The 54,273-nt window shown below is 61.3% G+C and carries 64 protein-coding genes (2 of these 64 only partly in view); 24 read left to right on the top strand and 40 right to left on the bottom strand.

The annotated features are described in order from the left end of the window. From ACTQ3R_RS01440 to gpr, 4 genes are all read right to left on the bottom strand, one after another. Positions 1–437, bottom strand: partial view of an ABC transporter ATP-binding protein gene (locus ACTQ3R_RS01440; RefSeq protein WP_441777469.1) — the 5' portion only. 331 nt of this gene lie to the left of the window's left edge; 437 of the gene's 768 nt are visible here — the first part of the coding sequence; it begins with the start codon at positions 435–437; its stop codon lies beyond the left edge, outside the window. A gap of 27 nt (positions 438–464) precedes the next feature. Further along, a complete protein-coding gene (locus ACTQ3R_RS01445; protein WP_441777468.1) occupies positions 465–614 on the bottom strand; it encodes a hypothetical protein in 150 nt (49 codons plus the stop codon). 272 nt (positions 615–886) lie between these two features. Further along, entirely contained in the window at positions 887–1,162 is a 276-nt protein-coding gene (locus tag ACTQ3R_RS01450) for a translation initiation factor 2 (protein WP_441777467.1), read from the bottom strand. Positions 1,163–1,374: 212 nt separating this feature from the next. After that, entirely contained in the window at positions 1,375–2,265 is an 891-nt protein-coding gene (gpr, locus tag ACTQ3R_RS01455) for a GPR endopeptidase (protein ID WP_441777466.1), read from the bottom strand. Between the two features lie 198 nt (positions 2,266–2,463). Here gpr and rpsT point away from each other — a divergent pair, with 198 nt between their 5' ends. From rpsT to ACTQ3R_RS01480, 5 genes are all read left to right on the top strand, one after another. Next, positions 2,464–2,727: a 30S ribosomal protein S20 gene (rpsT, locus tag ACTQ3R_RS01460; protein ID WP_441777465.1), complete on the top strand. Its 264-nt coding sequence runs from the start codon at positions 2,464–2,466 to the stop codon at positions 2,725–2,727. Positions 2,728–2,851: 124 nt separating this feature from the next. Then, on the top strand, positions 2,852–3,715 hold the full coding sequence (locus ACTQ3R_RS01465) for a YihY/virulence factor BrkB family protein (protein ID WP_441777464.1): 864 nt from the start codon (positions 2,852–2,854) through the stop codon (positions 3,713–3,715). 129 nt (positions 3,716–3,844) lie between these two features. After that, on the top strand, positions 3,845–8,638 hold the full coding sequence (locus ACTQ3R_RS01470) for a nicotinate-nicotinamide nucleotide adenylyltransferase (protein ID WP_441777463.1): 4,794 nt from the start codon (positions 3,845–3,847) through the stop codon (positions 8,636–8,638). Between the two features lie 15 nt (positions 8,639–8,653). Next, entirely contained in the window at positions 8,654–9,892 is a 1,239-nt protein-coding gene (locus ACTQ3R_RS01475) for a lactate dehydrogenase (RefSeq protein WP_441777462.1), read from the top strand. A 12-nt stretch (positions 9,893–9,904) separates the two neighbouring features. After that, entirely contained in the window at positions 9,905–10,966 is a 1,062-nt protein-coding gene (locus ACTQ3R_RS01480; protein ID WP_441777461.1) for a flavodoxin family protein, read from the top strand. A gap of 55 nt (positions 10,967–11,021) precedes the next feature. On the opposite strand, the gene ACTQ3R_RS01485 is transcribed toward ACTQ3R_RS01480, so the two are convergent. Beyond that, positions 11,022–11,777, bottom strand: coding sequence for a peptidoglycan DD-metalloendopeptidase family protein (locus tag ACTQ3R_RS01485; RefSeq protein ID WP_441777460.1), 756 nt, complete (start codon positions 11,775–11,777; stop codon positions 11,022–11,024). A 136-nt stretch (positions 11,778–11,913) separates the two neighbouring features. Here ACTQ3R_RS01485 and ACTQ3R_RS01490 point away from each other — a divergent pair, with 136 nt between their 5' ends. Together ACTQ3R_RS01490 and ACTQ3R_RS01495 are read left to right on the top strand one after the other, a co-directional pair. Beyond that, positions 11,914–13,167 carry a M16 family metallopeptidase gene (locus ACTQ3R_RS01490; protein WP_441777459.1) on the top strand — a complete coding sequence of 418 codons (1,254 nt, stop codon included), beginning with the start codon at positions 11,914–11,916 and terminating at the stop codon, positions 13,165–13,167. Between the two features lie 71 nt (positions 13,168–13,238). After that, positions 13,239–13,667 (top strand): CBS domain-containing protein, encoded by a 429-nt coding sequence (locus tag ACTQ3R_RS01495; RefSeq protein WP_441777458.1) that lies wholly within the window; start codon positions 13,239–13,241, stop codon positions 13,665–13,667. Between the two features lie 41 nt (positions 13,668–13,708). Here ACTQ3R_RS01495 and ACTQ3R_RS01500 read toward each other — a convergent pair whose 3' ends face one another. The 5 genes from ACTQ3R_RS01500 to ACTQ3R_RS01520 all read right to left on the bottom strand — a co-directional run bounded on the left by ACTQ3R_RS01500 (position 13,709) and on the right by ACTQ3R_RS01520 (position 17,672). Then, on the bottom strand, positions 13,709–14,182 hold the full coding sequence (locus tag ACTQ3R_RS01500; RefSeq protein ID WP_441777457.1) for a helix-turn-helix domain-containing protein: 474 nt from the start codon (positions 14,180–14,182) through the stop codon (positions 13,709–13,711). Between the two features lie 123 nt (positions 14,183–14,305). Next, positions 14,306–15,214, bottom strand: a complete 909-nt coding sequence (locus ACTQ3R_RS01505; protein WP_441777456.1) for an RluA family pseudouridine synthase — start codon at positions 15,212–15,214, stop codon at positions 14,306–14,308. Then, complete coding sequence (lspA, locus tag ACTQ3R_RS01510; RefSeq protein WP_441777455.1) at positions 15,189–15,677, bottom strand: signal peptidase II; 489 nt, start codon at positions 15,675–15,677, stop codon at positions 15,189–15,191. The genes ACTQ3R_RS01505 and lspA overlap by 26 nt, the downstream gene beginning before the upstream one ends. Before the next feature lie 38 nt (positions 15,678–15,715). Further along, complete coding sequence (locus ACTQ3R_RS01515; RefSeq protein WP_441777454.1) at positions 15,716–16,720, bottom strand: ATP-binding protein; 1,005 nt, start codon at positions 16,718–16,720, stop codon at positions 15,716–15,718. 4 nt (positions 16,721–16,724) lie between these two features. Further along, positions 16,725–17,672, bottom strand: a complete 948-nt coding sequence (locus tag ACTQ3R_RS01520; protein ID WP_441777453.1) for a DnaD domain protein — start codon at positions 17,670–17,672, stop codon at positions 16,725–16,727. Positions 17,673–17,942: 270 nt separating this feature from the next. Here ACTQ3R_RS01520 and ACTQ3R_RS01525 point away from each other — a divergent pair, with 270 nt between their 5' ends. From ACTQ3R_RS01525 to ACTQ3R_RS01605, 17 genes are all read left to right on the top strand, one after another. Further along, positions 17,943–18,254 carry a cell division protein ZapA gene (locus ACTQ3R_RS01525; protein WP_441777452.1) on the top strand — a complete coding sequence of 104 codons (312 nt, stop codon included), beginning with the start codon at positions 17,943–17,945 and terminating at the stop codon, positions 18,252–18,254. Positions 18,255–18,317: 63 nt separating this feature from the next. Then, the gene (locus ACTQ3R_RS01530; RefSeq protein WP_441777451.1) at positions 18,318–20,402 is read left to right on the top strand and encodes a DUF3656 domain-containing U32 family peptidase; all 2,085 of its coding nucleotides are present in this window, start codon (positions 18,318–18,320) and stop codon (positions 20,400–20,402) included. A gap of 23 nt (positions 20,403–20,425) precedes the next feature. Further along, positions 20,426–21,550 (top strand): LuxE/PaaK family acyltransferase, encoded by a 1,125-nt coding sequence (locus ACTQ3R_RS01535; RefSeq protein WP_441777450.1) that lies wholly within the window; start codon positions 20,426–20,428, stop codon positions 21,548–21,550. Beyond that, positions 21,547–22,812 (top strand): acyl-CoA reductase, encoded by a 1,266-nt coding sequence (locus ACTQ3R_RS01540; protein WP_441777449.1) that lies wholly within the window; start codon positions 21,547–21,549, stop codon positions 22,810–22,812. Before ACTQ3R_RS01535 ends, ACTQ3R_RS01540 begins: the two co-directional genes overlap by 4 nt. Positions 22,813–22,833: 21 nt before the next feature. Continuing rightward, on the top strand, positions 22,834–23,286 hold the full coding sequence (gene dut, locus ACTQ3R_RS01545) for a dUTP diphosphatase (RefSeq protein ID WP_441777745.1): 453 nt from the start codon (positions 22,834–22,836) through the stop codon (positions 23,284–23,286). Between the two features lie 14 nt (positions 23,287–23,300). After that, complete coding sequence (locus ACTQ3R_RS01550) at positions 23,301–24,158, top strand: DUF2262 domain-containing protein (protein ID WP_441777448.1); 858 nt, start codon at positions 23,301–23,303, stop codon at positions 24,156–24,158. A gap of 4 nt (positions 24,159–24,162) precedes the next feature. After that, complete coding sequence (locus tag ACTQ3R_RS01555) at positions 24,163–24,756, top strand: Maf family protein (RefSeq protein ID WP_441777447.1); 594 nt, start codon at positions 24,163–24,165, stop codon at positions 24,754–24,756. Between the two features lie 3 nt (positions 24,757–24,759). After that, the gene (gene mreC, locus ACTQ3R_RS01560; protein ID WP_441777446.1) at positions 24,760–25,602 is read left to right on the top strand and encodes a rod shape-determining protein MreC; all 843 of its coding nucleotides are present in this window, start codon (positions 24,760–24,762) and stop codon (positions 25,600–25,602) included. 12 nt (positions 25,603–25,614) lie between these two features. Beyond that, positions 25,615–26,127 (top strand): rod shape-determining protein MreD, encoded by a 513-nt coding sequence (locus tag ACTQ3R_RS01565; RefSeq protein WP_441777445.1) that lies wholly within the window; start codon positions 25,615–25,617, stop codon positions 26,125–26,127. Between the two features lie 42 nt (positions 26,128–26,169). Then, positions 26,170–28,458, top strand: a complete 2,289-nt coding sequence (locus ACTQ3R_RS01570) for a penicillin-binding transpeptidase domain-containing protein (RefSeq protein ID WP_441777444.1) — start codon at positions 26,170–26,172, stop codon at positions 28,456–28,458. A 50-nt stretch (positions 28,459–28,508) separates the two neighbouring features. Beyond that, positions 28,509–29,321, top strand: a complete 813-nt coding sequence (locus ACTQ3R_RS01575) for a P-loop NTPase (protein ID WP_441777443.1) — start codon at positions 28,509–28,511, stop codon at positions 29,319–29,321. A 217-nt stretch (positions 29,322–29,538) separates the two neighbouring features. Continuing rightward, positions 29,539–31,947 (top strand): ferrous iron transport protein B, encoded by a 2,409-nt coding sequence (gene feoB, locus ACTQ3R_RS01580; RefSeq protein ID WP_441777442.1) that lies wholly within the window; start codon positions 29,539–29,541, stop codon positions 31,945–31,947. A gap of 53 nt (positions 31,948–32,000) precedes the next feature. Further along, positions 32,001–32,798 (top strand): HAD family hydrolase, encoded by a 798-nt coding sequence (locus ACTQ3R_RS01585; RefSeq protein WP_441777441.1) that lies wholly within the window; start codon positions 32,001–32,003, stop codon positions 32,796–32,798. Between the two features lie 233 nt (positions 32,799–33,031). Then, positions 33,032–34,672 (top strand): efflux RND transporter periplasmic adaptor subunit, encoded by a 1,641-nt coding sequence (locus ACTQ3R_RS01590; protein ID WP_441777440.1) that lies wholly within the window; start codon positions 33,032–33,034, stop codon positions 34,670–34,672. Between the two features lie 6 nt (positions 34,673–34,678). Next, complete coding sequence (locus ACTQ3R_RS01595) at positions 34,679–35,422, top strand: ABC transporter ATP-binding protein (RefSeq protein WP_441777439.1); 744 nt, start codon at positions 34,679–34,681, stop codon at positions 35,420–35,422. After that, positions 35,419–36,657 (top strand): ABC transporter permease, encoded by a 1,239-nt coding sequence (locus tag ACTQ3R_RS01600; protein ID WP_441777438.1) that lies wholly within the window; start codon positions 35,419–35,421, stop codon positions 36,655–36,657. Before ACTQ3R_RS01595 ends, ACTQ3R_RS01600 begins: the two co-directional genes overlap by 4 nt. A 62-nt stretch (positions 36,658–36,719) precedes the next feature. Further along, the gene (locus ACTQ3R_RS01605) at positions 36,720–38,576 is read left to right on the top strand and encodes an S-layer homology domain-containing protein (protein WP_441777437.1); all 1,857 of its coding nucleotides are present in this window, start codon (positions 36,720–36,722) and stop codon (positions 38,574–38,576) included. A gap of 53 nt (positions 38,577–38,629) precedes the next feature. Here ACTQ3R_RS01605 and ACTQ3R_RS01610 read toward each other — a convergent pair whose 3' ends face one another. The 30 genes from ACTQ3R_RS01610 to rplW all read right to left on the bottom strand — a co-directional run. Further along, complete coding sequence (locus ACTQ3R_RS01610; protein ID WP_441777436.1) at positions 38,630–39,454, bottom strand: amidohydrolase family protein; 825 nt, start codon at positions 39,452–39,454, stop codon at positions 38,630–38,632. 171 nt (positions 39,455–39,625) lie between these two features. Further along, positions 39,626–39,970: a 50S ribosomal protein L17 gene (rplQ, locus tag ACTQ3R_RS01615; RefSeq protein ID WP_441777435.1), complete on the bottom strand. Its 345-nt coding sequence runs from the start codon at positions 39,968–39,970 to the stop codon at positions 39,626–39,628. Between the two features lie 156 nt (positions 39,971–40,126). Continuing rightward, positions 40,127–41,080 carry a DNA-directed RNA polymerase subunit alpha gene (locus tag ACTQ3R_RS01620; RefSeq protein ID WP_441777434.1) on the bottom strand — a complete coding sequence of 318 codons (954 nt, stop codon included), beginning with the start codon at positions 41,078–41,080 and terminating at the stop codon, positions 40,127–40,129. A 131-nt stretch (positions 41,081–41,211) separates the two neighbouring features. After that, on the bottom strand, positions 41,212–41,814 hold the full coding sequence (gene rpsD / locus ACTQ3R_RS01625) for a 30S ribosomal protein S4 (protein ID WP_441777433.1): 603 nt from the start codon (positions 41,812–41,814) through the stop codon (positions 41,212–41,214). Between the two features lie 23 nt (positions 41,815–41,837). Beyond that, positions 41,838–42,239 (bottom strand): 30S ribosomal protein S11, encoded by a 402-nt coding sequence (rpsK, locus tag ACTQ3R_RS01630; protein ID WP_441777432.1) that lies wholly within the window; start codon positions 42,237–42,239, stop codon positions 41,838–41,840. 12 nt (positions 42,240–42,251) lie between these two features. Next, positions 42,252–42,620, bottom strand: coding sequence for a 30S ribosomal protein S13 (gene rpsM, locus ACTQ3R_RS01635; protein WP_441777431.1), 369 nt, complete (start codon positions 42,618–42,620; stop codon positions 42,252–42,254). A gap of 18 nt (positions 42,621–42,638) precedes the next feature. Beyond that, the gene (rpmJ, locus tag ACTQ3R_RS01640; RefSeq protein WP_008982609.1) at positions 42,639–42,752 is read right to left on the bottom strand and encodes a 50S ribosomal protein L36; all 114 of its coding nucleotides are present in this window, start codon (positions 42,750–42,752) and stop codon (positions 42,639–42,641) included. 219 nt (positions 42,753–42,971) lie between these two features. Then, complete coding sequence (gene infA, locus ACTQ3R_RS01645; protein ID WP_023346491.1) at positions 42,972–43,190, bottom strand: translation initiation factor IF-1; 219 nt, start codon at positions 43,188–43,190, stop codon at positions 42,972–42,974. Continuing rightward, on the bottom strand, positions 43,183–43,464 hold the full coding sequence (locus tag ACTQ3R_RS01650; RefSeq protein ID WP_441777430.1) for a KOW domain-containing RNA-binding protein: 282 nt from the start codon (positions 43,462–43,464) through the stop codon (positions 43,183–43,185). The genes infA and ACTQ3R_RS01650 overlap by 8 nt, the downstream gene beginning before the upstream one ends. Continuing rightward, positions 43,457–44,221, bottom strand: coding sequence for a type I methionyl aminopeptidase (map, locus tag ACTQ3R_RS01655; protein ID WP_441777744.1), 765 nt, complete (start codon positions 44,219–44,221; stop codon positions 43,457–43,459). The genes ACTQ3R_RS01650 and map overlap by 8 nt, the downstream gene beginning before the upstream one ends. Before the next feature lie 11 nt (positions 44,222–44,232). Further along, on the bottom strand, positions 44,233–44,865 hold the full coding sequence (locus tag ACTQ3R_RS01660; RefSeq protein ID WP_441777743.1) for an adenylate kinase: 633 nt from the start codon (positions 44,863–44,865) through the stop codon (positions 44,233–44,235). A gap of 20 nt (positions 44,866–44,885) precedes the next feature. Then, a complete protein-coding gene (gene secY, locus ACTQ3R_RS01665; RefSeq protein ID WP_441777429.1) occupies positions 44,886–46,280 on the bottom strand; it encodes a preprotein translocase subunit SecY in 1,395 nt (464 codons plus the stop codon). Between the two features lie 2 nt (positions 46,281–46,282). Then, positions 46,283–46,723, bottom strand: coding sequence for a 50S ribosomal protein L15 (gene rplO, locus ACTQ3R_RS01670; protein WP_441777428.1), 441 nt, complete (start codon positions 46,721–46,723; stop codon positions 46,283–46,285). Between the two features lie 15 nt (positions 46,724–46,738). Next, the gene (gene rpmD / locus ACTQ3R_RS01675) at positions 46,739–46,921 is read right to left on the bottom strand and encodes a 50S ribosomal protein L30 (RefSeq protein WP_118641835.1); all 183 of its coding nucleotides are present in this window, start codon (positions 46,919–46,921) and stop codon (positions 46,739–46,741) included. A 12-nt stretch (positions 46,922–46,933) separates the two neighbouring features. Beyond that, entirely contained in the window at positions 46,934–47,434 is a 501-nt protein-coding gene (rpsE, locus tag ACTQ3R_RS01680) for a 30S ribosomal protein S5 (protein ID WP_441777427.1), read from the bottom strand. Between the two features lie 17 nt (positions 47,435–47,451). Next, a complete protein-coding gene (gene rplR, locus ACTQ3R_RS01685; protein ID WP_441777426.1) occupies positions 47,452–47,811 on the bottom strand; it encodes a 50S ribosomal protein L18 in 360 nt (119 codons plus the stop codon). 17 nt (positions 47,812–47,828) lie between these two features. Beyond that, positions 47,829–48,374 carry a 50S ribosomal protein L6 gene (rplF, locus tag ACTQ3R_RS01690; protein ID WP_441777425.1) on the bottom strand — a complete coding sequence of 182 codons (546 nt, stop codon included), beginning with the start codon at positions 48,372–48,374 and terminating at the stop codon, positions 47,829–47,831. A 14-nt stretch (positions 48,375–48,388) separates the two neighbouring features. Continuing rightward, complete coding sequence (gene rpsH / locus ACTQ3R_RS01695; RefSeq protein ID WP_441777424.1) at positions 48,389–48,787, bottom strand: 30S ribosomal protein S8; 399 nt, start codon at positions 48,785–48,787, stop codon at positions 48,389–48,391. 573 nt (positions 48,788–49,360) lie between these two features. Then, positions 49,361–49,546 (bottom strand): type Z 30S ribosomal protein S14, encoded by a 186-nt coding sequence (locus ACTQ3R_RS01700; protein WP_441777423.1) that lies wholly within the window; start codon positions 49,544–49,546, stop codon positions 49,361–49,363. 15 nt (positions 49,547–49,561) lie between these two features. Next, positions 49,562–50,113, bottom strand: coding sequence for a 50S ribosomal protein L5 (gene rplE / locus ACTQ3R_RS01705; RefSeq protein ID WP_441777422.1), 552 nt, complete (start codon positions 50,111–50,113; stop codon positions 49,562–49,564). Between the two features lie 20 nt (positions 50,114–50,133). Next, on the bottom strand, positions 50,134–50,451 hold the full coding sequence (gene rplX, locus ACTQ3R_RS01710) for a 50S ribosomal protein L24 (RefSeq protein WP_441777421.1): 318 nt from the start codon (positions 50,449–50,451) through the stop codon (positions 50,134–50,136). Positions 50,452–50,466: 15 nt separating this feature from the next. Further along, entirely contained in the window at positions 50,467–50,835 is a 369-nt protein-coding gene (gene rplN / locus ACTQ3R_RS01715) for a 50S ribosomal protein L14 (protein WP_441777420.1), read from the bottom strand. 12 nt (positions 50,836–50,847) lie between these two features. Further along, positions 50,848–51,108, bottom strand: coding sequence for a 30S ribosomal protein S17 (gene rpsQ / locus ACTQ3R_RS01720; RefSeq protein ID WP_147563679.1), 261 nt, complete (start codon positions 51,106–51,108; stop codon positions 50,848–50,850). Between the two features lie 15 nt (positions 51,109–51,123). Continuing rightward, positions 51,124–51,321 carry a 50S ribosomal protein L29 gene (gene rpmC, locus ACTQ3R_RS01725; RefSeq protein ID WP_441777419.1) on the bottom strand — a complete coding sequence of 66 codons (198 nt, stop codon included), beginning with the start codon at positions 51,319–51,321 and terminating at the stop codon, positions 51,124–51,126. Further along, the gene (rplP, locus tag ACTQ3R_RS01730) at positions 51,321–51,752 is read right to left on the bottom strand and encodes a 50S ribosomal protein L16 (protein ID WP_147563677.1); all 432 of its coding nucleotides are present in this window, start codon (positions 51,750–51,752) and stop codon (positions 51,321–51,323) included. Before rplP ends, rpmC begins: the two co-directional genes overlap by 1 nt. After that, positions 51,752–52,621 (bottom strand): 30S ribosomal protein S3, encoded by an 870-nt coding sequence (gene rpsC, locus ACTQ3R_RS01735; protein ID WP_441777418.1) that lies wholly within the window; start codon positions 52,619–52,621, stop codon positions 51,752–51,754. The genes rplP and rpsC overlap by 1 nt, the downstream gene beginning before the upstream one ends. Positions 52,622–52,636: 15 nt before the next feature. Beyond that, positions 52,637–52,969, bottom strand: a complete 333-nt coding sequence (rplV, locus tag ACTQ3R_RS01740; RefSeq protein WP_441777417.1) for a 50S ribosomal protein L22 — start codon at positions 52,967–52,969, stop codon at positions 52,637–52,639. Positions 52,970–52,983: 14 nt separating this feature from the next. Further along, positions 52,984–53,256 carry a 30S ribosomal protein S19 gene (gene rpsS / locus ACTQ3R_RS01745; protein ID WP_118641848.1) on the bottom strand — a complete coding sequence of 91 codons (273 nt, stop codon included), beginning with the start codon at positions 53,254–53,256 and terminating at the stop codon, positions 52,984–52,986. A gap of 12 nt (positions 53,257–53,268) precedes the next feature. Continuing rightward, complete coding sequence (gene rplB, locus ACTQ3R_RS01750; protein ID WP_441777416.1) at positions 53,269–54,102, bottom strand: 50S ribosomal protein L2; 834 nt, start codon at positions 54,100–54,102, stop codon at positions 53,269–53,271. Positions 54,103–54,116: 14 nt separating this feature from the next. Beyond that, positions 54,117–54,273, bottom strand: partial view of a 50S ribosomal protein L23 gene (gene rplW / locus ACTQ3R_RS01755; protein WP_441777415.1) — the 3' portion only. It continues 143 nt past the right edge of the window; 157 of the gene's 300 nt are visible here — the last part of the coding sequence; its start codon lies off the right edge, out of view; the stop codon is at positions 54,117–54,119.

Below are 54,273 nucleotides of genomic sequence, written 5' to 3' on the forward strand. Positions count from 1 at the left end.
GACATCTCATAGGGGTATTTCTCCAGGCAGTTTTCGATCCCCAGCAGCCCGGCCATCTCCCGCACCCGGCCGGGGATCTGCCCCGCCGGGGCCCCGGTGATGGAGAGGGCCAGAGCAATGTTTTCTCCCGCGGTGAGGGTGTCCAGCAGGTTGCAGTCCTGAAAAATAAAGCCCAGCCGCTCCCGGCGGAATTTGGCCAGTTCCTTGCCCTTCAGGCCGGTGAGCTGCCTGCCATCAATGATGATGGACCCGGACGTGGGGCGGTCGATGGTGGACACACAGTTGAGCAGGGTGGTCTTTCCGGACCCCGAAGGCCCCATGACCCCCACAAATTCTCCTGCCTCCAAAGACAGGGACACCCCGTCCAGGGCACAGGTCACCGCCCCGCCCCGTCCATAAATTTTCTTCAAATCGGTTACCGCTAATATTTCCTCCATCGTGCTCCTCCTTCGCTCTCCCACATGTCAAGGCAGGGAAATTACCATAATTGCAGTCTCCACGGACTTCTGCTCCATGACCGGCTCTCCCGTCCAGCTGCACTCCTGTACATAGGCCGCCAGCAGCGCCAACGCCAGAGCCAGGGCACACAACGTCGTCTTCATCCGCTGCGCCATGCTCATTCACTCCTTTGGGAACGTGTTCCCTTAAACTGTATGGAAGCATACCATACAGCTGCGATATTTCCTCTAAAGGAATTATGAGGATTTCATTAAGGTTTTCTTAAACCCGCAAAAAAAGGCCCTGACGACCGGGTCGTCAGGGTCCATGGAATAAGGAGGAAATAAAAAAATCCGGCTCATTGGTACAGTCACCGTATATACAAAGGAGGTAGAAGGGGCTGCCGCTGCCCCCTTCCACACCATTCTATGCTCCCCTCCCGCTGGGGTTACAGGGCAAACAGCCACAGCCACCAGCCCGCCGAGGCTGCCACGGCGCCCACCGCTGCCCAGGCCGCACCAGGCAGCCGTTCCAGGCGCCGGTTCCAGGCCTTTCCCTGCTTCAGATAGCCGTCGGCAGCCTGCCGCGCCTCTTTCAGCACCCGCTCCGCGCTGACCCCTTCCCGCGCCAGAGCCTCCTCCTTGACAATAAAGATGGCCTCCTCAAACAGACGGGGATCGGGAGATTTCACTAAAATGACCTGGCGGGTAATCCCTTTCACCATACGATCACATCCTTTCGCGTTCTGCCCAAATATTACCGTTATTCTGTCCCATTTTTCCCGGTATATTCATCCCCGCCCTGTTACTACACTAGAAGGCGGACAAAAAGGAGGTGAGCGGTTTGCACCCTGGATTTCGCAGCCGTTTTTTCTGGTTTTTGGTGGTCTATGCCTTTAACCTGGCCATTATTTTTTTCTTTCTGGCCTTTGGATAGCTAGCTGAGCAGCAGTTCCAGCTCCTCCACCGTCATTCCGGGCTGGAGGGCAAGGTTTATGCCATAGCCGATGACCTTGGCCAGATCGGCCACCTGACTGTCGATGTCTTTGGGGGTCACAAACAGCTCTTGTCCCTGGCCCAGCCGGGGAAGCTCCTGGGTCCCCATCAAATCGGCAGCCAGTGTGGCAGCGTCCACCACCGTGGGCACGCCCACCGCTATGACCGGAATTCCAAGGGTCTGCCGATTGAGCCCCAGGCGGTGGTTTCCCACCCCCGAGCCGGGGGTGATCCCCGTGTCCGAGAGCTGGATAGTCCGGCACAGCCGCTCCACCGACCGGGACGCCAGGGCATCCACCGCAATGACGCAGGCGGGCTGGATCTTTTCACACACTGCCCGCACCACCTCCCCGCTCTCCACCCCCGTGGAGCCCAGCACCTCGGCCGCCAGGGAGGCCACCGGCCGCAGGGCCCCGAACTGCTGGGGCAGACGCTGGACCAGGTGGCGGGTGACCAGGGTCTGCTCATGGACCTTCGGTCCCACCGCGTCGGGGGTGATGGACCGGTTTCCCAGCCCGGCCACCAGCACCAGCCCCTGGGGCGGAATGTCCTTCATCAGCTCAAAGAGCTCCCCCGCCACCGCCTGGACTGCCCGCTGAAAAATGTCCTCCTCCCGGCGCTCCAGCCCCTCCAAAGTCAGGGTGACATAGCAGCCCCTGGGCTTGCCCAGGGCCTGTTCCCCCTGCTCATCCAGTACCCGGACCGTGGTCACCGGGATACCGTCCCGCAGGCCATCGTGGGCCTCCACTCCGGAGAGCCTGGTGGTCTCTCCCGCACTCTCCTGCCAAAGCTCCCTGGCCTCCAGGGCCAGGTCTGTGCGGCGTATCTGCATGTCAGTTCCTCCTAATCCCATATCTTGTGGAATGCTTCCCGCTTTACCCCTAGCTTTTGCCGCAGCAGGAAAACTATCCCGCAGACAAAAATTTTTTTGAAAAAACGGTTGATTTTTTCTTGAACCAATGGTAAAATACAAATCTGCACAGGCGCATTGCGCCTAATTTAACGATGAAAATCGGAGGAGGTGTTTGGTTTGCCGAATATTAAGTCTGCCAAGAAGCGCGTGCTGGTGTCCGAGACCAAGGCTGCGCAGAACAAGGCCGCGAAGTCCGCGCTGAAGACCGACATCAAGAAGTTTGAGGCCGCGGTGGCGGAAGGCAACCGCAGCGAGGCCGATGTCGCTTACAAGGTGGCCGTCAAGGCTGTGGATAAGGCCGCTGCCAAGGGTCTGCTGCACAAGAACAATGCCGCCAACAAGAAGAGCAATATGACCATCAAGCTGAACAAGCTGGCCTGATTATATTGATCGCGTGGAAAGCCGTCTGATTGCAGACGGCTTTTTTCGTTGCCTTTTTCCCTCCTTTTCCCGGCAAAAATCTGGTATAATAGAATATATTGCTATTGGAAAGGAGGTCCGCCCGGTGAAAAAATGGCTTTCTCTCTCCCCCGTCTCCTTCGCGCTGGAGATGGCCGACCTCTATGGCCGGGTGGGGGTATCCCGGTCTGCGGCGGCCCTGTCCTACTTTTTAATTCTCACGCTGTTCCCCCTGTTGGTATGCGTCAACTACTTCATCGGCCTGTTCCACCTGGATCTGGAGCATTTTCTCACCACGCTGGATCAGCTGCTCCCGGCAGGTGTGCTGACTATTATGTCCGACTACCTCTCCTATGTGGCGGACATCCAGTCTCCCGCCCTGCTGCTGGCCAGCCTGTTTACCATCCTCTTTTCTGCCTCCGCGGGGCTTCGCACCCTGCTGCTCACCATGGACCAGCTCTACGAGCGGGAGGTGGTCCACCCCTTCCGCCGCCTGGCCGCCAGCGTGATTTTGTCCCTGCTTTTTTTGCTCACGGTCTATCTCTCCGTGGTGGTCATCTTCACCGGCGACTGGTTTTTTACCCTCCTTCAGTCCCACCTGCCTGACTATATCGCCCGGCTGCTCCCCCTGGAGGCCCTGTCTAAGCTGTGGGTATGGCTTCGTTACCTGCTTCTTTTCTGCTTTGTCATGGTGCTGGTACTCATCGTCTACCGTACCGGCACCCCCCGTGGAGAAGTGCGGCGGGTGGTGGTGCTCCTCTCCTCCCTGGTAGCCTCCTTTGCCATCGTGGCCGCGTCGGTGGTGTTCTCCTGGTTTATCGGCATCTCCTCCCGGTACGCTTTGGTCTATGGCTCCCTGGCCTCGCTGATCATTCTGCTGGTGTGGCTCTACCTGTGCTGCAACATTCTGCTGCTGGGGGCGGTCATGGGCCGGGTGGTCAGCCTGCGCATATTGGGAAAAATCAGATAGCAAATGGCACAGGCCCCGGAACAATTCCTTCCGGGGCCTGTTTCTTCCTTTTCTTCGGGGAAAAAATGTGCTATTCTAAATGTAAGTATAGCCTCGTCCCCACTTTTGTAACAAGCTGAGGTGGTATCCGTGAACGATAAACTGATCCGGCAGCTTAACCGGGAAATTGTGGAGGCCCTGGTCTCCCGAAAATTTACCGCCGTCTCCAGCCGCCGGGCCGCCATGGCCCTGACCAAAACCCCCGGCTGGTCGGAGGGTCTCTCCGCGCTTTTTCCCATCCGCGCCCGCCTGAGCTGCACCCAGATTTTACAGGTATGCGCCCCGATTCTGGACAAGCTCTGTCCCCAGCCGCCCCAGCAGGGCTGGGGCCTCTTCTGCTACCAATACATCTGCCGCACCATGTTCCCGCAAAACGGCTTTGTCCCAGATGCCCAGCCCTACGAGGCGGGCGCCCGGTTCTATCTCACAGTCCTGCAGATCCTGCTGGACCATGAGCGCGCCGCCCTGCCCTTCGATCCCATGATGGACTTTCAGTTCCTCACCGAGGAGGAATATTCCTCCTATGACCTGGGCCGGGAATACCGCCGTTTCCTCTGGTGTTGGCGGGAGGAGTTTCTCTATGAGCTTATGCGCCTGGGGCTGGAATTCACCCCCTTTAAAACCCTCAGCCACATCTCCGGGGTCCACTACATCGCCATGACCGCCGCCCGCGGCCTGAAGGAGGCCGGAGTGGAGGTGGACCTGGCCCTCATTTCCGGCGCTGCCGCTGCCCACGACGTGGGGAAATTCGGCTGCCGGCCGGGGGAACGGGTGCCCTACCTTCACTACTACTACACGGACCAGTGGCTTTTGGAGCGGAACATGGACTCCATCAGCCACATTGCCTCCAACCACTCCACCTGGGATCTGGAGCTGGAATCCCTGTCCGTGGAGTCCCTTTTGCTCATCTACGCGGACTTCCGCTCCAAGCAGGAGCGGGACAAGGACGGCAATGAGATCACCGTTCTCTTCCCCCTGGACGAATCCTTCCAGGTGATTTTGTCCAAGCTGGACAATGTGGACTCCAAAAAGCGCCGCCGGTATGAATTTGTCTACGGCAAGCTCCACGACTTTGAGGACTACATGCGCTCCCTGGGGGTGGACGTGGATCTCACCGGGCAGCTCCAGCCCCCTCTGCCCCACAAGGACACCGCCCTCATGAACCCCCAGGAGACTCTCAACAGCCTCATTCTCCTGTCGGTGGAGCACAACCTTCAGCTCATGCACATGCTCTCCAACGAGCAGAAGTTCGGCAATATCATCGAAGAGGCCCGCTCGGTGAAGAGCTGGCAGCAGCTGCGTGCCTACCTCAACGTCTTTGAGGAGTACTTCACCTACCTGTCGGTGCGCCAAAAGACCCAGGCGCTCACCTTCCTCTATGAGCTGCTGATGCACCGTGAGGGCGACATCCGCCGCCAGGCCGGCGCCCTCATCGGCCAGATCATCGCCCGCTTCCACCTGGTCTATCGCAAGGAGGTCCCCGCCGACGCCCAGAACGACCCGGCGGAGGAGGTCCCCTTTACCCTGTGGAGCCAGTATCTGGACATGATCATCTTCCCCGACCACAAGACGACCCAGCAGCAGCGCAGCCACATCGGCTACACCCTGAAGCTGGTGGTGGAGTCCATGCTGCTCCACGCCCGTGCCGGGGACATCCCCCGGTTTTTGGGGGCTTTGCTGCACTACTACGACGACCCGGAGCACACCGACGCGGACACCGCCTTTACCCTGCTGGATGCGGCCTGCTACCTGCCCCCCAAGCACTACGGGGAGCAGACACGGGAGAAGCTCATCCGCTTTGCCGCCCACTTTGCCGCATCGGACGATCTGCGCCTCACCACCGCTGCCCTTCAGTTCCTGCGGGAGACTGAGCGCAATATCCCCCGCTCCCACCCCCAGATGGCCCGGATCGTGGAAATCGCCCGGAGCGTCCAGGGGACACAGCTGACCACCGTGTTTTTAAAGAGCAAGATCCTGCGCCGGGCGGGGGAGGATGTGTCCGACCTGGAGGAGCTGCTCTACCAGACGGACATCACCAGCGAGGTGTTCCTGGACAACCTGAAGATCGCCACCCCCTGGATCGTCAAGGTGGCCGGTGTGGACCTGCTCCGGGACCAGGTGGACCACGGGGCCCAGGCCCACATCCTCCACATCGCCACCCACTTCTCCAACCTGGTCAAGGTGTCTGAGCGGGTGGTAGTCCGCCACACCGCGGGCTCCGCCCTGGTGCGCACCCTGGCCTCCCTGCGCCGGGACCAGCGCAACGAGGTGGTGGTGGAGCTGGGCAAGGGCCTGGAGATGGGCCAGTACCAGATCTCCAAATACATCCCCCAGTATTTGGGGGAGGCTGCCCTCTACCTCCACCCCAGCGAGCTGGACGAGCAGGTGCTGTGGCTCAAGTCCCTGCTGGGTTCCCCCAATAACTCCGCTGTGGCCGGAGCTCTGAACACCGTGGGCATCCTGCTCCAGCACTACCCCGCCTACCGGGAGCGCTTTTCCGAGGACACCGCCGCCTATGAGGCCCGGCGCCAGGAGCTGCTGGGGCTTCTGCTCCAGGGTCTGGCCCACTACCGGGAGGCCGTGCGCCAGGAGGCCCTGCTGGTCATCGGTAAGCTTCTCTTCAGCTCCCCCCAGCTGAGCATGGAGGAGAAAGCCCGGCTGTTCTCCCTGTGTTACCGCAAGCTCTTGTTCCTCATCCAGGAATCCCCCCGGCAGGATGGGCTCACCTTCTTCTACCGGGCCGCCGCCCTGGCCCACATCAACCGCTTTATTGCCCTGCGGCGGTTGGATCACGGTCCCTTTACCTTTGAGACCCCCCGGAAGATCGCCTTCTTCCCCGGCACCTTTGACCCCTTCACCCTGTCTCACAAGGGCATTGTCCACGCCATCCGCAGTCTGGGCTTTGAGGTCTATCTGGCCGTGGACGAGTTCTCCTGGTCCAAAAAGGCCCAGCCTCACCTGATCCGCCGGCAGATCGTCAACATGTCGGTGGCGGGGGATTTCCATATCCACCTGTTCCCCGATGACATCCCCGTGAACATCGCCAACCCCGCCAACCTGCGCCATCTGCTGGAGCTCTTCCCCGGCCAGGAGGTCTACATCGTGGTGGGCAGCGACGTGGTGGCCAACGCCTCCTCCTACCAGGCCCCCTCCCGGCCCTATTCCATCCACCGGATGAACCACATCATCTTCCGCCGGGCGGGGGAAAAGGAACTGCCCCGTGACCTGCCCATCACCGGCGATGTGATCCGGCTGCAGCTGCCCTCCCATCTGAAGGACATCAGCTCCACCCGTATCCGGGAAAATGTGGACCTGAACCGGGATATTTCCAGTCTGGTGGACCCAGTCATTCAGGACTTCATCTATCAAAATGGCCTGTACCTGCGGGACAGTCAGAACAAGCCCATGCTGGATGCAGGCGAGCTGGAGTTTCAGTGGCTGGGGGTCCCCGACCCCATTTTGCTGGACAGCCTCACTGCCGGTCAGCCGGACCGGGAGGTCCTCCGCTCGGCCATCGCCCAGCAGGGGGACAGCGTCCTCGTACTGCGTCACAGCCACTCCCACGCCACACTGGGCTATGTGAGCTACCGCTCCCTGTCCACCTCCCAGCTTTTTGCCGCTCTGGGGGATACGGAGTTGGCCAACCACATCCGTCTGCGCGCCTCGGGCAAGGTGCTGATGGTCACCTCTCTGGCTGCCGACACCTCCGACCGGCACAAGGACTACCATCAGCTTCTGCTGTGTGAGCTGCTGGCCAAAGCCCTGGAGGAGTCCTGTGTCTACGCCATTTATGCCCCCTATGACAACACCATTTCCCCCCTGCTGGAGGATGTGCTCTCCCGCTTTGGCTTTGCCGCTCGGGAGGGAGCGCTCCCCATCTGGGAGACGGATATGCACGCCCCCACCGTCCTGATTCAAAATCTGGAAACGACCATCCAGGACCCCCTCAACCGAAACCCCAGGGTATTGTCTGCTGTGGTCCGGGGACACCGGCGCATCCAGGCCGCCCTGGCCCAGCTCTATCCCGGCTCGGTGGTGCTCACCCTGTCCGCCGATATGATCCACCAGCGGCTTCTGGAAAAGATCACCGCCTATAATAATGTCCCCGCTGTGCCCACCTCCCCGCGGGTGCTGGGCGAAAACATGTGCGTGCCCTACGGCAAGCTCCTCCGGGGCAAGATGGTGCCCAACACCGTGACCAAAACCATCCACACGGACAAGGTGTTCTCCCCCGATCTGTCCGAAAGCGTCATGGAGCCCTTCCCCTACTACGCCCCCATCGCCAGCCAGATCCGCACCATCAAGTCCTTTGACCGGCCGGTCATTTTGGTGGACGACCTTATGCACCCAGGCTTCCGCTTCAAGGCCCTGGACCCCATCTTCCGCCGGGAGGGGGTCCCTATCCGGATGGTGCTGGTGGGGGTGCTGTCCGGCTACGGCAAGGACCTGATGAACGCCTGGGAGCGGCCGGTGGACAGCGTCTATTACCTGCCCACCCTGCGGCAGTGGTTTGTGGAGTCCACCCTGTTCCCCTTCATCGGCGGCAACACCGTCCGCCGGCCCAATCCCCCGGTGCCTGGGATGCTCCCCGGCATCAACCACATCCTCCCCTACGCCACCCCCTCTTACCGGGAGGAGTGCGGCCGGGAAGCGGTGTTCCGCCTGTCCCGCGCCTGCCTGGAGAGCTCCCTGGACGTCATCCGTACCCTGGAGCAGGAATACCGCATCCTCTACGGCCGGAACCTGACCCTGTCCCGGCTGGCTGAGGCGGTCATTCTGCCTCTGTGCCCCGATAAAGGGACCTGCCTGCACTACGACCCCAACCTGTCCGCCTCCGTCTATCTGGAAAATGACCTGGAGCAGCTTTTGCGCCAGAACCAATAACAAAAAGGTGATGTTATGTATTATTACCGCTATCAGGATTGCAATCTGGTCTCTCTCACCCCTATGGAAGGCTTTGGAGCAGAAATTTCCCCCGTCACCGAAGGCCCCCTCTACGCCCTGGTGGGGGGAGACCCGGTACTGGGCCGGGGCTCCTTCAAGGTAACGCACCCCGGCCAGCTGGAGGCCGGCCACAGCCTGGAGAGTCTGGACGCCTCCCGCCTGCCGGACCCCCAGGTGGACGCGGCCGTCGCCGCCGCCATCCGGGAGGGCCGCCTCACCGCCGTCAATCAAAACCGCGCCGGCTGGGAGCAGGTCCTCACCGCCGCCCCCAAGGCGGGGAAAAAGCGGGTCAACATCCTAGCCATCGGAGACGTGGGCTCCACCCTGCTCACGGGATTGAAGCTTCTGGGGGGCGACGTGATCGAATCCATCGGCATCTGCGACCTCTCCGACCAGATCACCGCCCGGTGGGAGTTTGAGATGGGCCAGATCGCCCTGCCCTGGGACTACGATGCCTTCCCCGAAGTGAAGGTGGTCAAGCCCGAGGAGCTTTTCGACTGTGACATGTTCGTCTTTGTGGCCTCTAAGGGCATCCCCCCTGTGGGCTCCCAGGTAAAGGACGTGCGGATGTATCAGTTTGAAAACAACGCCAAAATCGTGGCCCACTACGCCAAGCTGGCACGGGCCGCCCACTTCCAGGGGCTTTGGTGCGCTGTGTCCGACCCGGTGGACCCCCTGGCCAAAACTGCCTATCTGGAGAGCAACAAGGACGAAAACGGCGTCTTTGACGGCAAGGGCCTGCGCCCTGAGCAGGTCCAGGGCTTCGGCCTGGGGGTAATGAACGCACGGGCGGCCTACTTTGCCAAGCGGGAAGCCAAGCTGGCCTCTTTCCTCACCGAGGGCCGCTCCTTCGGCCCCCACGGCACCGGGCTTTTCATTGCCAACTCCATCGACCACTACGACGAGGCCATCTCCCAGGAGCTGACCCAAAAGACGGTCACCGCCAATCTGGTCATGCGGGAGATCGGTTTTAAGCCCTATGTGGCCCCCGCCATGTCCTCCGGCGCCCTGTCCCTGCTGCTTACCCTCCGGGGGCAGTGGCACTGCGGGTCGGTGTTCCTGGACGGGATCTACATGGGGGTCAAGAACCGCTACACCCCCGCCGGGGTGGAGACGGAGCTGCTGCCCCACATCCCTGACCAGCTATTCGGCCACATCCGGGATGCCGCAGAGCATTTGAAGTCCATTTTGTAAGAAGGTGACCCTATGTCCCTTGTTGTCATTCACCCCACTCCCGACGCCGCCTGGGCGGATATGCGCCTGCAAGGGGTGCTGCGGCATGCCCTGGAGGGCCGGGACTTCCGCACGGTATGCCGCGCGGAGGAGCTGGAGGAGGTATCGGGAGAGAAGCTTCTCTTTGCCGTCCCCCTGGGGGAGGCGGGCATCAACCTGGAGTATACCCGGCTGCTCCTCCAGCTGCGCACCCGGCCCAACCTGCTCCAGGGCTGCACCGCCGCTCTCATTGTGGACGGGGCAGGGGAGCTCTACACCAAGTCGGTGGGGGCCGAGCTGGCCCTGGCTGTAAACCGCTCCGGCTGCGCTCTGCCGGGCCGACCCCTGGTGGAGGGCACCGGTTCCCTGGCTAACTTTGCCGTCCAGGCCAAAAATCTGGATACCGATCTCATGGGGGCCTACCGCGCCGCCGCAAGGGAACTGGTGGACCGGCTGCTGGGGGAGACCTTTCCCAAGCGTCCCCGGCCAAAGCTTCTGGCCCTTCACGCCTCCAGCCACCACACCTCCAACACCATGGCCCTGTGGGCCAGGGTAAAAAGCTCTCTGGAGGACTGCTGCGACATCCGGGAGATCGGCCTTCGCAACGGCACCCTGTCCGACTGCTCCGGCTGCCCCTACACCATGTGCCTCCATTTCGGCGAGCGTGGGGGCTGCTTCTATGGAGGCGTCATGCAGGAGGAGGTCTATCCCGCTGTGCGGGAGGCGGACGCCCTGGTGCTGCTGTGCCCCAATTATAACGATGCCCTCTCCGCCAACCTCACCGCTTTCATCAACCGCCTCACCGCCCTGTTCCGCCAGACCCGCTTTTATGACAAGGCGGTCTTTGCCCTGGTGGTATCGGGCTACTCCGGGGGAGATATTTTGGCCCGGCAGGTCATCTCCGCCATGAACATGAACAAGTCCTTCTACCTGCCCCCTCATTTTGCTCTCATTGAGACAGCCAATTTCCCCGGTCAGGCCATGGCCCTGCCTGGGATCGAGGAGCGGCTGGAGGCCTTTTCCCAACGGATCCGCGCCACGATTTTGGACCAATAACAAAACCCCGCCCGGAAGTCTTTCCGGGCGGGGTTTGTTTACAGGCACCAGACAGTCAGTCCAGGTACTCCTTGGGGTCCACCTGGACTCCGTTCAGAATGGTCTCCAGATGGACATGGGGCTCCACCCCAACTTCGGCAATGGCAGTTCCTCCCACGGTACCCAGCACCGAGCCGATCTCCACCTGGTCTCCCTGGGCCACGGCGGTCTCGGCGGACAGGTTGCTGTACCAGGACTGAAGGCCGCCCCCATGGTCCACTACCACGGTGGTGCCCATCAGATCGTCGTCATAGACCTGGGCCACGGTCCCCGCGCTGATGGACAGCACCTGCACCCCCTGGGCGGCAGCAATGTCCAGACCGCCATGGGTACGCCAATCCCCCATGGTGGGGTCCAGGGAGAGCGTCTCTACACTGAAGTCCCGGAGGACCGCTCCCTTCACCGGCCAGGTAAATACATCGGACACTGTACCTTCCTGCTGGGTCTGGGCCGCCTGCTCCTCTTGGGTCTGCTTGACCGGCTCCGGATCATCCTCCTGTACCGGCTCCACCGTCTGCGTCTCCTGGGTGACCGAGGGTCTCTCCTGCACCGGGGGAGCCACCGGGGTCACCGGCCGCTGCACACTCTGGTCGGGAATGGTCACCGATGCGTCCCCGCCCGCCTGGGCCGAGATGCCGGTATCCAGAGCGACGGTCTGGATCAGGTAGTAGCCCGAAATCCCTATGGCGGCCACGCACAGGAACAGGACGATGTAGAACCCTTTCCCCAGCATGAAGTCGCCCAGCTTTCTCATAAAGCCTTGGTTTTTCACAAAACCACCTCCGAAGGCTATTGTGGACAAGGCCTTTGCCCCTTATACGTTTTTGGCAAAATTTTTCCGCCATGGACGCAAGGGTTTTTTTGTGCTATACTGCACCCAAACGTATGCTGTCATCCAGGAGGTCTCTATGTACCAACAGATCAACTTGCCCAACGGGGCCAGGCTGTTGACCCAGCACCTGCCCCAGGCTCAATCCGCCGCCCTGGGCTTTTTTGTGGGAGTGGGCTCCCGCCACGAAGCGCCTTCCGAAAACGGCGCGGCCCACTTTATTGAGCACATGCTGTTTAAAGGGACTGCCCGGCGCTCCGCCGGGCAGCTCGCCCAGGATATGGACGCCATCGGCGGCCAGGTCAACGCCTACACCACCAAGGAACACACCTGCTTTTACGCCCGCACCCTGGGCAGCCATCTGGACCGGGGGCTGGATATTTTGTCGGACATGCTCTTTCACTCCCGCTTTGCCCAGCAGGACGTGGCCCTGGAGCGCGGGGTCATTCTGGAAGAGATCGACATGTATGAGGACACCCCAGAGGATCTGGTGGCGGAGCGGCTGTCTGCCGCCGTCTACAAGGGTACTGCCCTGGCCCGGCCCATCTTGGGCCGCCAGTCCACCCTAAATCACATGACCGGGGAGTGGCTGGCCCGGTGGCAGAAGCAGCACTACCACGCGGGCAACCTGGTGGTCTCCCTGGCGGGGAATTTTACCCAGGGGCAGGTGCAGTCTCTCACCGATCTGCTCGCCTCCCTGGAGCCGGGAGAGCCCTCCTCCATCACCCCCGTATCCTACCGCCCCGCCGTCACCGTGAAGAAGAAGGCCATTGAGCAAAACCACCTGATTTTGGCCTTTCCCGCTCCCAATTACCTGGACGAGCGCCGGCAGCAGGTGGCCCTGCTCAACGCCCTGCTGGGGGGCGGCTGCTCTTCCCGCCTCTTTCAGCAGCTGCGGGAGCAGCGGGGGCTGTGCTACACCGTCTACTCCTATGTGGCCGACCACCAGGACACCGGCCTTCTGGGGATCTATGTAGGCCTCAACCAGGAGCAGGAGCGCGCCGCTCTGGACCTGGCCCGGAATGTGGTGGCCGACCTGGCCGACCACGGCCCCACCCAGGAGGAGGTGGACCGGGTGCGGGAGCAGGCCAAGGCCAATCTGCTCATGGGCACCGAATCGGTCCAGGCCCGCATGAGCCACCTGGGGGGCTCCGCCCTGCTGTACGGCAAGATCCGGGAGACCGAGGAGCTAGTGGAGCTCTATGACGCTGTCACCCGAGAGCAGCTCCGGGACCTGGCCGGGGACATGTTCTCCATGGACCAGGCCTCCCTGTCCGCCGTGGGCCGGGTATCCCCCGCCCAGGAGTACGCCGCCTGGCTGGGCCGGGCATAAAGAAGTATAAGAAGCCGCCCGTTCGGTTACACTGGCATTAAACCAATTTTTACCGAAAGGGCGGTTTTATTATGCAGGTAAAAGATTTAATGAACCCCAGTGTGGTCACCATTGAGCCGGGCTCCTCCGCGGCCCTGGCCGCCCGGCTCATCAGCCGGCACAATGTGGGCGCGCTCCCAGTGTGCGGAGAGGACCGGCGGCTTCGGGGCGTGGTCACCGACCGGGACATCGTGCTGCGATGCATTGCCGCCGAGGAGGACCCGGCCCAGACCCCGGTGCGGGACATTATGACCCGCAGCTGTGCCACCGTCGCCCCAGGGGATGATTGCCGGGAGGCCACAAGGCTTATGTCCCTGCACCAGGTGCGCCGTCTGCCCGTGGTGGAGGGCGGCAAGCTGGTGGGGGTCATCTCTCTGGGCGATGTGGCCCGCAGCGGCCGCTTTGACATGGAAGCAGCCCAGACCCTGTGTGAGATTTCGGAAAATATCATTGTGCGCTGAAAAGGCCCGCTGTTCCAGATTGGGACAGCGGGCCGCTTGCGTTATTGCTCCTCCTCCGACGTTTCCCGCTCCTCAGGCGGATGCTTGGCATAATAGTCCCGGTTCCGGATCTCGTCCTTTAAGGAACAGTATGCAAACATGATCAGAATGGAAAGAAAGAGCTGTCCGCCCAGGACAAATGCGGTGTCCGTGAACGTACCTACAATCAGGCTCATGGGAATCGGGATCACCCAGAACACCATAAACCAAAACAGGGGCACCACGCCCAATACGGGCCAGAAGGATACATAGCGGTAGCGCACCGGCTTTTCCCCCTCCTTTCCATAGAGAAGAACCTCGGGCTCCACCTCCAGCACCCTTGCCATGGCCTCCAGGGTCTCCAGCCCCGGCCGGGACAGTCCCCGCTCCCAGGCGGACACCGTCTGACGGGTGACATGGAGGGTCTGGGCAAATTGCTCTTGGGACATTCCCTTCTCCTTGCGCAGCGTCTTGATGTTGGCGGCGATCTCGTTCATAGTTTTCCCTCCTTGTTCTGCCTCCATCCTATCAGTTTTGACTGTCCGGGGCAAGCAAATCATATTTGCTCCTCCAAGGAAACGGAAAAGCGGACCGATTTCCGAGGAAACGGTCCGCTTTTCTTATTTGTCGATCTGTTTCAGTACGGCCTGGAACCAGTCGGGCAGGGGACACTCCACCTCCACCGGCTTGCCGGTGGTGGGGTGGATGAACCGCAGCTTCCGGGCGTGGAGACATTGCCCGGCCAGGCCCGGCCAGGGCTTTTTGCTCCCATAGACCACATCCCCCAGGAGGGGGTGGCCGATGGAAGCCATGTGCACCCGGATCTGGTGGGTGCGCCCGGTCTCCAGCTGGCACTGCACATGGGTATAGCCGGGGTAGCGGCCCAAAACAGTGTAGTGGGTCACCGCCCGCTTACCGTTTTTCCGGTCAATGGCCATCTTCTTCCGGTCCACCGGGTGGCGGCCGATGGGGGCGTCCACGGTGCCCTCGTCCTCCTTCAGTCCCCCCACCGTCACTGCCTCATAGGTGCGGGCCAGGGAGTGGTCCTGGAGCTGCTCGGCCAGGGCCAGGTGGGCGCGGTCGTTTTTGGCGGCGATGATAAGCCCCGAGGTGTCCCGGTCGATGCGGTGGACGATCCCCGGCCGCAGCACGCCGTTGACCCCGGACAGGGAGTCGCCGCAGTGGTAGAGCAGGGCGTTGACCAGGGTGCCGTCCGGATGGCCGGGGGCAGGGTGGACCACCAGGCCTACGGGCTTGTTGACCACGATCACATCAGCGTCCTCATAGACCACGTCCAGCGGGATGTTTTGGGGGACCACATCCAGGGGCTCCGGGTCAGGGAGGGTGAGCTCCAGCTCCTCATCCAGGCTCAGTCGGTCATTTTTCCGCAGGGCAGCCCCTTTTCGCTTCACCATTCCCTGCTCCAGCAGCTTCTGGGCGGCGGAGCGGGTCAGGTCGGGGACACTCCGGGCCAGAAAGGCGTCCGCCCGTTCCCCCTCCCGGTCAGTGTGCAGGGTGATGGTCGTCATGGTCCTTCTCCCGCGGCTCCAGCTTGTCCATGAAAAAGAGGTAATAGACCGCCGCGGCGATGCCCCCCACCACCACGCAGATGTCCGCCACATTGAACACGGCAAAGTTCATAAAGAGCACATTGAACATATCCACCACAAAGCCCCGGAACACCCGGTCGATGAGGTTGCCCACCGCCCCGGCGAGCAGCAAGGCCAGAGTCACTTTTCCCACCGGGTGGCGGAAAAAGTTTTTCCACAGGGCGACAGCCAGTACCACAGACATGACCAGGGAAATCAGGGCCAAAATCCAGGTATGTTCCTCAAAGAGGGAAAAGGCCGCCCCGGTATTTTCCACATAGGTCAGCTCCAAGATGTGGGGCAGAAAGGGGACATGGGCCCCTGGGGCAATGTTTTCTAGGACCAGGAACTTGACCAGCTGGTCCAGGGCCACCAGGGCCACAGTCAGGATCAGATAGGGCATGGAACATCCTCCGCAGTTTTTCTTTTTTCGCAGCCGGATCACAGCCGCTTCTTTTTCAGCATCCGAATGTCGTCCCCGAAGAAGTGGAGCACATGGTACTCCCCCTCGATTCGGGAGGCGATTTGGGGATTGTAGCGCCTGGCGATCTCCTCCAGGGACAGGTTGGTGGAGATCACGGTGTGCCGCTGGGCCACCAGGCGGGTATTGATCAGTTCATACAGGGCCGCCTGGGTCAGCTGGGTGGTCAGCTCGCTGCCCAGATCGTCCACAATCAACAGATCGCAGTTGAGATACCGGCGGGTCTCATCCCGTGCATCCTGGCCGTCGGCGCTGGAGCGCAGGAACTTTTTGGCCTCGAACTGGGCAAAGATATTGCCCGCCGTGTCGTAGACCACCGAATATCCATGCTCGGAAACGTCCCGTGCAATGCAGGCCGACAGGAAGGTCTTTCCCAGCCCCGGCGCTCCGGACATCAGCAGATCCTTAAACCGAAAACTTTCAAACTTCCGGGCATAGTTGAGGCACACATCATAGACCAGCTCCATGTTCTTCCGGGGAGAGGCGCCCTTTCCGGGATAGGGTGTCTCACTGTAGTAATCCATCCGGAAGGTGTCGAAGGACTGCTCTCCCAGATCCAGCAGCTTGGACAGCTCCTGAATCTGCTCCTGGGCACAGAGTGCACGCAGGCACTGGCACATTTTGGCCCCCTGCCAGCCGGTATCCCCGCACAGGGGACAGGCGGGCTTGTCATCCAGGGCGTCGCTGGGCAGCCCCAGGGCGCCCAACAGCACAGCCCGCTCCTGCTGCAGGTCCAGATTGTGCTCCCGGATCTCCTGCACCGCCCGGACGGGGTCGCCCCCCTGGCGGAGGGTGGCGGCCACCAGCTGGGCCATGGTGGCCTGGAGCTTTCTCTCCAGCTGCCGCAGCTTAGGCTGGCGCTCATAGGCCTGGCTGCGCAGCCGTTCCAGCCGCTCCTGGCGGCTGCGGCGCTCCGTCTCCAGCCGGTCGGTGGCCCGGCGTAAAATATTGGCGTCATAGGCCATGGCTTCAGCCCTCCTCCCGCTTCATCTCTTCCATCAGGCGGCGCATGCGTTCCATATCCTCCCGCACCCGCTGGTCCTGGTCCGCCGTGGGCGGACGGTCCACCTGGCCGCCGGCCCGGACGGGTCTGGGGTCCCGGTCGCCGGCCTGGATGGCGGCGGCGGTATGCAGCCCCTTCTCGTGCCAGCGGCGCAAAATTCCGTTCATATAGCCCCAGTCCATGGACTGCTTTTTCAGTACAGTCTTCTCATAGGCCATGCGGATGGCCTCGTCCTCAAAGCCCATGTCATCCCAGGCGGCAATGTAGGTTTTCTCCCGCTCCACCAGGGGCCGGGGGCTGATATCCAGCAGGCGGAGCACCTCCGCCTCCCGTCCCCGCAGGCGGGTGAGCTTGGCGATATATTCCTCCGCCCGCTCCATGGTGTCGATCCCTCGCCGGGCCCAGACGAAGCCCTCCTTGCTGATCTGGGACAGGAAGGGCCGGCGGCCGGGGCCGTACTTGCGCTCCATCTCCTCGATGCACCAGCCCACCAGCATCAAAATCACTTCCGGGGGCAGGGCCAGGTGGTCATAGAGGGTATAGAGCTTCTTCAAATCCGGAGCGGACAGCTTTTTCCCCAGCCGCCGCTCCACCTCGTCGGCCAGGGCGGAAAAGAGGGACGCCCGGTCGGCCAGGGCGGCGGCCACCTCCTCGGTGGCGTACTCCGGGGGCGGCAGCTCCTGGGCCGGGGGCTCGGGCGGTGGGAGCTCCTGGGCGGGGGCCAGCCCTTGGGAGCGCAGGCGCTCCAGGGCAGCCTGGAGCCGGTCCTGGGTCCACTTCAACCCGGACAGGCTACTGTGGCGCAGCAGATGGAGGTACAGAAGGGCGGCATCCCCATCTCCCAGCTTCAAAAGCCGGTCCACCGCCTGGCCAGTCATGGCCAGCACCTCTCCGGGCAGCAGCGTATGTGCCATGGGGACCCCCTCCTCTCCTGTATTTTACCGCACGGTCTGCTTTGGCTGTTGTTCCATTTTACCGCAAAATTTTCCCGGCGTAAACAGCAAAATTCCTTCCCGCCCATCCTTGGCGCGGCGTCTGAAATTTTCGGCGGATTTTTGAAAAGAAAGAGCAAAATTCATGAAATATCTATTTTTCAAATGTGGGGGGCTGTGTTATAATGGTTCCAACTAGAATGAAGCTGGGGGCATGGGCCCAGAGAGATAACCAGTTTGGGAGGAATCGTGATGAGGAACAAAGTAGTGGTCACCATCGCCGGACGGGAATATACCATGGTTGCCGTGGAGGACGAGACCTACGTCCGCAAGTGTGCCGACCTTGTGGATCAGCAGCTCAAGCAGATTTCATCGGGCAGCCTGTCCCAGGCGGACGCCGCGGTGCTGGCCGCCATGAACATTGCCGACCAGTTTTTGAAAGAGCAGCAGGCCAGCGACGACCTGCGCCGCCAGGTGAAGGAAAACCTGGAGGATGCCAACCGGCTGAAGCTGGAGCTGTCGGAGGCCAAGCGGGAAATCTTCAAGCTGAGCACCCGCAAATAATTTCCAACACAGGTCGCCCCTCCGGGCGACCTGTTCACCGTACTTGCCAAAGGAGGCGCTCACATGCTGGAACTGCTCTCCCCCGCCGGCTCCATGGAGGCGGTGACCGCCGCCGTTCAAAACGGGGCGGACGCCGTCTATCTGGGATATGGGGATTTCAACGCCCGCCGCAACGCCAAGAATTTCACCTGGGAAGAGGCTGCGGCGGCCGTTTCTTACTGTCATCTTCGGGGCTGCAAGGTCCATCTCACCCTCAACACCCTGCTTACCGACCGGGAGCTGCCCGGCGCGGCGGCGGTGGCCGCCCACGCCAGCGACATTGGGGTGGACGCGGTCATCGTCCAGGACTTGGGCGTGGCCCGGATGCTCCGCCAAACGGTGCCCGACCTGTCCATCCACGGCTCCACCCAGATGACCATCCACTCTCTGGACGGGGTCAAGGCCTGCGCCGACCTGGGAATGACCCGTGTGGTGCTGGGCCGGGAGCTGAGCCGGGACCAGATCGCCTACATCTGCCAGCACGCTCCCATTGAGATCGAGGTCTTTGGCCACGGAGCCCTGTGCATGTGCTGGTCAGGCCAGTGCTTTTTCTCCTCCGTCATTGGAGGCCGCAGCGGCAACCGGGGGCTGTGCGCCCAGCCCTGCCGGCTGAAATATGGCTGGGGCGGCCAGGCCAACGAATATCCCCTGTCCCTGAAGGACCTGTCCATGGCGGGCCACCTGAAGGAGCTGTCGGAGATGGGGGTGGCCTGTCTGAAGCTGGAGGGGCGGATGAAGCGGCCGGAATATGTGGCCATCGTCACCGGCATCTATGCCCGCGCCATCAAGGAGGGCCGGGAGCCTACCACCCAGGAGATCGAAATTCTGGCCCAGGCCTTTTCCCGCCAGGGCTTTACCGACGGATACTACATGGGCCGCACCGGCCCGGACATGTTCGGAACCCGCCAGGAGGAGAAGGAGCCTCGGGAGCTCTTTGCCCAGGCTCGCTCCACCTATGAAAACGGAGAAAACCGCAAGGAGCCGGTACGCCTCTATGCTCTCATCGAGGAGGGAGAGGCCGCCCAAGTGGCCGCCGAGGACCATCAGGGTCACGTGGCACGGGTGGAGGGCCCCATCCCGGAGGCCGCCCGGAATGTCCCCCTCACACGGGAAAAGGTGGAGGGGCAGCTCCAGCGCACCGGCGGCACCCCCTATGCCTGTGAAAAGGCCACCGCCAAGGTGGGGGAGGGGTTGTCTTTGCCCCTGTCCGCCCTGAACGATCTGCGCCGGCGCTGCCTGGAGGAGCTGTCCGCCCAGCGTCAGGCCCTGCCCCAGCGGCGCAAGGAGCCCTTCCGTCCGGGGGTGCGGTACGAGAACCCAAAGCTTCCTCCGGTGTTTACCGTCTCCCTGCGCACCGCCCAGCAGTTCAGCGACGAACTGCTGCGTCTGGGCCCCGCCCTTATCTACCTCCCCGCCGATGAGGCCGCCGCCAATCCCGACCTGGTCCGCCGCTGTCAGCAGGCGAAGGTCCCCCTGGCGGTCATTATGCCCCGGATCTGCACCGACAAAGAGCTGCCCCAGCTGGAGCAGGACCTGGTCGCCCTGCGCAGCCTGGGGGTCACCCAAGCCCTGGCGGGCAACCTGGGCTCCATCCGCCGGGCATCCCAGCTGGGCTTCCAGGTCCGGGGAGACTTTGGCCTGGGGGCCTATAACAGCCAGACCATGAAGGAGCTCAAACGCCTGGGGCTCATCTCCGCCACCGCCTCCTTCGAACTGAAGCTGGCCCAGATCCGGGACCTGTCCAAAACCATTCCCACAGAGTTTGTGGCCTATGGCCGCCTGCCTCTGATGATTATGGAAAACTGCATCATTCACAACCACTCCGGCCAGCACACCTGCAACAATGTAAACCTGCTCACCGACCGGAAGGGGGAGCGCTTCCCCGTGGTCAAGGCCTGGGGCTGCCGCAATGAGATCTATAATTCCAAAAAAGTCTTTTTGGCGGATAAATTTGCCGACTGGCAGCGGCTGGGGCTGTGGGCTGCCCGGCTGATGTTCACCACTGAAAACGCCGCCGAGTGCGTCCAGGTCCTGGAGCGCTACCTCTCCCAGGGCCGCTATCAGCCCAATGACTACACCCGCGGGCTCTACTACCGGGACGTGGAGTAACCTTTGGAAAGGGGGAAGCTCTTATGCTGGAACGGCAGAGGCTCTTTTGGTCCGCCCATCCCTATGACCTGGAGGGTACCCAGGAGAAATTTCTCCGGGCGGTGCGGGCAAACTGCGCCTTTCACCTGAAACGCTGCCCGGAGTACTGCTCCATTGCCCAGGCCCTCCAGTTTTCCCCCGATCAGCTTCAAACCATCGAGGACCTGGCCAAAATTCCCGTCCTGCCCACTCTCTTTTATAAGCGCCACGCTATCTTCTCCATGTCCCGCAGCCGCCTGGCCATGTATGTGACCTCCTCGGGCACCAGCGGGAAATTTAGTCAGATCGGCTTTGACTGGGGCTGTGTCTTTGCCGAGGCCCCCATGGTGCTCCGCCTGGGCTGGAAGCACGGCCTTATCTCCCCAATGCCCGCCCACTGTGTGATTCTGGGCTATAAGCCCCATAAATCCAACCGCACCGGGGTCACCCGCACCATGTACGGCCTGACCTATTTTTCTCCCCCCATCAGCCGGACCTATGCCCTTCAGTATGTGGACGGAGGCTATGTCCCCGACCTGGATGGGGTGGCCCAGGCCCTGGAAAGGCTGGGGCGCTCCCACTTTCCCACAAGGATCGTGGGCTTTCCCTCCTACCTGTGGTTTGGTCTTAAGCGGATAGAGGAGCTGGGCCTTCGTGTGAAGCTTCCCCAGGGCTCCAAAATCCTGCTGGCGGGGGGCTGGAAGCAGCACTACTCCCAGCAGGTGGAAAAATCCGTGCTCTACGACCTGGCCGGGCGGGTGCTGGGCATCCCGGAGGAGGCCATCCACGAATCCTTCGGCGCGGTGGAGCACCCCATTTTTTATAACGCCTGTAAGCACCACCACTTCCACATCCCCATCTATTCCCGTGTGATCATCCGGGATGTGAACACCCTGGAGCCCCTGCCCATGGGGCGCATCGGGCTGGTGAATCTCATCACACCCCTGATGAACGCCACCCCCACCACCAGCGTCATGACCGATGATCTGGGCTATCTCACGCCTGGGGAGGAGTGCGGCTGCGGCATCTCATCCCCCTATCTGACCCTGTTGGGCCGGGTGGGGCTCAGCGACATCCAGACCTGCGCCGCCGGGGCCGCCCAGATTTTGGGAAAGGGGGAAGGGTTTTGATCTTTGCAAAGGGAACCATCCTCCCGCCGGAACAGCTGCCCCAGGTGCTGGAGCGGCTGCCGGAGGACCTGATTGCCGTTCGTTCTCAGCCTCCGCTGACCTCTAAAGTAGTCATCGACGCCTGTCAGCGGCTTTTGGAACGGCTGGACCGGGGGGAGCTGGATGGGCTCATCGCCCAGTACGCCACCCCCCAGCTGCTCTCCGCCCTGGAGCAATACCGCTACCTGCTTCGTCCGGAGAGCCTGGAATATAAGCTCTCGGTGGAGACGGGCGGGCTTCTCTCGGTCGAAGACCGGCCCTTTGGCCGTACAGCAGCTGTCCCTCTGGGCACGCTGCTCCACATCACTGCCGGAAATCTAGACGGCCTGCCCGCCTTCAGCGTGGTGGAGGGTCTGCTCACCGGCAACGTCAATTTGCTAAAACTTCCCTCGGGGGATTCGGGGCTGTCCCTGGCCCTTTTGAAGCTGCTCACCGATACCGAGCCTAAGCTTGCCCCCTATGTGTATGTCTTTTCCATCCCCTCAAGTGACAAGGTTTCCCTCCAGGCCCTGGCTAACCTGTCGGACGGCATCGTGACCTGGGGCGGGGATGAAGCCATCCGGGCCATGCGCGCCATGGCCCCCGCCGGGTGCAAGCTCATGGAGTGGGGCCACCGGCTGAGCTTTGCCTACCTGTCCGGCGAGGGCAGGGGAGAGGAGCTGGAGGCGCTGGCCGGGCACATCATTCAAACCGGAGGACTGCTGTGCTCCTCCTGCCAGGTCATCTATCTGGACACCGCCGACCTGGACCGGGCCCGGCACTTCTGTCAGAGCTTTCTCCCCATTCTGGAACGGGCCGCGGCCCAGGGACACCAGACCCCCGGCCAGGCGGCCATGGCCACCCTTCACGGCTACGAGCACCGGCTGGAGCTGGCGGTGGAGGGAAGCTCTGCCGAAGTATTTCAGGGGAGGGGCTGCTCGGTCACCCTGTGCCCCGACCGGGCGCTGGAGCTGTCTCCCCTCCACGGCAATGTACTGGTGAAGTGCCTGCCCCGGAATGAGCTTGCTGCCGCCCTGTTTTCCCAGCGGGGACGGCTTCAGACGGTGGGACTGCTCTGTCCGCCCCAGGAGCGCAGGGAGCTTTGCCAGCGGCTCTCCCGTGCGGGAGTGACCCGCATCACCACCGCCGCTCATATGTCCGAACCTTTCCTGGGGGAATGCCACGACGGAGAATATCCCCTGCGGCGCTACCTGCGCCTGGTGGACGTGGAGGCCCCGTTATAAAAATTTAAGTTGGAGTTTATGATTATGGAGTTGAAAATCAAAGCCCTTTCCCCTAAAATTGGGAACGAAATCCCCCTGCCCTACTACGCCACGCCGGGCGCGGCGGCCATGGACCTGCACGCCTGCATGGACGAGGCGGTGACCATCCCCGCCGGAGAGCGCCGGATCATCCCCACCGGGCTTGCCATTGCCCTGCCCTCGGCGGAATATGTAGCCCTGATCTTCGCCCGCAGCGGTCTGGGCATTAAGCACGGCATCGCCCCGGCCAACTGCGTGGGCGTCATTGACAGCGACTACCGGGGGGAAATCATGGTGGGATTGCAGAACTCGGGGAAGGATGACTTTACCATAAAGCCCGGAGACCGCATCGCCCAGATGATGATCACCCCCGTGGTCCAGGCCCAGATCCAGATGGCCGACGACCTGGACGAGACCCAGCGGGGGGCCGGGGGCTTCGGTTCCACTGGCAAATAAAGGAGTAATGCACCATGTTTGGACTGTTTAAGAAAAAAGAAGCCCCCAAGCCCAGCCCCTCTTCCGAGAGCAGTGCGGTCAAGTCCTTTGCCGCCGATTTTTCCCCGGAGGAGCTGGACATCTTGGCCGTCACCGGCCCCAGCGGCTTTGGCGCCGTGCAGCAGGAGGACACCGGACTTTGGGAGGCCTCCATCGGCCTGACCGCCTGGATGGAGGAGGACAGCCCCGAGATCCATCAGGAGGAGATCGGGCTGGTCTCCCTGTGTGACGACACCCTGCGAAGCTATCTGCGCCAGCGGGTCCCCCCGGATTTTATCATCAAATTCCGGGCCAGACTTTCGCTGGACGGAAAGCGGCTGCTCATGGTGGACCTGCCCCAGCCTGCCTTCGATCCCGACTTGAAGGCCATTCTGGAGGAGCAGAAAAAGCCCGAAAGCACCTATGTGGACGGGCTGGGCACCTTTGTGCTCAACCGCCAGGTGGGCTGGTATGAGGCCGAGGTAGACTGGCTGGAGGGAACGGTCCGCCTGGACTTTGACAAGGGCGAGGCCGAGGCCATGAAGGCCGCCCAGAATACGGCCCGTGCCCTGCTCTCCGACGCCCAGAGCTGGGACCAGCGGGTGCGCACCTTTGCCGCTGAGCAGCTCACGGACCTTGCCAACCAGTGGGCCCAGGACGGGGAAGAGGCGGAGGCTCCGGAGGAGATCACCCCTCAGGACTTTATGGGGCGCATGGAGCTGGACGCCATCCAGGTGGACGATCAGGGGGGCTTCACCTTCTGGTTTGAGGACGGCGAGATGTTCTGGGGCCACTCCATCCGGGTCAGCGGCACCCTGGCCGGCGGCCCGGACGACGCCCAGATGGAGGGCTGAGGCCATGCACATCATCTTAGCCTCCCAATCCCCCCGGCGGCGGGAGCTGCTGGAGCGGATGGGGATCTCCCAATTTGACGTGATCCCCGCAAAAGGGGAGGAGCGCGCCGACCCCAGCCTCACTCCCGAGCAGCTGGTGGAGGCCCTTTCCCGGCAGAAGGCGGCGGAAGTTGCCGCCGCCCACCCGGATGCCCTGATCATTGCCGCAGATACGGTGGTGGCAGTGGATGGGGCCGTCCTGGGCAAGCCGCGCAGCCGGGAAGACGCCGCGGACATGCTCAAGCGGCTCTCCGGTCGGGAACACACCGTCTATTCCGGCCTCACCGTCTGTTGGCAGGGCCGGTCCATCACCCAGCACGAGGCCACCACCGTCCGTTTCCGCCCTCTCACCCAGGCGGATATCACCCACTACATCTCCACCGGCGAACCCATGGACAAGGCTGGTTCCTACGGCATCCAGGGCTATGGCTGCACCCTGGTGGAGGGCATCTCCGGAGACTACTACAATGTGGTGGGGCTGCCGGTATGCCGGCTGAGCCAGATCCTGTCCGGTTTCGGGGTGGAGGCTCTGGCCATGGCCGCAAAGAAGGAGCTTTAAGCTGTGAAAGATTTTCTGCGCAAAAACGGAATTCTTCTGCTGATCATTGCCCTGCTGCTGTCCATTCTCATTGGGGTGGGCTCCGCCTTTTTGGGCGGGAATGCCGACCCTCTGTCCAATGTTGCCAATACGGTGACCGCCCCGGTCCGGGGCGCGATCGCGGCCGTGGCCGATTGGGCGGAGGGGGTCTACGCCTATGTGTTCCACTACGGCGAGCTCCAGGAGGAGCTGGACAGCCTGCGCAAACAGGTAGCTGAGCTGGAGGACGCGGTGCGTCAGGGCCAGGAGGCCAGCCGGGAAAACGAGCAGCTTCGTTCTCTGCTGGATCTGCAGGAAAAGCGCCGGGACTTTGTCTTTGAGTCTGCCAAAGTCACCGCCCGCTCCACCTACAACTGGGAGTCCTTCCTCTCCCTGAGCAAGGGCTCCTCCGCCGGGATCGAGGTAGGGGACTGCGTCATCACGGAAACCGGCGTCCTGGTGGGCGTGGTGTCCCAGGTGGGCTATAACTGGTCCTCGGTGTCCACCATCATCAACACGGACACAGAGATGGGCGGCATCGTCTCCCGCACCTACAGCGCCGGCGTACTGGAGGGGGATTTTGCCCTCATGACCCAGGGTAAGCTGAAGCTCAACTACCTCCCAGAGGGGGCGCAGCTGGTGTCCGGGGACGAGGTGGTCACCTCCGGCAAGGGGGACGTGTTCCCCTCGGGCCTGGTGGTGGGCCAGGTGGAGGGGGTCTTTACCGACCCCTCCGGCCAGTCCCGCTACGCGGTGGTAGCCCCTCTGGCAAAGCTGGATTCTCTCATTGAGGTCTTTGTCATTAAGGACTTTACCATTGTGGAATAGGAGGGAGCTCACATGACGCGACGCGATCTGTTCCACAAGTGGTTTGTGTACAGCCTGGGCCTGCTGCCCATCTGGCTGCTGGATGCCTACATCCTCCCCCGGTACCCTCTGGGCGGGATCTCCCCCATGCTGCTGCCCCTGGCGGCGGCGGCAGTGGCTGTTTTGGAGGGAGCTTACGCCGGCACCGGGTTTGGAATGGGAGTAGGCCTTCTGTGGGAACTCACCTATCCCGGCGGTTTTGGCGGCCTGGTCTTTGGCATGGCCCTGGCGGGGATGCTCATGGGGGCGGTCTCCCAATATGCCCTCAGCCAATCTTACCCCGGATGCCTTATCTGCTCGGCGGGTGTACTGTGTGCCCTGGATGGGCTGCGCCTTGCCCGTGGACTGTTGGTCCACACCGCCCAGCTTCCTGACATGCTCCATGTAGCCGTGCCGGAGTTTTTCTATTCCCTGGCCTGGACCCCTCTCATCTGGCTGCTGTTCCGGGCCATCTTCAACAAGGTCGGCGGAACAAAGCTGGCCTGACGGTTCCCGTTTCCCATTGCCCCTCTGGAAAGGAGGTCTTTCATGAATCCCAAACAATTTCAGCGCCGTGCCCTGGTCATGGTGCTTCTGCTGGCCCTGATGCTCACCGGCATGGGCGCCACCCTCTACGATCTTCAGATCAACAACGGCGAAGAGTATGCCCGCCAGGCCCAGAACAAGATCGCCGAACAGGAGACGGTGGAGGCTGTCCGGGGCCAGATCCTGGACCGAAACGGCCAGGTGCTGGTCTCTAACAAGGTAGTCTACCAGGTCTCTCTGGATACCTCCCTAATGAAGGAGGACCGCAACCGGATCCTCCTGTCCCTGATGGAGATTTCCCAGGAGGAGGGCGTGGAGTGGACCGACAACCTGCCCATCTCCAAATCCGCTCCCTTCACCTTTACCACCGACACCCCCTATTTCACCACCTCCACCGACGAGGAGGGGAACACGGTCCAGTCCCTCACCCGGTTGGGGCGGCTGGCGGTCTACTACGGCTGGATCGAGGACCCCACGGAGACTCCGGAAGAGCTGGAGGAGGGGGAGGAGCCCGCCGCGCCGGAACCGGGCCTTTGGGACAAGATCAAGGCCTTTTTTACCGGGAAGGATTTGTCCCAATCCGCCGACACCTCTCAGCAAACGGAGCCGGACGCTCTGCCCACTGCTCTGGAGCTGCTGGGTATGATGTGCGCCGACTGGGACATTCAGGGGGAGGGCGCTGTGGAGGAGAGCTCCGACCAAACGGTCCCCGTTTTAAACATCGGGGATATGTCCGCCCAGGATGCCCGTGCCCTGGCGGGCATCCTCTATGAGCTGAACCTGCGCTCCAGCAATGTCTATGTGGCCAACGAGTATGTCTTTGCCCAGGATGTGAACATCGACTTTATCACCCAGGTGAAGGAACACTCCCTGACCGGTGTCATCATTGAGCCCACCACCGTGCGCCAGTACCACACCACCTACGCCGCCCATTTGCTGGGCCAGGTGACCCCCATCTATTCCGGGGAGGTGGAGTACTACACCTCTCTGGACCTGGACGGAGACGGAGTGCCCGACTACTCCCTCAACGACACGGTGGGCCGGGGAGGGGTGGAGCAGGCCTTTGAGTCCTACCTCCGGGGTTCCTCCGGCGTACGGACCGTGGAACGCAACACCTCGGGAAAAATCGTCTCGGAGACCTGGCTGGAGGAGCCGGAACCGGGCGACAATGTGGTGCTGACCCTGGACATCAACCTCCAGGCCTATGTGGAAAACACCCTGGCCACCGCCATCCCCCAGATCGACGTGGAGGAGGCGGTGGGCGGCGGGGCCTGCGTCGTCCTGGACGTGGACACCTCCGAGGTGCTGGCCTGCGCCTCCTATCCCACCTTTGACCCGGCCAAGTATAACTCCAACTTCAACGAGTACGCCGCCGATCCCTTGCTGCCCCTCCTGAACCGGGCCCTTCAGGGCACCTTCGCTCCCGGCTCCACCTTTAAGATGATCACTGCCATCGCCGGACTGGAGAAGGGGATCATCACCCCCACCACGGAGATCAAGGACGAGGGCATCTACAAACACTACTCCAGCCCCCAGCCCCGGTGCTGGATCTACAACACCAACGGCGGAAACCACGGCTCCATCAATGTCAGTGAGGCCATCGAGGTCTCCTGCAACTACTTCTTCTACGAGGTTGGCCGTCTGCTGGGCATTGACACGCTGGTGGACTACGCCACCCGCTTCGGTCTGGGACAAAAAACCGGGCTGGAGCTGGAGGAGCGCGCAGGCGTCATGGCCAGCCCCGAATATACCGAATCCATGGGCGGAACCTGGTATGAGGGCAGCGTTTTGTCCGTGGCCATCGGCCAGGAGAGCACCCAGGTCACGCCCATCCAGCTGGCCAACTACATTGCCACCCTGGTCAACGGGGGGTCCCGCCGTGCCACCCACCTGCTCAAAGAGGTCAAGTCCAGCGACTTCTCCCAGGTGCTCTATACCAAGGAGCCGGAGCTGCTGAGCACCATTGAAATTCAGGACGAAAACCTGGAGGCCGTCAAGGCCGGCATGCTGGCCCTGACGACCCATGGCTCTGTCAGCCGCCACTTTGTGGGCCTGCCCTTCCAGGTAGGCGCCAAAACTGGCTCTGCCCAGGTGGACGGCCAGGTAGAGGCCAACGCCGTGTTCGTGTGCTTTGCCCCCTATGACGACCCGGAAGTGGCCGTGGCCCTGGTAGTTCAGCGGGGCGGCAGCGGCTCTGAACTGGGCGCTATGGCCGCTGATATTCTGTCCTACTACTTTTCTTCCCAGGAGAACCGGGACGAGGCGCCCACGGAAAATACCCTGGTGCGCTGAGAGCCCTTACTCTCATATCCATGTAACTTACAACAAGGAGATGTTCCTCTATGTCTGAAAATTGCACCCACGATTGCTCCAGCTGCAGTGCCGACTGTTCCTCCCGTGACATGCGGGTTCCCGCCAACGCCATGTCCAGCATCAAGCGGGTCATTGCCGTGGTCAGCGGCAAGGGCGGCGTCGGTAAGAGCACCGTTACCGCCTCTCTGGCAGTAGCCATGGCCAAAAAGGGCCGCAAGGTGGCCATTCTGGACGCCGACATCACCGGCCCCTCCATCCCCACCGCCTTCGGCATCCACCAGAAGGCCACCGGTACCGACGCAGGCATCGACCCCGCCGTTACCGCCGGAGGCATCAAGCTCATGTCCCTGAACCTGCTCACCGCCAACGAAACTGACCCCGTCATCTGGCGCGGCCCCGTCATCGCCGGTGTGGTCACCCAGTTCTGGCAGGAAGTGGTCTGGGGCGATGTGGACTATATGTTTGTGGATATGCCTCCGGGCACCGGCGACGTCCCTCTGACTGTGTTCCAGTCCCTCCCCGTGGACGGGGTCATCGTGGTCACCTCTCCCCAGGATCTGGTGTCCATGATCGTCACCAAGGCGGTGAACATGGCCAAGATGATGGACATTCCCGTCCTGGGTCTGGTGGAGAACTACAGCTACTTCCAGTGCCCCGACTGCGGCAAGCGCCACACCATTTTCGGCGAGAGTCACCTGGATCAGGTAGCCGCCGAGCTGGAGGTCCCTGTGCTGGCCAAGCTGCCCATCGACCCCACCCTGGCCGCTGCCTTTGATGCGGGCCAGATTGAAAACGCCCCCGCCAACTATATGGAGGAGCTGGCCGCCCGTCTGGACGGCTGACCCGTTCGCCCGGAGCCAGAGCGCTCCGGGCATTTTTTATGCCGCTGCGGCTTGCCTCTGTGTGCAAATTTCCCACAAAAGTGCCCCTTCGAGGGACCTATTTTCCCTGTTTTCTTTCCGCCTGCCACCGGGAAATCCCTTGAAAAATCAAGGGTTATCCGCTACAATAGCAGGGTACGCATATCTGTAATCCGTGCAGCACAGGAGACGATAAGTTATGGAAAAGCGCTCCTCATCCAGTACATTAAACGATTTAAAGCCGGGCCAGAGCGGTACCATCCTCTCGGTGGGCAACCAGTCCGGGGCGGTCAAGCGCCGTCTGGTAGACATGGGCCTGACCCCCGGAACCCAGGTCACCGTCACAAAGGTGGCTCCCCTGGGCGACCCTCTGGAGGTCAGTCTCCGGGGCTATGAGCTGTCCCTGCGGAAAGCGGATGCCGCCCAGATCACCATGGGCCAGCCCCGGCGCTCCTCCCACTCCGCTCGCAGCGCCATGACCCGCCACATCCCCGACCCGGAGGTGGCACGCCGGCAGATGAACGACCACGCCCATGAGCTGGAAGCCCACGGAGCCCGGTATGACTCTGCCGCACACGACAGCCGCCCCATGCGCATTGCCCTGGCGGGCAATCCCAACTGCGGCAAGACCACCCTCTTCAACGCCCTGACCGGTTCCAACCAGTATGTGGGCAACTGGCCTGGGGTCACGGTGGAAAAGAAGGAGGGCACCGCCCACTTGGGCGACAAGGAACTCACCGTGGTGGATCTGCCCGGCATCTACTCTCTGTCCCCCTACTCCATGGAGGAAATTGTGGCTCGGGACTTTATCATCGGGGAGGGGCCCGACTGTGTCATTGACATTGTGGACGCCACCAACCTGGAGCGAAACCTCTATCTCACCATCCAGCTGCTGGAGCTGGAGCGGCCCACCGTCCTGGCCCTGAACTTTATGGACGAGGTGGAAAAGCGCGGAGACTGCATCGATGTGTCCCGCTTGTCCAAGGAGCTGGGCATCCCCGTGGTCCCCATCACCGCCCGGACCGGAGAGGGCCTGGAGGAGCTTCTGCACACCGCCCACCGGCAGATGCACCTGGGCTTTACCATGGAGCCCGACGACCTCTATGACGACTATACCCACGACATTCACCACCGCATGGGCGAGCTCATCCACGACTACGCCTACGCGGCCAACCTGCCCGCCCACTGGGCCTCCATCAAGCTTCTGGAGGGGGACGAGCTGGTACAAGAGGCCCTGCACCTGCCTGCCGGCGTTCAGCAGCAGCTCAGCGCCATTGTGGCTGAGTATGAAAATTCCAGCGACCTGGGCGACCGGGAGACCCTCATTGCCGACAGCCGCTACCAGTACATCGAAAAGGTAGTCTCTGCCTCGGTCATCAAGGGACAAAAGCCCGGTGAACTCACCCTGACAGAGAAGATCGATCAGGTGGTCACCCACCGCATTTTTGCCATCCCCCTGTTCCTGTGCACCATGCTGGTGATGTTTGTCATTACCTTCGGCCCCTTCGGCTCCTGGCTTTCCGACCTGGTGGGGGAGGGGATCGGCCTGTTCGGCACCTGGCTTGGCGCCGCACTGGCGAACCTGGGGGTCTCCTACGTGCTGGTCTCCCTCATCTGCGACGGCATCATCGCCGGGGTGGGCGGCGTGCTCACCTTCCTGCCCCAGATCGCTTTGCTGTTTCTGTTCTTGTCCTTTTTGGAGGACTCGGGCTATATGTCCCGCGCCGCCTTTATCATGGACCGGCTGCTGCGGCGCTTCGGTCTCAGCGGCAAGGCCTTTATCCCCATGCTCATGGGCTTTGGCTGTTCGGTGCCCGCCATTATGGGGGCCCGCACCATGGAAAATGAAAAGGACCGGCGGATGACCATCCTTCTGGTGCCCTTCATGTCCTGCTCGGCCAAGCTGCCGGTCTACGGCCTCATTTCCGCCGCCTTTTTTGGCCCTTGGGCGGGGCTGGTGGTCTTTGGCCTCTATGTCATCGGTATGGCGGTGGGCATCCTCTCGGGGCTCTTCTTTAAAAAGTCCCTCTTTGTGGGCGAGCCCGCCCCCTTTGTGCTGGAGCTGCCCCCTTACCGCCTGCCCTCCCTGGGCAACATGCTCACCCATGTGTGGCAGAAGGTAAAGGGCTTCCTGATCAAGGCCGGTACCCTGATTTTGCTCATGTCCGTCATTTTGTGGCTGCTGCAGTCCTTTGACTTCTCCCTGCACATGGTGGAGGACACCTCCCAGAGCATGCTGGGCGCCCTGGGCAGCCTGATCGCCCCCCTCTTTGCCCCTCTGGGCTTTGGCCACTGGCAGGCCGCTGTGGCCTTGCTCACCGGCCTTATTGCCAAGGAGATGGTGGTTTCCTCCCTGTCCATGTTCTACGGCTTCTCCCTCACTGCCACCAGCAGTCAGGTGGCCGCCGCCATGGTGGGCTTTACCCCCCTGTCCGCCTTCTCCATGCTGGTGTTTATCCTGCTTTACGTCCCCTGTGTGGCTGCGGTGTCCACCCTGTTTAAGGAGCTGGGCAGCCCCAAATGGGCCTGGTTCTCCATCTTCTGGCAGCTGAGCTGCGCCTATGTGGTCTCCCTGCTGGTCTATCAGGTGGGAGCGCTCTTCTTCTAAGCTTCCCCACCCGCCTGCGGCCCAATTTTTCAACCATAGGAAAGAGGAACACTATGATTCGACTGATTTCCCTGGACCTGGACGGCACCCTTCTGGATCCCTCCGGCACTGTCACCTCCGCCGCCAAGGCCGCTATCGCAAAGGCCCGCAGCGCCGGGGTACGGGTGGTACTGAACACCGGCCGTCCCATTCCTGAGGCCTTCTGGTTCGCCCAGGAGGCGGGCTGTGACAGCCTGGTGTCTGCCCTTGGGGGCGGTGCCCTGGCCGACAGCGCCACAGGGCAGGTCATCCGCCGCTGGGATATTCCGGAGCCCTCCGGCCGCCAGGCCCTGGAGCTGTGTCTTAATCGGGAAATCGAGCTGATGATCTTTGCCGGGGACCAGATCCTGATGGACCCCTTTTCCAAGGCATCCCTCTCCAAAACCTATCCGTTCCCCGCCTTCCACAATAACGCCGTGGTGACCCAGGACCCCGCGGCCTATATGGAGGAACACGGCCTGCCCCTGACCAAACTTCATGGGGATCAAAATCCCGGCCGCTACCCCTTGGAGGAGCTGGCCGCCCTGCCGGGGCTCCAGCTCACCTCCTCCAATGACCACGACTTTGAGCTGGTGGCTAGGGGAGTGGACAAGGGCCGTGCCCTGGCCCTGCTGTCCATGATGTATGGCATTCCCCTGTGCGACTGTGCCGGGGTAGGGGACAGCGAGAACGACCTGCCTATGCTCCAGGCGGTGGGCACCCCCATTGCCATGGGCAACGCTGCCCCGGCGGTGAAGGCCGCCGCCTGCCGCATCGCCCCCTCCAACGCCGAGGAGGGCGTGGCACAGGCCATTCTCAGCTGTCTGGACTGATCATCTCTGCAACTTGCTTAAATGCGCCGAAGCCTTTCCCAGGCTCCGGCGCGTTTTTTGTCTTTCTGGCAAATTTCCCTTGACCTTCCACCTGGGGGAGGGTGTAGGGTAAGCTTCGCCGGGAAAATTTAATGAAAATTTTAACGGTTCTTACCCTGGATATAAGATTTACCCGGTACAATAGCCATCAATCAGTTTAGGCTGAAACCAGCTGTGAAAAGAGGGAACATGATATGGATGTGACACAGGCAAATAAGGCGGAGGAGGTCCTGCTCCCACGGGAGGAAACAGGGCCTTCTCTCAAGCTGCCCAAAAAGAAGAAAAAGTGGATCAAGTGGGCTTTTCTGGCCGTGGTGGCCGTGGTGGTCCTCTGGTGGATGTTTCTGCGGCCAAAGGCCGACCCCTCCGTCTTGACCGGGGGGCAATACATACCCGTTTCTGCCCTTCGGCAGGATCTGACCATCTCGGTGGACGGCTCCGGCGCGGTGACCCCCATCGAGTCCTACCAGGTCAGCGCCCTGACCAGCGGTGAGATCCTCCAGGCCCCTTTTGAGGTGGGGGACTGGATTGAACAGGGCGCGCTTCTCTACCAGTTGGATGCAAAGGAGGCCCAGGCCGCCATTGCCCAGGCCGAGCTTGCCCTGCGCCAGGCTCAGCTCTCCTATGACACGGTGGCCGCTGGGCTCACCGCCCGTGCCTCCGCTTCCGGTGTGGTCCAGACCATCCATGTCCAGAAGGGAGATCTGGTGTCCCCCGGCACACCCATCGCCGATATTACCGACACCTCTACCATGCTTCTCTCCCTGCCCTTCCAGTCCGCGGACGCGGCAAGCATCACCCCAGGCGAGAGTGCCCAGGTCACCCTCTCCGGTACGCTGGAGACCCTGCCAGGTACCGTGGAGTCCGTCTCCTCGGCCGACCTGGTGGGAGCTGGCGGCGCGCTGGTGCGGCAGGTGCAGATCCGGGTCTCCAACCCCGGCGCCCTGACCACGGCACAGTCTGCCACCGCCACCATTGGGGAATTCTCCTGCGCCGGCAGCGGGAATTTTCAGGCAAACAGCCGTCAGACGGTGACGGCCCAGGCCTCTGGTGAAATTACTGACCTCTATGTGACCGTAGGCTCCAAGGTCACCGCCGGCGCCGCGGTAGCCGCCATCGGGGGCGAAGGCGCCCAAAATTCCCTGTCCAACGCCGCCATGGGGGTAGAGAGCGCCCAGCTCTCCCTCCAGCGCGCCCAGGATGCCCTGGAAAACTACACCATTACCTCTCCCATCTCCGGCACCGTCATTGAAAAGAATTTTAAGGCGGGGGATAAGCTGGACGGCATGGAATCGGGTGCACTGGCCGTTATCTTTGATCTGAGCAGCCTGAAGCTGCCGATCAACGTGAGCGAGCTGAACATCAGCCAGCTTCACCCCGGTCAGAAGGTGGAAATTACCGCCGAGGCCCTGCCTGACCAGGTATTTTATGGTGTTGTGGACGCGGTGAGCATCAACGGCACCACCACAAAGGGCTTTACCACCTACCCGGTGACCATCGTGCTGGAGGAGTTTGGGGATTTGAACCCCGGCATGAATGTGTCTGCCAAGGTGATTATTTCCCAGGAAACGGACGCTCTGTGTATCCCCGTGTCCGCCGTGGACAGCGACGGCACCGTCCTGGTAGCCGGGCCGGGGACCCTGTCTGAGGACGGTTCTACGGTGGTGGACCTCTCCAAGGCCCAGCGGCGCACTGTGACCCTGGGCTCCGGGGATCAGGAGTATGTATCGGTCACCAACGGACTGGAGGAGGGGGAGGTCGTCCTGGTTCCCGTCCAGTCCACCGCCGGTCTGGGCACCGGCAGCAGTACCGCAGTTGTGGCAGCAGGAGGCTGATGACCGGTGAACCATCTCATTGAACTGAAAAACGTCTACAAAATCTATCAGATGGGGGAGGAGACCGTCCACGCCCTGGATGGAGTAAACATTGCCATTGACCAGGGGGAATTTGTGGCCATTGTGGGTTCCTCCGGCTCAGGCAAATCTACCGCCATGAACATCATCGGCTGTCTGGACGTGCCCACCTCCGGCTCCTACCACCTGGGCGGGGTGGATGTGTCCACCATGGACGACGACCAGCAGGCGGAGATCCGCAACAAGATGCTGGGCTTCATTTTCCAGCAGTACAACCTGATCCCAAAGCTGTCTGTGCTGGAAAATGTAGAGCTCCCCCTGCTCTATGCAGGCCTTCCCGCCGACGAGCGCCGGGCTCGGGCCATCCGCGCCCTGGAACGGGTGGGCCTGGCGGAAAAGCACAAGAACCTGCCTAGCCAGCTCTCCGGCGGCCAGCAGCAGCGGGTGTCCATTGCCCGTGCCCTGGCGGGCAGCCCCTCGGTCATTCTGGCTGACGAACCCACTGGTGCGCTGGACTCCCGCACCGGACGGGAGGTGCTGGGCTTTTTAAAAAAGCTCAACCGGGAGGGGGACACGGTAGTCCTCATCACCCATGACAACTCCATTGCCGTCCGGGCCGACCGGATCATCCGCCTCCAGGACGGAAAAATTATCTACGACGGCGACGCCCACGACCCCCGTGCCGTGGTACAGCCAGGGAGCGATGGGGAAGGAGAGGAGGACAGCCTATGAATTACGGACAATCCTTCCGCCTGGCCGTCAAATCCCTGGCTGCCAGTAAAATGCGCTCCATCCTCACCATGCTGGGTATTATTATCGGCGTGGCCTCGGTCATTGTCATTTTGTCCCTGGGCAACGGAGTTCAGAAGATGATCGATGAGCAGGTGGCCAAGCTGGGCATCAACACCATTGTCACCTACACCTGGGGCAGGGGAGACGGCAGCACCATGGACCTGGACCCGGCGGATATGTACAAGCTGGTGGAGGAGCACCCGGACGTACTTTCCGGAGTCTCTCCCTATGTAAGCCTCCAACCCATGATCCGCCGGGGCGATGAAAAGCTGGAAAAGAGCAAGCTGTACGGCGTCAGCGAGGTCATGTTCAACAGCGTAAGCCGCTCCACCATTGACGGGGGCGAAAAGCTGGCCCAGGGCCGTTTTCTCTCCGCCCTGGATGTGGCACGCAGGCAGAACGTGTGCGTCATCGGCGCCTATCTGGCCCAGGAGCTCTTTGAGGGCAGCGCCCTGGGACAGACCCTCTCCATTGACGGTAACCGCTACACCGTCATCGGTGTGCTGGAGCAGGTACAGGAGAACATGCAGGAGGGGGGAGCGGACGATCAGCTGTACATCCCCTATGAGAACGCCCTGGAGATCATGGGAGAGCGGTATGTGACCCTCTATATGTTTACCAGCACCTCCGGCGCCACCGCCAGCGCCGCCAAGCAGGTCATTGACCAGTACCTGTTTTCCTATTTTCAGGACCCGGAGGCCTACTACATCCAGACCATGGAGGAGCAGGCCAATATGATCAACGCCATGATGGGCGTAGCCATCGGGGTATTGGTGGCCATTGCGGCCATCTCTCTGCTGGTGGGCGGCATCGGAATTATGAACATTATGCTGGTGTCCGTCACTGAGCGCACCCGTGAGATCGGCATCCGCAAGTCCCTGGGCGCCAAGCGCAAGGACATCCGCCGCCAGTTTGTCATCGAGGCAGGCACCACCTCTGCTGTGGGCGGCCTTTTGGGCATCGGCCTGGGGTACCTGCTGGCCACAGGGGTGGGCTCTCTGTTGGGGGCCTCTCTGTCCGCCCAGATGAACGGTGCCACCTTCTCCGCTACCCCCACCTTTGCTTCGGTAGCCATCAGCTTCGGTGTGTCGGTGGGCATCGGAATCCTCTTTGGCTACCTGCCTGCCAACAAGGCCGCCAAACTCAATCCCATTGACGCTTTGCGCTACGATTGATCGGCTTCTTCGAATAGAAACAAAACCATGTGGATAGTTCCATTTGAAAAGGGGTTTTTGGAATGAAACAACGGATTTTCACACTTCTCCTGGCCCTGAGCCTTAGCGTGTCACTGGCCCTTCCCGCCCTGGCCGCTCCCGCTTCGGTGCCCCAGGAGGATGCCCTGCAGGCACTTTCGGCCCTGGGCATTTTCTCCGGCGATGACCAGGGGAATCTGAATCTCTCCAGCCGGGTCACCCGTGCGGAATTTGTCACTATGCTGGTCCGGGCCACCCCCGGCGGCAGCCAGATCGGCCAGGCGGCCACCTCTCCCTATCCTGACGTGCCCCGGAGCCACTGGGCCTCCGGCTTTGTGGAGGCGGCAGTCTCCCAGGGCCTTGTCTCCGGATACAGTGACGGCACCTTCCGTCCCAACAAGGAAATCACCCTGGCGGAGGGTGTCTCCATGGCTCTTCCGCTGTTGGGCTATGGCCCGGAGGACTTTACCGGTGCCTATCCCACAGGGCAGTTAGCCCTCTACCGCAGCCTGCGGCTGGACCGGGGCGTCTCCGCCGCCTCTGCCACCGCCCCGCTCACCCGGCAGGATGCCATGTATCTCTTCTACAACCTGCTCTCCGCCCCCACCAAGGACGGCGCAGCCTATCTCACCACCCTGGGGTATTCCCTCAACAATGCGGGCCAGGTGGACCTGCTCGCCCTGGTCAATGGGGCGATGGAAGGTCCGGTAGTGGCACAGCAGGGCTGGCAGTCCGCCCTTCCCTTCACCCCTTCCAAGGTCATCCGCGGGGGTGCCTATGTCTCTTTGTCTGACATTCAGGACTACGACCTGGTCTATTGGAACGCCTCTATGGGTACCGTCTGGGCCTACACCCAGAAGATCACCGGCCCCATCCAGGCCCTGGAGCCCTCCGCCTCCAATCCCACCTCTGTGACCGTGGCCGGGCGCACCTACTCCATTGAGACCTCCTCCGCCGCCTACGCCCTATCCGATCTGGGACAGTACGGCCTGGGAGACACTGTCACGCTGCTGCTGGGCCGGACGGGCGGCGTGGCCGCTGTGGCCGCTGTGAGCGCCAGCGCCGGAGACCGGGTGGGTCTGGTCCTCTCGGTAGAAAAAACCTCCTACCCGGACGGGAACGGCGGCACCTACACCGCCCAGACTGTCACCATGCTGGCCACCGATGGACAGACCTATCAATATCAGTGCCAAGGCGCCTATCAAGCCGGCAGCGTCGTCCGGGCCAGCGTCAACCAGAACAATGAGGTCTCTCTGCGCGGGCTTTCTTCCGACTCCCTCACCGGCAAGGTCAGCGCCGACGGCACCAAGCTGGGCAAGTACACCTTTGCCGAGGATGTGGAAATTCTGGACGTGAGCGGCAAGTACGGCATCACCCTCTATCCCACTCGCCTGGCCGGTATCAATCTCACCGGAGACATGGTCCGCTATTACTCCCTGAATGGTCTGGGTCAGATCGACACCCTGATTCTGGAGGAGGTCACCGGGGATATGTATCAATACGGTGTTCTTACCTTCCTGGAAGAGCAGGGAGAGGGGGTCCACAAATATTACACCTACCGCTATGATGTGGGCGGCACCTCCTATACCATCCCCAACTCCACCACTCGGTTCCGGGTAGTCACCGGTCCCATTCAGGTTCTGGGCGAGGCGGACAACCCCGACCGGATGTATTCCCTCACCGCTACCGAGCCGGGCCAGATCGTGGGCAATCAGTTTGCTGCCGGCAACCGGAAGTATACCCTGTCCGATCAGGTGGTGGTCTACGAGCAGCGGGGCAGCCAATACTTCCTGTCCAGTCTGAGCCGTGCCCAGAACGGTGACTTCACCCTCACCGCCTGGTACGACAAGGAGGATTCCCAGGGCGGCCGGGTCCGGGTCATTGTGGCACGGGAGTCCTGACTTCTTTTCCAACGAAAAAACCGTGTCTGACGAATTTGTCAGACACGGTTTTTTTACAGCCCCAGACCGTAAATCCGGTTGGCGTTGGCAAAAAAGACGTCCTCCCAATGTTCCTGCGGCACCAGGCGGCGGATAAATTCCACATATTCTCCCAAATTGACAATGGGCCAGTCGGTACCGAACAGAATATCCTTCCACTGTCCAATCGCGGTCAGCCATGTGGCCAGCAGCCCTGCATATCCTGCCTGCTGCTGAAAATACTGCTCCAGATCCACCCGGCCCTCCAGAAGACCGGACAGGTCGGCGGCTACATTGGCATTTTTCTCCACCACCGCAGCCGCACTCTCCAAAAAGGGGTTTCCAAAGTGGCACATGACAAAGCGGGTCTTGGGGTGGTCCGCTGCCACCTCATCCAAGGCCAGGGGATGGCAGTATTTCAGATGGGCCCCCCGCTGAGCGGTCAGCCCCATATGGACGGCCACCGGCTTATCATAGCGCGCGGCCAGGTCATAAATGGGCGTATATATGGAATCCGACAGCCAGATCTTATTATATCCAGGGTAAAGCTTTACGCCGCAGCAGGCCTCCTGCTTCAGATTTTCCTCCACCTTTTCATACAAATTGGGGACAACCCGCTGCCCCTTATCCATCAGTACACTGTCCAGGCCGATGCAGTAGTGGAATAGGTCAGAAGGGTACTGGTGGTACGCTGGCTCCAGGCTGCGGTTGCCCATGACCACCCCGTGGACAAAATTCAGTTCCCCGTATACCTTGCGCAGGTGGTCCCAATTGTTGTGGTGTCCAACAGCTTGGGCCGTCCGCTCCGCCCAGGCCTCGTCCTGCGGAAAAAGGTGGAGGTGGGCATCGATGATCTTCATAGGCAAATTCCTTTCCCAATGTTGCGTGGTTTCTGGCTGTCATTATAGCAAATTCAGCCGGTCAAAAAAAGCCTTTCTTTCTGCAGCCTCCGTTTCTGTCCCCTCTGCCCCATACAAAGGGGCAATAAAAATCCCGGTCCAAACGGACCGGGATTTATACACCATTTGTGATTACACCAGCTGGATGATGGCCATCTCGGCGGCGTCGCCGCGGCGGGGGCCAATGCGGACAATGCGGGTGTAGCCGCCGTTACGGTCGGCGTACTTGGGCCCGATCTCCTTGAACAGCTTGTTGGCCACGTCCTCCTTGGTGACGAAGGCCAGAGCCTGACGGTAGGAAGCCAGGGTGTTGTCCTTAGCCAGAGTAATCATCTTCTCGGCCACGGGAGCGACTTCCTTGGCGCGGGTAACAGTGGTCTTAATCTGGCCATTCTCCAGCAGGTAGGTCACCATGGCACGGAGCATAGCACGACGCTGATCGCTGGTACGGCCCAGCTTACGGTTCTTCTGAGACATGAGAAACACTCCTTCGACCTCGCGTGGCGAGATCCTTTTTAAATTCGTTCATTCGGCCAAAGGCCGGGGCACCCGTCTCCGGGACGGCAGATGCCGCACGGGAAGCGGAACGTTACATACCTTCCTCGCTGCCCTTTGTAATAAACCTAAGATTTATTACTGGTTGTTGTCCTCGCTGGCCAGGGACAGGCCCATCATAGCCAGCTTGTTGATGACCTCTTCCAGGCTCTTACGGCCCAGGTTCCGGACCTTCATCATCTCTTCCTCGGTCTTGGAGATCAGATCCTCCACCGTGTTGATGTTGGCCCGCTTCAGGCAGTTGTAAGAACGCACGGACAGGTCCATGTCGTCGATGGTCATCTCCATCACCTTATCCCGCTGGGCTTCCGCCTTCTCCACCACCGTGGACTTGTTGCCCATGGTCTCGCTGAGATCGGTGAACAGGGTGAAGTGGTCGCAGAGGATGCGCGCGCCCAGGGAGACGGCGTCACGGGCATCGATGGTCCCGTTGGTCCAGACCTCCAGGGTCAGCTTGTCATAGTCCGTGGCGTCGCCCACACGGGTGTTCTCCACGGTGTAGTTGACCTTGCGCACAGGGGTGTAGATGGAGTCCACGGGGATCACCCCGATGACGGACTGAGCGGACTTGTTCTTGTCCGCGGGGATATAACCCCGGCCGTGGGACAGGGTCAGCTCCATGGACAAGGTGGCATCGGGACCCAGGGTGGCAATGTGCAGATCCGGATTGAGAATCTCCACATCGGCATCCGCCTTGATGTCTCCGGCCGTTACCTTGCACTCGCCGGCCGCTTCAATGTGCACGGTCTTCACGCCCTCGCAGTAGAGCTTGGCAATGATTCCCTTCACATTCAGGACGATCTCAGTGACGTCCTCCTTCACACCGGGGATGGTGGTAAACTCATGCTGGACGCCGGCGATCTTGATGGAGGTCACCGCGGTGCCAGGCAGAGAGGACAGCAGGATCCGGCGCAGGGAGTTGCCCAGAGTGGTGCCGTAGCCGCGCTCCAGGGGCTCAACCACATACTTGCCGTAAGAGGCATCGCCGGGGTTTTCCACGCATTCAATGCGGGGCTTTTCAATTTCTACCATATGCTAGGATACCCTCCTTTTCTCGGCGGCGCTCCTGCGCCGCTTCATTCAGCTCACCAATATCTGAGGGTTGTCTAAGTCTGTTTGGGCTGACCGCTCCGGCCAAAATTGGCCGGAGCAGGCAGAGAAAATTACTTAGAATACAGCTCGACGATGAGGTGCTCTTCCACGGGGAAGTCAATGTCTTCCCGGGTGGGCATGGCAACGACGGTACCCTGGAGGGTATTCTTGGCCCGGTCCAGCCACTTGGGCAGGTTGACCACGGGGGCGTCCTCACCCAGCAGGCCCTTGAACTTGACGGAGGAGCGGCTCTTCTCGCGCACCTCGATCACGTCACCGGCCTTCACCAGGTAGGAGGGGATGTCCACCCGCTGGCCGTTCACGGTGAAGTGGCCGTGGGTGGTCAGCTGACGGGCCTCGCGGCGGGTCTTGGCAAAGCCCAGACGATACACCACGTTATCCAGGCGGCGCTCGATCATGGTCAGCAGGTTCTCGCCAGTCTTGCCGGGCATACGGGAGGCCTTCTCATAGTACATATGGAACTGCTTCTCCATGATGCCGTAGACAAACTTGACCTTCTGCTTCTCGGTCAGCTGCATGGCGTACTCAGACTGCTTCTTGCGCATCTGACCCTTGGGGTTGCGGTTGGTAGTCTTCTTGTCATAGCCCATGGCGGCGGGGGACAGGTTCAGAGCCTTGCACCGCTTGGCAATGGGCTGCATGTTTTTAGCCATCTGTCAAAACCTCCTTTTCACGATCAGACACGGCGGCGCTTCGGGGGACGGCAGCCGTTGTGGGGAACAGGGGTCACGTCCTTGATCAGGGTGACCTCCAGGCCCACAGCCTGCAGAGCCCGGATGGCGGCCTCACGGCCGGCGCCGGGGCCCTTGACAAAGACCTCAACGGTCTTCAGGCCATACTCCATAGCGGCCTTGGCAGCCGTCTCGGCGGCAGTCTGAGCGGCAAAGGGGGTGGACTTACGGGAGCCACGGAAACCGAGCCCGCCGGAGGAAGCCCAGCTCAGGGCGTTGCCCTGGGAATCGGTGACGGTGACCATAGTGTTGTTGAAGGAGGAGCGGATGTGCACCTGGCCCCTCTCTACGTTCTTACGCTCGCGGCGCTTACGCACCACTTTCTTAGCCTTGGTATTAGCAGCCATGTGTATCCCTCCTTACTTCTTCTTATTGGCGACGGTACGCTTGGGACCCTTGCGGGTACGGGCGTTGGTCTTGGACCGCTGGCCGCGCACAGGCAGGCCCTTACGGTGGCGGATGCCACGGTAGCAGCCGATCTCGGTCAGCCGCTTGATGTCCATGGCCACATTACGGCGCAGGTCGCCCTCCACGGTGTACTCGTGGGCGATGACCTCACGCAGCTTGGCCTCATCGTCCTCGGTGAGGTCCTTCACGCGGGTGTCGGGATTTACCCCAGCCTTGGCCAGGATCTTGTTGGCGCTGGTGCGCCCAATGCCGTAGATATAAGTGAGGCCGATCTCGATTCTCTTCTCTCTCGGCAGGTCAATACCGGCAATACGAGCCATTTTTTACAGCACCTCCAATTAACCTTGTCTCTGCTTATGCTTGGGGTTTTCGCAAATTACCATGACTTTGCCCTTGCGCTTAATGACTTTGCACTTCTCGCACATGGGCTTCACGGACGGTCTGACTTTCATTGTTAAAACCTCCTATGAATGCCTGAATGGCCCCGTCGTCGTCTCGTCGTCGCGGGCTTCACATCCCTCGCCTCCCCCTGCGGGAAGGTTCGCTCATTATGCCGCTCCTCCTCTCGCATCGTGACCCGCTGACGCTGGGCTCACGCTGCGCGGGGCGGCCTGTGGCCGCCATTTTGGAGGCAAGGCTCCAAACCAACGAAACAACGCGGTCGTTGATAGTTACTTAGATCGCCAGGTGATACGGCCTCTGGTGAGGTCGTAGGGCGACATTTGAATGGTCACTTTATCTCCAGGCAGGATGCGGATAAAGTTCATGCGCAGCTTGCCGGAAATATGTGCCAGGATGATGTGGCCGTTTCCGATATCCACATGGAATGTGGTGTTAGGCAGGGCCTCCGTTACGACGCCCTCCAACTCGATCATATCGTCTTTAGCCAAGCTTAAATCCCTCCTTGAAGGCGGCCAGCGCCCGTCTCAGTTCCCGGTCTGACACCGGTTCTCCTTGTTTCAGCTTCTGGATGGTGGGGTGGTCATATTCCTGCTCTGAGAACACCTGCACATGCCCCAGCTTTTTCGCTTTGGGGCGGGCAGCTCTGCGCCTCTTTCCGTTGGCCAGAAGCAGACGTTCCTGCTCCATTCCAACCACGCAGAACAGATCCCCTTTGTCTCGTCCGGCGGTAGCACGGACGACTTGGCCTGTGTAATTATACATAGGCTCCATCCTCAGTAACCGTCAGGATCTCCGGTTCTCCGTCCGTAATGAGGATACTATTTTCATAGTGGGCGGTGAGAGAGCCGTCCAGGGACACGGTGGTCCACTTGTCGGCCAGCACCTTCACCTGCCAGTCCCCCGCGCAGACCATAGGTTCCACCGCCAGAGTCATCCCAGGCAAAAGCCGGGGACCGTGGCCGGCAGGGCCGAAGTTGCGCACTTCGGGGGGCTCGTGGAGCTTTGCGCCCACACCGTGGCCCACAAAGTCGCGAACCACAGAAAATCCGTTGGCCTCCACATATTCCTGAACCGCGTGGCCAATGTCGGACACCCGGAAGCCCTTGCGGGCCAGCTTGATGCCCTCCCAAAAGCTCTGTTGAGTCACATCGATCAGCTTCTGCGCCTCGGGGCTGATCTGCCCGCAGGCGTAGGTGGCGGCACAGTCGCCGTGGAAACCGCCGATGAAGGCGCCCACATCCACGCTGACGATGTCCCCCTCCTTCAGCTTTCGGGGGCCTGGAATTCCGTGGATGACCTCCTCGTTCACCGAGATACAGGCCGAACCCGGAAATCCAGCGTAGCCCAGGAAAGAGGGCTTTGCTCCATGACTTTCGATAAAGCGGCGCACCGCAGTATCGATCTCGTGGGTGGTGACCCCCGGCTTGATCATGGAGCCGGCCAGGGCGCGGGCCTGGGCAGTGATCCGTCCAGCCCGGCGCATGGCCTCAATTTCCCGTTGGGATTTTAATGAAATCATTTCCAGCGCCATCAGATCCCCAGCGCCTCCATGATTACGTCGGTGGTCGCCTCAATGGTGCTCTGATTGTCCACAGGGGAGAGGATTCCCTTCTCCGCATAGTAGCCCTTCAGAGGCTCCGTCTCAGCGTGGTAAACCTCCAGGCGGTGATGCACCGTCTCAGGCTTATCGTCGTCCCGCTGAACCAGAGGACCGCCGCAGCTGTCGCACACGCCCTCCTGCTTGGGGGGCTTGGCTTTTACATGATAGGGAGCGCCGCAGCTCTGGCACACCCGGCGGCCAGCCATGCGCTCCTCGATCTCCGCATCGGAAATCTCAATGGAGAGCACGTGGTCGAAGGTAATGCCTGCGGCATCCAAGGCCTGCGCCTGGCCGATGGTGCGGGGCACCCCGTCCAGGATAAAGCCGGCCTGGCAGTCGGGCTGTTCCAGGCGCTGGGCCACGATTCCGATGATCACGGAGTCGGGCACCAGCTTGCCGGCGTCCATATAGGACTTGGCCTCCATTCCGATGGGGGTCTGGTCCTTAATGGCAGCCCGGAGAATGTTTCCGGTGGAGATGGTGGGGATTCCCAGCTTCGCACTGAGGATCTCGGCCTGGGTTCCTTTGCCAGCGCCAGGGGCGCCCAACAAGATTAGTTTCATACCCATAAGCCGTTCCCTCCTTACTCCAGGAAGCCCTTATAGTGACGCATGAGCATCTGGGCTTCCATCTGCTTCACGGTCTCCAGCGCCACGCCCACCACGATGATGACGGAGGTACCGCCAATGGCCAGGGAGTGGTAGCTGACAATGTTACCGGTGACAATGGGGGCGATGGCCACCACAGACAGGTACAGAGCGCCGAACATGGTGATCTTGGACAGCACCTTGGTGATGAAGTCAGCGGTGGGCTTGCCGGGACGGAAGCCGGGAATGAAGCCGCCGTTCTTCTTCAGGTTGTTGGCCACCTCAATGGGGTTGAACTGCATGGTGGCATAGAAGTAGCTGAAGCCAACGATCAGCAGGAAGTAGAGCACACTGTAGAAGAGCTTGCTGGTGTCAAACAGCCGCATGAGGCTGCCGCCAAAGCCCTCGCTCTCCACGGTCCAGCCGGCGAAAGCGCCGATGGTGGCAGGCAGAGAGGCAATGGACTGGGCAAAGATGATGGGCATAACGCCGCTCATGTTCACCTTCATGGGGATGTGAGTGGACTGACCACCGTACATCTTCCGGCCCACCACACGCTTGGCGTACTGCACAGGCAGGCGGCGCTCCGCGTTGGAGATGAACACAATGAAGATCACCAGAGCCAGCATGCCGATGATGATCAGGGGGATCAGCCAGGGAGCCAGAGCCTGGGCCTGCATGGCCTTGATCTGCTCGGCAGCCTGCTCGGCAGTCAGGCCGGCATCCACCAGCACATCCTCGGTGACCGCGCCGCTGTTCAGGTTGTTCCAAACCGTCACACCGGTGATGGTGTCGGACACCATCCGGGGGAAGCGGGAGACGATACCGGCAAACAGGATGATGGAAATGCCATTGCCGATGCCAAACTCGGTGATCTGCTCACCCAGCCACATCAGGAAGGCAGAACCGGCGGTGAAGGACAGGACGATGACCACGCCCACCCAGAAGGCAGGCAGGGTGCCGCCGTTCACCAGGCCATAGCTCTTGATCAGGGTGTAGTAGCCGAAGCCCTGCAGCAGGGCGATGGCCACGGTGGTATAACGGGTGATGGAAGCGATCTTCTTGCGGCCCTCTTCGCCGCCCTCCTTGGCCAGCCGCTCCAGAGCGGGGATGGCCACGGTCAACAGCTGGATGATGATGGAGCTGTTGATATAGGGCTGAATAGACAGGGCAAAGACCGTCGCCATGGAGAAAGCGGAGCCGCTCATGGCATTCATCAGGCCCAGAATGGTCCCGCTCTGGGTAGACAGATAGGTCTCCAGAGAAGCGGAATCAATATAGGGTACCGGAATGGCGGAGCCCAGACGGAAGATCAGAAGCGCCATAATGGTAAAGAGCATCTTCTTCTTCAGCTCAGGCACCTTCCAAGCATTGCGGATCGTTTCGATCATGGTCAGATCACCTCCGCCTTACCACCTGCAGCTTCGATTTTTTCCTTGGCAGAGGCGGAGAAGGCGGAAGCCTGGACGGTCAGCTTCTTGGTGAGGGAGCCATTGCCCAGGATCTTGACGCCGTACTCGCACTTAGAGAGAACGCCCTTCTCCAGCAGCGCCTGGGCGTTGACCACGGCGCCGTCCTCAAACTTCTCCAGAACGGAGACGTTGACAGCCTCCAGGGGCTTGGCAAAGATGTTGTGGAAACCGCGCTTGGGCAGGCGGCGGGCCAGAGGCATCTGGCCGCCCTCAAAGCCGACGCGCACACCGCCGCCGCTGCGGGCCCACTGGCCCTTGTGACCGCGGCCGGCAGTCTTGCCGTTACCGGAACCGGCACCGCGGCCCTTGCGGTAAGCCTTGGTGTTGGAGCCGGCGGCGGGGGAAAGTTCATGCAGATTCATTTCTCGCGCCTCCTTTTAGTTTTCCTCGGTGACCTGGAGCAGGTAGCCGATGTGGGCGATCTTGCCGCGGGTAGCCTCGTTGTCGGGCTGTACGGTGGTATCGCCGATCTTACGGAGGCCCAGGGCCTCGGCAGTCGCCTTGTGCTTGGCGATGCGGCCGTTCAGGCTCTTGACCAGCTTGATGTTCAGATTAGCCATTTTTAGCCCTCCTTAACCCAAGATCTCGCCGACGCTCTTGCCGCGCACGCGGGCCACTTCCTCGGGGGTGCGAAGAGCCTTCAGGCCCTCGAAGGTGGCAGAGACCACGTTCTGCGGATTGTTGGAACGCAGGCACTTGGTACGGATGTCCTTGATGCCGATGGCTTCCATCACGGCACGGACGGGGCCGCCGGCGATAACGCCGGTACCGGCGGCGGCGGGCTTCATCAGCACGCGGCCGGCGCCGAACTCACCGATCACCTCGTGGGGGATGGTGGTGCCGGACAGGGACACAGTGATCATGTTCTTCTTGGCTTCCTCGATGCCCTTGCGGATAGCCTCGGGCACCTCGGCGGCCTTACCCAGGCCAAAGCCCACGCGGCCCTTCTCATCGCCGACTACCATCAGGGCGGAGAACTTGGCCACACGGCCGCCCTTGACGGTCTTGGAAACACGGTTCAGATAGACCAGCTTCTCAACGAACTCGCTGGGCTCTCTCTCAAATCTAGGCATTTATTCTTCCTCCTCCCTTAGAACTGCAGGCCGCCCTCACGGGCGCCCTCGGCCAGAGCCTTCACACGGCCATGGTACACATAGCCGCCGCGGTCAAAGACCACATTCTCGATGCCCTTGGCACGGGCACGCTCGGCCACATTGATGCCCACCTGCTTGGCGGCATCGGACTTGGTGCCATCTACCTTAAAGTCCTTCTCCAGGGAAGAAGCGGAAACCAGGGTCACGCCGTTCACATCGTCGATGATCTGGGCATAGATGTTGGTCTCGCTGCGGAAGACATTGAGACGGGGACGCTCGGGCGTGCCGGAAATCTTAGCACGCACGCGCTTGTGGCGCTTGATACGCTGAGAACGAGTATCGGGTCTGTTGATCATAGTGGCACACCTCCTTTTTACTTCTTGGCGCCGGTCTTACCAGCCTTGCGGCGGATGACCTCGTCAGTATACTTGATGCCCTTGCCCTTGTAAGGCTCGGGGGGACGCTTCTCGCGCACTTCGGCAGCGAACTGGCCCACCTGCTGCTTGTCACAGCCGTGGATGATAATCTTGTTGGGGTTGGGAACCTCGATCTCGATGCCGGGGACCTCCTCAACGGTGACCTGGTGGGAGAAGCCCAGGTTCATGACCAGCTTGTTGCCCTCCTTGGCCACACGGTAGCCGACGCCGTTGACGTCCAGCTCCTTCTTGTAGCCCTCGGTGACGCCCACCACCATGTTGTGGATGAGGGTGCGGGTCAGACCGTGCAGAGCGCGGTTCTCCTTGGCGTCGTTGGGACGGGTGACGTGCAGCACGCCCTCCTCAATGGCAATGGCCATGTTGGGGTTGAACTGCTGGGTCAGGGTGCCCTTGGGGCCCTTGACGGTGACAACGTTGTTGTCCTCTACCTTGATCTCCACTCCGGCGGGAATGGCGATAGGAGCTCTACCAATTCTAGACATTCCTATAACCCTCCTTACCAGACAAATGCCAGGACTTCGCCGCCGACATGGGCCTCGCGGGCCTTCTTGTCGGTCATGATGCCCTTGGAAGTGGAAACAATGGCGATACCCAGGCCACGGAGAACCTTGGGCAGCTCGTCAGCACCGGCGTACACCCGCAGACCGGGCTTGGACACGCGGCGCAGGCCGGAGATAACCTTCTCCTTGCCGGCGTTGTACTTCAGAGCGATGCGGATGACACCCTGAGTGCCGTCGTCGATCAGCTGGAAGTTCTTGATATAGCCCTCATCCAGCAGGATCTGCGCGATGGCCTTCTTCATGTTGGACGCAGGAACGTCCACGGTGTCATGCTTGGCGTTGTTCGCGTTGCGGATGCGAGTGAGCATATCCGCAATGGGATCGGTGATTTGCATGCGTCTTTACCTCCTATTTAGATTACCGGCAAGCCGGTACAGACGGCAAGGTATCGAAAAGCAGGTGACTTTTCGACCTATTGACCGCCTTTGCGCCTGGTTGGGGCAGGCGTAGGTATATCAAAACCGCTGCACACAAGCGGATTTGACCATGACAAACCGCCGTCTTTCATGACGGCCGGACGGGGCGCGCCGGGCGCGCCGGTCTCCAGCACTCTGTCAGATGGACAGCGGAAACCCCCGCGGCGGCGTTGAGGGCTGCTCGCGGGTTCGCACTCACGGGTGCGTGGGAGTTTTTTCTGCTCGTCCTGACCCGGACGAACGCCTTATTATACCCCCTGCACGGTGAAATTTCAAGTTTTTTACGCTTCGCACACACGAACGTGTGTATACATTTGCGCCGAAACAGGAACATTTCCCGTTCTCGGCGCAATCATAAATGAAAAAACCGCCTCTCCCCGGCCCCTGATCAGGGCAGGGGAGGGGCGGATCACACAGCTTCTCCATGGAGCGCTTGGGCAGGGAGGAGGTCACTCACATCCCACACCAAAGTACCCGTTCATGGCAGATCGCTTACCAGGACGCCTTCTTGACGCCGGGGATCTGGCCCTTGTAAGCCAGCTCACGGAAGCAGATACGGCAGATGCCGTAGTCCCGCAGATAGGCGTGAGGACGGCCGCAGAGCTTGCAGCGGTTATAGCGGCGGCTGGAGAACTTGGGGGCAGCCTGCTGCTTCAGGATCATAGATTTCTTAGCCATAACTCTTCCTCCTCCTTAGCGGCCGGCGAAGGGAGCGCCAACCAGCTTCAGCAGCTCGCGGGCCTCTTCGTCAGTCTGGGCGGTGGTGCACATCACGATGTCCATACCGCGGATCTTGTCGATCTTGTCGTACTCGATCTCGGGGAAGATCAGCTGCTCCTTGATGCCCAGGGCATAGTTGCCGCGGCCGTCAAAGGCGTCAGCGGAGATACCACGGAAGTCACGCACACGGGGCAGAGCCACGTTGAACAGACGATCCAGGAACTCCCACATCTTGTCACCGCGGAGGGTAACCTTAGCACCGATGGGCATGCCCTCACGGAGCTTAAAGTTAGCCACGGACTTCTTGGCCTTGGTGATGACAGCCTTCTGGCCGGTGATGGTGGTCAGATCGTTGACCACGGCATCCAGAACCTTGGGGTTCTCACGGGCCTCGCTGCAGCCCACGTTGACGACGATCTTCTCCAGGCGGGGGATCTGCATGGTGGACTTGTAGCCAAACTTCTGCATCAGAGCAGGAGCGACCTCGTCCTGGTACAGCTTCTTCAGGTTAGGGGTGTTAGCCATTTCGATTCACTCCTCCTCTCTCAAATCTCGGCGCCGCACTTCTTGCAGACGCGGACCTTCTTGCCGTCGGCCAGCAGCTTGTGGGCGGGCCGGGTAGGCTTATTGCACTTGGGGCACACGCGCTGCACCTTGCAGGCGTAGAGGGGGGCCTCCTTCTGGAGGATGCCGCCCTGGTCGCCCTGCTTGCGGGGCTTGGTGTGACGGGAGACCATGTTGACCTTCTCCACCACAACCTTGCCTTCCTTAGGCATGACCTCCAGGACCTTGCCCTGCTTGCCCTTGTCCTTGCCGGACAGAACGACCACCAGGTCGTCCTTACGAATGCTCATTTTGTTCATCTTCATTGCCCTCCCTTACAGCACTTCGGGAGCCAGGGACAGGATCTTCATGTAATCCTTGTCACGCAGCTCGCGGGCCACTGGGCCAAAGATACGGGTGCCGCGGGGGTTCTTGTCCTCCTTGATGAGGACGGCGGCGTTGTCGTCAAACCGGACGTAGGAACCGTCGGCGCGGCGCACGCCGCGGCTGGTGCGGACGATAACGGCCTTCACGACCTCGCCCTTCTTCACGGTGCCGCCAGGCTGAGCCTTGCGGACGGAAGCCACGATCACATCGCCGATGTTGCCGAACTTGCGGCTGGAGCCGCCCAGCACGCGGATGGTCTTGATCTCCTTGGCGCCGGTGTTGTCGGCAACCTTCAGATAGCTTTCCTGCTGAATCATACCGACACCTCCTTATTTCGCCTTCTCGATGATCTCAACCACGCGCCACCGCTTATCCTTGGACAGGGGGCGGGTCTCCATGACCTTGACGCGGTCGCCCACGCCACACTGGTTAAGCTCATCATGAGCCTTCAGCTTATAGGTTCTCTTAACAATCTTCTTGTACAGAGGATGGGCCACGCGGTCGGCGATGGCGACCACAACGGTCTTGTCCATCTTATCCGAAACCACCAGGCCGACTCTGGTCTTACGGGAAGAAGTTCTGTTTTCCATCTTCTATTCCTCCTCTTAGCGGCCGGCGAGCTGCTGCTCGCGGATGATGGTCTTTACCCGGGCGATATCCTTCTTGACCTCAGCAATGCGGATGGGGTTATCCAGCTGATTGGTGGCGTGCTGAAGGCGGAGATTGAACAGGTCCTTCTTCAGGTCCATCAGCTTGTTCTCCAGCTCAGCAGCAGACATCTTACGAACTTCATTGGCCTTCATTACGCTTCACCACCCTTCTCGGTTTCCTCACGCTGAACGATCTTGCACTTGACGGGCAGCTTGTGGCTGGCCAGACGCAGAGCCTCCCGGGCAACCTCCTCGGAGACGCCGGCGATCTCGAACATCACACGGCCGGGCTTAACCACGGCCACCCAGTACTCGGGGGAGCCCTTACCGGAACCCATGCGGGTCTCAGCGGGCTTCTCAGTTACGGGCTTATCGGGGAAGATCTTGATCCAAACCTTACCGCCACGCTTGGTGTAACGGGTCATGGCGATACGGGCGGCCTCGATCTGGTTGCTGGTGATCCAAGCGGGCTCAGTGGCCTGCAGACCGAACTCACCGTAGGTCACGGTGTTGCCGCGGCTGGCCTTGCCCTTCATGCGGCCGCGGTGAACACGGCGGTATTTGACACGCTTAGGGAGCAGCATTACTGAGCGCCTCCTTCCTTAGGAGTGTTGGCCTGACCGGCGGGGCGGGGGCCACGGTTGTTGTTGAAGTTGCCCTGGCCGGCGGGACGGGGACCGCGGTTGAAGTTACCGCCGCCCTGACGATCCCGGTTGAAGCCGCCCTGACGGCGATCGCCATCCCGGCGGTCGCGGCGGGGACGCTCACGGCGCTCCTGATAGGGCTTGCTGGTATCCAGGGTACGGGGGGTGGTGCGCAGGGCCTGAGTCAGGACCTCGCCCTTGTAGATCCACACCTTCACGCCGATGCGGCCGTAGGTGGTGGCAGCCTCAGCGAAGCCGTAGTCAATGTCGGCGCGCAGGGTCTGCAGGGGAATGGTGCCATCGTGATAGTGCTCGGTGCGGGCGATCTCAGCACCGCCCAGACGGCCGGAGCAGGAGGTCTTGATGCCCTTGGCGCCGGCGCGCATAGCGCGGCCCATGGCGTTCTTCATGGCGCGGCGGAAGCCAATACGCTTCTCCAGCTGCTGAGCGATGTTCTCGGCAACCAGCTGAGCGTTGGTGTCGGTGTCGCGCACCTCCACGATCTTCAGGTCAACAGGCTTGCCGGTGAGCTTGACCAGCTGAGCCTCGATCTTCTTGATGTCCTCGCCGCCCTTGCCGATGACCACGCCGGGACGGGCGCAGTGCAGGTAGATGCGGACCTTGGCGTTGTCCCGCTCGATCTCGATCTTGGGGATGCCAGCGCCGTAGAGGGCCTTCTTCAGGTAGTCACGGATCTTCTTGTCCTCCACCAGCAGGTCGCCCACCTTCTCGTTGCGGGCATACCAACGGGAGTCCCAATCCTTAATCACGCCCACGCGCAGGCCGTGGGGATTCACTTTCTGTCCCATATTGTTCCTCCTCCCTTAGCGCTCGCTCACGGCGATGGTGACATGAGAAGTGCGCTTGTTGATCCGATAGGCACGGCCCTGGGCCCGGGGCATAATGCGCTTGATGATGGGGCCGGGGTTGGCGTAGCAGGCGGACACATACAGCTTCTCAGGGTCCATCTGGTGATTGTTCTCCGCGTTGGCCGCGGCGCTCTTCAGCAGCTTGAGCACAGGCTCAGAGGCAGCCTTGGGGGTCTGCATCAGGATGGCGTAGGCAGTGCCCACATCCTTGCCCCGGATCAGGTCCAGGACGATCTTCACCTTACGGGGAGAGATCCGCAGATATTTCAGATTCGCAACAGCTTCCATTGTCTCTCTCCTCCTTACTTACCGGTCTTGCTGCCCGCGTGACCCTTGAAGGTGCGGGTGGGCACGAACTCGCCCAGCTTGTGGCCGACCATGTCCTCGGTGACATAGACGGGCACGTGCTTGCGGCCATCGTGCACAGCAAAGGTGTGTCCAACGAAAGAGGGGAAGATGGTGGAGGCGCGGCTCCAGGTCTTCAGAACCTTCTTCTCGTTCTTGGCGTTCATCTCATCGACCCGCTTCAGCAGCTCGGGGGCGCAAAAGGGGCCTTTCTTAATGCTTCTGCTCATCTTTTTGCCTCCTTACTTCGCGTTGCGGCGCTTAACGATGAACTTATCGGTACGGTTCTTCGTCTTGCGGGTCTTGTAACCCAGGGCGGGCTTGCCCCAGGGAGTGACAGGGCCGGGACGGCCAACAGGGCTCTTGCCTTCGCCGCCGCCGTGGGGGTGGTCATTGGGGTTCATAACAGAACCACGCACGGTGGGACGCCAGCCCATGTGACGCTTACGGCCGGCCTTACCGATCTGGATGTTGGCCCAATCGGTGTTGCCAACCTGGCCGATGGTGGCCTTGCAGTTCTCGCGGATATAGCGGACCTCGCCGGAGGGCAGACGGACCTGAGCCATGCCGTTCTCCTTGGCCATCAGCTGAGCGGCCACGCCGGCGGCGCGGACCAGCTGAGCACCCTTGCCGGGGTAGAGCTCGATGTTGTGGATGAGCTCGCCCACGGGGATGTTGGCGATGGGCAGGCAGTTGCCGGGCAGGATGTCGGCGTTGGGGCCGGTCATGATGATGTGGCCAGCCTTCAGGCCGTTGGGGGCCAGGATATAGCGGCGCTCGCCGTCCTCATACTCGATCAGAGCGATGTTGGCAGAGCGGTTGGGGTCGTACTGCAGGTTCACTACAGTGGCCTTGCCCTCTTTGTCACGCTTGAAGTCGATGATGCGGTACTTCTGCTTGTTGCCGCCGCCGTGATGACGGACGGTGATGCGGCCATAGCTGTTGCGGCCGGCGTGCTTCTTCAGCACTTCGGTCAGGGCACGCTCGGGCTTGGCCTTCTTGTCGATCCCCTCGAAGGCGGACACAGTCATGTGACGGCGGGAGGGGGTTGTGGGCTTATAAGTCTTGATAGCCATTGTTCAATTCCTCCTTACACCATACCCTCGAAGAACTCGATGGACTTGGAGTCAGCGGTCAGGGTGACCATGGCCTTCTTCCAGCTGGCACGGCGGCCGGCGGGACGCATGCCCATCCGCTTCTCCTTACCCTGCATGTTCAGGGTGTTGACCTTGGCGACCTTCACACCA

The sequence above is a fragment of the Lawsonibacter sp. LCP25S3_E2 genome (assembly GCF_052117285.1).
Lineage (GTDB): Bacteria > Bacillota > Clostridia > Oscillospirales > Oscillospiraceae > Lawsonibacter.

What these genes read in the sequence shown, in the direction of transcription:
- ACTQ3R_RS01445 (WP_441777468.1), bottom strand. Translation starts at nt 614, where the DNA reads ATGGCGCAGCGGATGAAGACGACGTTGTGTGCCCTGGCTCTGGCGTTG.
- ACTQ3R_RS01450 (WP_441777467.1), bottom strand. Translation starts at nt 1,162, where the DNA reads ATGGTGAAAGGGATTACCCGCCAGGTCATTTTAGTGAAATCTCCCGAT.
- gpr (WP_441777466.1), bottom strand. Translation starts at nt 2,265, where the DNA reads ATGCAGATACGCCGCACAGACCTGGCCCTGGAGGCCAGGGAGCTTTGG.
- ACTQ3R_RS01475 (WP_441777462.1), top strand. Translation starts at nt 8,654, where the DNA reads ATGTATTATTACCGCTATCAGGATTGCAATCTGGTCTCTCTCACCCCT.
- ACTQ3R_RS01480 (WP_441777461.1), top strand. Translation starts at nt 9,905, where the DNA reads ATGTCCCTTGTTGTCATTCACCCCACTCCCGACGCCGCCTGGGCGGAT.
- ACTQ3R_RS01490 (WP_441777459.1), top strand. Translation starts at nt 11,914, where the DNA reads ATGTACCAACAGATCAACTTGCCCAACGGGGCCAGGCTGTTGACCCAG.
- ACTQ3R_RS01495 (WP_441777458.1), top strand. Translation starts at nt 13,239, where the DNA reads ATGCAGGTAAAAGATTTAATGAACCCCAGTGTGGTCACCATTGAGCCG.
- ACTQ3R_RS01500 (WP_441777457.1), bottom strand. Translation starts at nt 14,182, where the DNA reads ATGAACGAGATCGCCGCCAACATCAAGACGCTGCGCAAGGAGAAGGGA.
- ACTQ3R_RS01505 (WP_441777456.1), bottom strand. Translation starts at nt 15,214, where the DNA reads ATGACGACCATCACCCTGCACACTGACCGGGAGGGGGAACGGGCGGAC.
- lspA (WP_441777455.1), bottom strand. Translation starts at nt 15,677, where the DNA reads ATGCCCTATCTGATCCTGACTGTGGCCCTGGTGGCCCTGGACCAGCTG.
- ACTQ3R_RS01515 (WP_441777454.1), bottom strand. Translation starts at nt 16,720, where the DNA reads ATGGCCTATGACGCCAATATTTTACGCCGGGCCACCGACCGGCTGGAG.
- ACTQ3R_RS01520 (WP_441777453.1), bottom strand. Translation starts at nt 17,672, where the DNA reads ATGGCACATACGCTGCTGCCCGGAGAGGTGCTGGCCATGACTGGCCAG.
- ACTQ3R_RS01525 (WP_441777452.1), top strand. Translation starts at nt 17,943, where the DNA reads ATGAGGAACAAAGTAGTGGTCACCATCGCCGGACGGGAATATACCATG.
- ACTQ3R_RS01530 (WP_441777451.1), top strand. Translation starts at nt 18,318, where the DNA reads ATGCTGGAACTGCTCTCCCCCGCCGGCTCCATGGAGGCGGTGACCGCC.
- ACTQ3R_RS01535 (WP_441777450.1), top strand. Translation starts at nt 20,426, where the DNA reads ATGCTGGAACGGCAGAGGCTCTTTTGGTCCGCCCATCCCTATGACCTG.
- ACTQ3R_RS01550 (WP_441777448.1), top strand. Translation starts at nt 23,301, where the DNA reads ATGTTTGGACTGTTTAAGAAAAAAGAAGCCCCCAAGCCCAGCCCCTCT.
- ACTQ3R_RS01555 (WP_441777447.1), top strand. Translation starts at nt 24,163, where the DNA reads ATGCACATCATCTTAGCCTCCCAATCCCCCCGGCGGCGGGAGCTGCTG.
- ACTQ3R_RS01565 (WP_441777445.1), top strand. Translation starts at nt 25,615, where the DNA reads ATGACGCGACGCGATCTGTTCCACAAGTGGTTTGTGTACAGCCTGGGC.
- ACTQ3R_RS01570 (WP_441777444.1), top strand. Translation starts at nt 26,170, where the DNA reads ATGAATCCCAAACAATTTCAGCGCCGTGCCCTGGTCATGGTGCTTCTG.
- ACTQ3R_RS01575 (WP_441777443.1), top strand. Translation starts at nt 28,509, where the DNA reads ATGTCTGAAAATTGCACCCACGATTGCTCCAGCTGCAGTGCCGACTGT.
- feoB (WP_441777442.1), top strand. Translation starts at nt 29,539, where the DNA reads ATGGAAAAGCGCTCCTCATCCAGTACATTAAACGATTTAAAGCCGGGC.
- ACTQ3R_RS01585 (WP_441777441.1), top strand. Translation starts at nt 32,001, where the DNA reads ATGATTCGACTGATTTCCCTGGACCTGGACGGCACCCTTCTGGATCCC.
- ACTQ3R_RS01590 (WP_441777440.1), top strand. Translation starts at nt 33,032, where the DNA reads ATGGATGTGACACAGGCAAATAAGGCGGAGGAGGTCCTGCTCCCACGG.
- ACTQ3R_RS01600 (WP_441777438.1), top strand. Translation starts at nt 35,419, where the DNA reads ATGAATTACGGACAATCCTTCCGCCTGGCCGTCAAATCCCTGGCTGCC.
- ACTQ3R_RS01605 (WP_441777437.1), top strand. Translation starts at nt 36,720, where the DNA reads ATGAAACAACGGATTTTCACACTTCTCCTGGCCCTGAGCCTTAGCGTG.
- ACTQ3R_RS01610 (WP_441777436.1), bottom strand. Translation starts at nt 39,454, where the DNA reads ATGAAGATCATCGATGCCCACCTCCACCTTTTTCCGCAGGACGAGGCC.
- rplQ (WP_441777435.1), bottom strand. Translation starts at nt 39,970, where the DNA reads ATGTCTCAGAAGAACCGTAAGCTGGGCCGTACCAGCGATCAGCGTCGT.
- ACTQ3R_RS01620 (WP_441777434.1), bottom strand. Translation starts at nt 41,080, where the DNA reads ATGGTAGAAATTGAAAAGCCCCGCATTGAATGCGTGGAAAACCCCGGC.
- rpsD (WP_441777433.1), bottom strand. Translation starts at nt 41,814, where the DNA reads ATGGCTAAAAACATGCAGCCCATTGCCAAGCGGTGCAAGGCTCTGAAC.
- rpsK (WP_441777432.1), bottom strand. Translation starts at nt 42,239, where the DNA reads ATGGCTGCTAATACCAAGGCTAAGAAAGTGGTGCGTAAGCGCCGCGAG.
- rpsM (WP_441777431.1), bottom strand. Translation starts at nt 42,620, where the DNA reads ATGGCTCGTATTGCCGGTATTGACCTGCCGAGAGAGAAGAGAATCGAG.
- rpmJ (WP_008982609.1), bottom strand. Translation starts at nt 42,752, where the DNA reads ATGAAAGTCAGACCGTCCGTGAAGCCCATGTGCGAGAAGTGCAAAGTC.
- ACTQ3R_RS01650 (WP_441777430.1), bottom strand. Translation starts at nt 43,464, where the DNA reads ATGTATAATTACACAGGCCAAGTCGTCCGTGCTACCGCCGGACGAGAC.
- map (WP_441777744.1), bottom strand. Translation starts at nt 44,221, where the DNA reads ATGATTTCATTAAAATCCCAACGGGAAATTGAGGCCATGCGCCGGGCT.
- ACTQ3R_RS01660 (WP_441777743.1), bottom strand. Translation starts at nt 44,865, where the DNA reads ATGAAACTAATCTTGTTGGGCGCCCCTGGCGCTGGCAAAGGAACCCAG.
- secY (WP_441777429.1), bottom strand. Translation starts at nt 46,280, where the DNA reads ATGATCGAAACGATCCGCAATGCTTGGAAGGTGCCTGAGCTGAAGAAG.
- rplO (WP_441777428.1), bottom strand. Translation starts at nt 46,723, where the DNA reads ATGAATCTGCATGAACTTTCCCCCGCCGCCGGCTCCAACACCAAGGCT.
- rpmD (WP_118641835.1), bottom strand. Translation starts at nt 46,921, where the DNA reads ATGGCTAATCTGAACATCAAGCTGGTCAAGAGCCTGAACGGCCGCATC.
- rpsE (WP_441777427.1), bottom strand. Translation starts at nt 47,434, where the DNA reads ATGCCTAGATTTGAGAGAGAGCCCAGCGAGTTCGTTGAGAAGCTGGTC.
- rplR (WP_441777426.1), bottom strand. Translation starts at nt 47,811, where the DNA reads ATGATCAACAGACCCGATACTCGTTCTCAGCGTATCAAGCGCCACAAG.
- rplF (WP_441777425.1), bottom strand. Translation starts at nt 48,374, where the DNA reads ATGTCTAGAATTGGTAGAGCTCCTATCGCCATTCCCGCCGGAGTGGAG.
- rpsH (WP_441777424.1), bottom strand. Translation starts at nt 48,787, where the DNA reads ATGCAAATCACCGATCCCATTGCGGATATGCTCACTCGCATCCGCAAC.
- ACTQ3R_RS01700 (WP_441777423.1), bottom strand. Translation starts at nt 49,546, where the DNA reads ATGGCTAAGAAATCTATGATCCTGAAGCAGCAGGCTGCCCCCAAGTTC.
- rplE (WP_441777422.1), bottom strand. Translation starts at nt 50,113, where the DNA reads ATGGCTAACACCCCTAACCTGAAGAAGCTGTACCAGGACGAGGTCGCT.
- rplX (WP_441777421.1), bottom strand. Translation starts at nt 50,451, where the DNA reads ATGAACAAAATGAGCATTCGTAAGGACGACCTGGTGGTCGTTCTGTCC.
- rplN (WP_441777420.1), bottom strand. Translation starts at nt 50,835, where the DNA reads ATGATTCAGCAGGAAAGCTATCTGAAGGTTGCCGACAACACCGGCGCC.
- rpsQ (WP_147563679.1), bottom strand. Translation starts at nt 51,108, where the DNA reads ATGGAAAACAGAACTTCTTCCCGTAAGACCAGAGTCGGCCTGGTGGTT.
- rpmC (WP_441777419.1), bottom strand. Translation starts at nt 51,321, where the DNA reads ATGAAGGCCAATGAAGTTCGTAAGATGTCTGCTGCTGAGCTGGAGAAC.
- rplP (WP_147563677.1), bottom strand. Translation starts at nt 51,752, where the DNA reads ATGCTGCTCCCTAAGCGTGTCAAATACCGCCGTGTTCACCGCGGCCGC.
- rpsC (WP_441777418.1), bottom strand. Translation starts at nt 52,621, where the DNA reads ATGGGACAGAAAGTGAATCCCCACGGCCTGCGCGTGGGCGTGATTAAG.
- rplV (WP_441777417.1), bottom strand. Translation starts at nt 52,969, where the DNA reads ATGGAAGCTGTTGCGAATCTGAAATATCTGCGGATCTCTCCCCGTAAG.
- rpsS (WP_118641848.1), bottom strand. Translation starts at nt 53,256, where the DNA reads ATGAGCAGAAGCATTAAGAAAGGCCCCTTTTGCGCCCCCGAGCTGCTG.
- rplB (WP_441777416.1), bottom strand. Translation starts at nt 54,102, where the DNA reads ATGGCTATCAAGACTTATAAGCCCACAACCCCCTCCCGCCGTCACATG.